Here is a 57,671-nt window from a genome sequence, read left to right as displayed (position 1 = left end):
ACGTTGCCCATTTTCACGCGTTAAACCGCCTTCCTCGACAAACCATTGATAACCATCGTCTGCCAGCATTTGCGTCCACAGATACGCGTAGTAACCCGCCGCATATCCGCCACCAAAAATGTGAGCGAAATAACTGCTGCGATAACGCGGCGGTACCGCGGGAAGATCCATGTTTTCCGCCGCCAGCGCCCGAAGTTCGAAATCGTTCACGTCGTGGCGTGCTTCATTCTCTTCCAGACAATGCCAGCGCATATCAAGAAGCGCAGCGCTAAGTAACTCGCTCATCTCGTAGCCTTTATTGAACAGGCTGGCATTGCGCATTTTCTGTTGTAACTCTTCCGGCATGGTTTCTCCGGTTTGGTAATGCCTCGCATAGCGAGAGAATACCTGCGGATTTGTCGCCCAGTGTTCGTTGATTTGTGAAGGGAACTCGACGAAATCACGCGGCGTGTTGGTGCCAGAAAGCGTCGCATAACGTTGGCTGGCAAACAGGCCGTGCAGCGTATGACCAAATTCATGGAATAAGGTTATAACATCGTCCCACAATAACAATGCAGGTTCGCCTGTCGCTGGTTTCTGATAATTGCAAACATTGTAAATAACGGGACGTGTTTCATTGAGCGTGGATTGCTCAACAAAATTCCCCATCCACGCGCCACCGCTTTTGGAATCACGGGCAAAGAAATCACCGTAAAATAGCGCAAGACCGACTCCGTTATGGTCAAATATTTCCCATACGCGCACATCCGGGTGATAGACCGGTATATCAAAGCGCTCGACAAATTTAATGCCGAAAAGCTGATTTGCAGTCCAGAATACCCCCTCATTCAACACTGTGTTCAATTCGAAATAAGGCTTGAGCTGCGCTTCATCGAGATCGAATTTCTCGCGTCTTACCTGCTCGGCATAAAATGCCCAGTCCCACGGCTGGACGCTAAATCCGCCTTGCTGCTTTTCGATAACCGCCTGAATAGACGCCAGTTCATCGTCTGCTCGCTTACGCGCGGCCGGGACAATTTCACGCATGAAGTTAAGTGCTGCTTCGGGTGTTTTTGCCATCTGGTCGGCGATTTTCCACGCAGCATAATGAGGGAAACCAAGCAGTTTCGCCTGCTGCGCGCGGATCTCCACCAGCCGTTGAATAATGGCACGGGTATCGTTAGCGTCTTTTTTTTCTGCCCGAGCCCAGCCCGCAGTGAACAGTTTTTCACGCGTCGCGCGATCGCGCAGTTCGGCAAGCGCCGGTTGCTGGGTGGTATTCAGCAGTGGGATAAGCCACTTGTTATCCAGACCTTTCTCACGCGCTGCATCCGCCGCCAGGGCAATATCTTGCTCACTCATCCCCGCCAGTTGCCCAATATCGTCAACCACCAGCCCACCGGATTTGTTCGCCGCTAATAACCGCTGGTTAAACTGACTGATAAGGGTCGCCGCCTCTGTATTCAGCACTTTTAATTTTGCTTTGTCGGCCTCTGCAAGTTTGGCCCCGGCAAGAACAAAACGTTGATGAATCACCTCGACCAGTCGAATAGATTCGCTATCAAGACTCAGAGATTCACGGCGCTTCCAGATGGCATCGACCCGAGCGAACAATTCGCCGTTCAGGTAAATGTCATTAGCCAGTTCTGCAAGTTCTGCCGAGAACTGTTCATCAAGACGCTGTAATTCATCGTTGGTATGCGCCGAGGTCATAGCGAAGAAGACGCTGGTCACACGTGTGAGTAATTCCCCGCTCTTTTCAAGAGCCAGAATAGTGTTAGTAAAATCGGGCGTCTGTGGGTTTAACGCTATCGCTTCTATCTCAACCCGCTTCTGCCGCATCCCCTCGTCGAATGCCGGGCGATAGTGATGATTTGCAATCTGATCAAAATGGGGCGCCATATAAGGCAGCGTGCTCTGCGTAAGAAAAGGATTCGTCGTTGACATTTTCTACTCCTGAAAACGAGGTGTTCCATAGCGTAGGCTTACTGATAACGGAGTGCAATGTTGCAAACCAGTATTACCCGCTCTTAAGCATCACGTGCTATGTTAGTGACACACAAAAGCGTTGAGGAACAGTGAGATGATCGTTTTAGTAACTGGAGCAACGGCAGGTTTTGGTGAATGCATTACTCGTCGTTTTATTCAACAAGGGCATAAAGTTATCGCCACTGGTCGTCGTCAGGAGCGGTTGCAGGAGTTAAAAGACGAGCTGGGCGATAATCTGTATATTGCCCAACTGGACGTCCGTAACCGCGCCGCCATTGAAGAAATGCTGGCATTGCTTCCTGCCGAGTGGAGTGACATTGATATTCTGGTGAACAATGCTGGACTGGCGCTGGGTATGGAACCTGCACATAAAGCGAGCGTTGAAGACTGGGAAACCATGATTGATACCAACAATAAGGGCCTCGTGTATATGACGCGCGCAGTCCTGCCGGGCATGGTTGAGCGCAATCGTGGTCACATTATTAACATTGGTTCAACGGCGGGTAGCTGGCCATATGCAGGTGGCAACGTCTACGGCGCGACAAAAGCGTTTGTTCGTCAGTTCAGCCTGAATCTACGCACAGATCTGCACGGTACGGCAGTACGTGTCACAGACATCGAACCCGGGCTGGTGGGTGGCACCGAATTTTCCAATGTCCGCTTTAAAGGCGATGACGGCAAAGCAGAAAAAACCTATCAAAATACCGTTGCACTGACGCCAGAAGATGTCAGTGAAGCCGTCTGGTGGGTAGCCACTCTCCCCGCTCACGTTAACATCAATACCCTGGAAATGATGCCGGTTACCCAAAGCTATGCCGGGTTGAATGTCCATCGGCATTAATTTTTATACCCGGCCTCACCGCCGGGTTATTGCTTGTCACAAAAAAGTGGTAGACTCTTGCGGTTAACCCACTCAAAAGCAATAACGAATGACCGTCGAAACACAACTTAATCCCACACAGCCTGTCAATCAGCAAATTTACCGTATTCTTCGCCGCGACATTGTGCATTGTCTGATTGCACCAGGTACGCCATTGTCGGAAAAAGAAGTTTCTGTTCGTTTCAATGTGTCACGCCAGCCGGTTCGCGAAGCCTTCATTAAACTGGCTGAAAACGGCCTGATTCAAATTCGCCCGCAGCGTGGCAGCTACGTCAATAAAATCTCCATGACCCAGGTTCGCAATGGCAGTTTTATTCGACAGGCCATTGAGTGCGCGGTGGCACGGCGGGCAGCGAGCATGATCACTGAAAGCCAGTGCTACCAACTTGAGCAAAATCTTCACCAGCAACGCATTGCCATTGAGCGCAAACAATTGGATGATTTTTTTGAACTTGATGACAACTTCCATCAACTCCTTACCGATATTGCTGACTGTCAGCTCGCCTGGGACACCATTGAAAACCTGAAAGCGACCGTTGACCGGGTGCGCTACATGAGTTTTGACCACGTTTCGCCGCCGGAAATGCTGCTTCGCCAGCACATGGATATTTTCTCTGCGCTGCAAACACATGATGGTGATGCCGTTGAAAAGGCAATGGCATTGCATTTGCAGGAGATTAGCGAGTCCGTACAGCTAATACGCCAGGAAAATAGCGACTGGTTCAGCGAAGAGTAATTCTTTACCTCTCATCCCATTCGGGGTGAGAGTTCATTCCCCTTCTTCTGGTTTATGCAAGCATCAAAAAAGATGTGAACTTGATCATAAACAAAAAAAAAATTCACTCGACAGGAGTATTTATATTGCGCCCGTTACGTGGGCTTCGACTGTAAATCAGAAAGGAGAAAACACCTATGACGACCTACGATCGTAACCGTAACGCAATCACTACTGGCAGCCGTGTTATGGTTAGCGGCACCGGTCACACTGGCAAGATCCTGTCGATTGATACTGAAGGTCTGACCGCAGAGCAAATCCGCCGCGGTAAAACCGTAGTAGTTGAAGGTTGTGATGAAAAACTCGCACCTCTGGACCTGATTCGTCTCGGCATGAACTAAGCGTGTGAATGCCGCCATCGGCGGCATTGCTGTCACTTATCACTTCACCGCATATTTCGCCACGGTCGCTTTCGCACCATGCGCTAATAAAGACAAATACGCTTCCGTCACCTTTGCAGTGAACAACGCATTGTTCGGCAAATCATCACCAAATATCGCATTAATCACCATCAAGGACTGCACGCGCGCTTTCCCTTCTGCACTACTTTGCACGGCCTTCTGAATGGCCGGTAATAACGGGTCGCTGATTTCGATGGGATTACCCTGCTCATCAACACCGCCGACATATCGCATCCAACCAGCGACGCCAAGCGCCAACAAATCGAACGCGCTGCCCTGTTTCAGATGCCAGCGAATGGAATCCAGCATACGCTGTGGGAGTTTCTGACTGCCATCCATCGCAATCTGCCAGGTTCGATGGCGTAACGCTGGATTACTGTAGCGTTCAATCAGTCGATCCGCATAATTTTGCAGATCCACGCCCTGCACTTTCAGCGTCGGCGCCTGTTCCTGCAACATCAAGGCATGTGCCGCACGGCGATAATTTTCATCTTCCATGCAGTCGTTAATATGCTGATATCCGGCCAGATAGCCCAGATACGCCAGGAATGAGTGGCTGCCATTGAGCATACGCAGTTTCATCTCTTCATAGGGCAGCACATCGCTGACCAGTTCAGCACCTGCTTTTTGCCATTCCGGACGTCCGGCAACAAAGTTATCTTCAATAACCCACTGACGGAACGGTTCACAGGCTACACCGGCTGGATCGCGCACGCCGGTAAGGTGCTCAATTTTATTCAGCGTTTCTGCCGTCACTGCCGGAACAATGCGATCAACCATTGTCGAAGGAAAAGTCACGTTTTCGACAATCCATTGCGCCAGTTCTGTATCGACTGCATGCGCGTAAGAAGTGACAACGTCACGCATCACATGACCATTTTCCGGCATATTGTCGCACGACATTACCGTAAATGCCGGTAAGCCTGCGGCCTTGCGCCGGGCCAGCGCCTCCACAATAACCCCTGCTGCCGTTTTCGGCTGGTGGGGATTATTTAGATCGTCAACGATCATCGGATGATCCAGCATTAACTGCCCGGTCGCCGGAGAGTGAAAATAGCCTTTCTCTGTAATAGTCAGAGAAACAATTGCAATTTGCGGTTCGCACATGGCAGCAAGCACAGCTTCTAAACCGTCTATTTGCACGTGCAACGCTTTTTTCACTACCCCCACTACACGAGCGGTCCAGGCATCGGCCGACATTTCCGCAACGGTATAGAGATTATCTTGCTGTTTTAGATCGGCGATTTGCTGTTCACCGCCAATCAGGTTCACTTCATAGTAGCCCCAATCACTGTGATGCTGGGCAGCCAGGATATCGGCATACACGCCTGATGCGCGCGATGAAATGCGCCAAAACCTAAATGAACAATTTTGGGCGCCAGGTTATTACGATCATAAACAGGGAGTGTCGCCCTGGCGTTAAAAAGTCTGTTTTCCATATGAAGACCTGTTTCTGTTAATTAAACTACGATGTATCTGTTGCAAATATCGCAGTGGTATATTTATCTCTTATCATTAGCGAAAACCCGGCTACACTATCGGAAAATATAACCGGGTAACGAATAAAATGGATTATTTCATACCCAGCAATGCCGGAAGCCACAGTGAAAGCGCAGGAATATAGGAAACCAAAAACAGTAATATGATATTTCCTGTAATAAACGGTATTACAGCTTTACTGATCTCCCCTAAGGAGACACGAGCAATTCCCTGCGAAACGAAGAGACACACGCCAACAGGTGGTGTCGTCAAGCCGATAACAAGGTTCATTACCATCATTACTGAAAAATGGATTGGATCCATGCCGATAGCAGTTGCAACTGAGAGTAATGGCGTAAAGAGAATCAACAATGCTGCGATGGTTTCCATAAACATCCCTACCAATAACAACAGCAGGTTAATCATCAGAATCAGCAGATACTTGTTGTTCGTAATAGATAACATACCATCGGCAATTTGCTGCGGGATCCCTTCAGATGTCAGGATCCAGGCAAAAACATTGGCGAAACCAACCAGCATCAATATGCCCGCAGTACCGCTGATACTTTCCATCATACATCCCATGAATTTGTTCACAGTCAAGTCGCCATAGACAAAAAAGCCCACGATCAACGAAAACACAACTGCAAACACAGATGCTTCAGTAGGAGTAAACAGACCCGTTACCAAACCACCGATAATCATGACCGGCATTAGAATTGCCCAGATCGCCCCACGCGTAGCATGTAAACGTTGACGAAATGTAGCCCGCTCACCTTTTGGATAACCCCGTTTATGTGCCAGATACCATGCGATACCTGCCATGGTTAGGCCCATCATTAAACCAGGAACTGCCCCAGCGATAAAAAGTTTACCCACTGACAAACCGGTTAACGTACCAACAATGATCATTGGTACACTGGGAGGAATAATTGGACCGACTGTCGATGCCACTGCAGTAATTGCCCCAGAAAATGGTGCATCGTAACCACTGCGTTTCATTGCGGGGATCATAACTGAACCAATGCTGGCTGCTTCAGAAACTGCGGTGCCGGAAATACCAGCAAAGATCATTGAACCACTAACGTTGGCCATTGCTAAACCACCACGAATGTGACCCAGCCATGCGTTACTGAAAGATACAATGCGGTCAGTAATACCGCCGCCGTTCATTAATCCTCCCGCCAGCAAAAAGCCGGGGATACAAAGCAGTACAAAAGAGTCCATACCACTAAAGAACTGATTCGCCATAATGGCGAGTCCCATATCAGTGACCAGTAGATAGAAGATTGACGATAACGCAAGGGAGAAAATAACCGGCACTCCCAGCATAAGTGAAACAAAGAATATCACAAACAGACCAATAGTCGGATTCATGCGCTGTTCTCACATTAGAAAATTCTATTTCCGCTCTTGCGGCGTAAAATCCCGAATTAAATTAAACAAAGTAAAAAGCGACATGTTTCCGGTAATAATAATTACCGAGAATGTTACCCATGCCTGTGAAATAGGCAGTGTAGTGGCCATACGCCACATTGTGCTTTCTACGTATTCTACGGAGTTGACCATTAGAGTAATTGAGCAGGTAAGAATAATTAGATCAATAATTAGCACCAGATATTTCTTCAAACCAGGTGACAGCAGACTAACTACCAGATCTACGTTTACCAACTCACGTTTACCCGTTGCCAGTGCACAACCAAATGCGACGACGTAAACCAGTAAAAAACGAGCGACTTCCTCTGTCCATGCTGGTGAACTTATTGGTAATGGCCGAGATATAACCTGGAGCAATACAACACCAATAAGTGCAACTAATAAAACCGTACCAATAGTTAAATAAATTCTTTCTATATAGCCATATAACTTATTAAACATATCTGTCCCTCAGTAGCTCAAAAAAAGGGGGAACCTTTCCCCCTTTTACTATTATTTTGTTGCGCGAGCTTTTTCGTAAAGAGGTTTGATTTGTGGGTTAATAGTTTTTTCAACCGATTCATTTGCTATTCGAGCGAACTCTTTCTGATGAACATCAACCAACGTCATCCCTTTCGCTTGCAGAGCTTCAATTAATTTAGCTTCATCCTGTAAATATAATTCGTGTTCATAGGTCTGTGCCTCTTTGCCTGCATCAAGAATGGCTTGCTGGTATTCTGGCTTCAGCTTATTAAACTTCTTCGTCCCCATAACCAGATAAATCCAGCTGCGAACGTGCTCTGTCCGGTTAAGATACTTCTGCACTTCAAAGAAACTTCCACTCATAATCATAGAAAGTGGGTTTTCCTGCCCTTCGATCACTCCCTGCTGCAGGCCAGTGAAGACTTCAGAAAACGCCATTGGTGTTGGTTGCGCGCCTAAATCTTTCCAAACGTTGATGAACATTGGTACGTTCGGTAAACGTAGAGTCAGCCCCTTTAGTTCTTCCGGATTGGTAATCGGACGGTTAGACGTCAGGTTACGGGGGCCGCGTTCAAACCAGGCGATAGTTTTCAGTTTCACACGCTCTTCAATATCTTTGGATATTTGTGCTCCAACTTCACCATTAACAATTTTTGCCATTTGTTCTGAAGAAGTAATCATATAAGGCACTGCCAGCAATGCCGCAGAAGGTGCCCAGTTTTGTAATGACTCACCTGTAATGGTCATATCAACGCTTCCTAGCTGAATTGCGTTAATAATATCCATTTCTTTACCTAATGATTCATTAGGATAGATTTTAACTTCTACCGCATTATTTGTTTTTTGCTTTACCAACTCAGCAAACTTCAGTGAGGCTTTATGCCAACTATGTTCTTCATTTACAGGATGCCCTAATTTTAGGGTAACGTCTGCGGCGATAGCTGAAAAACTTAATAATCCACCAAACAGAGTACAAAGTGCCAGAGATAGCTTTTTCTTTTCCATGATTAATGTTCCTTTGTAGGTACAGTTACTTTTATATAAGACATTCAGGACTCGGGGAATTTCAATAATACTTTGCACAGCCCTTCTTGTTGAGACTCGATGAGTTTAAATGCTTCATGTACATGTTGAATATCAAAAACATGGCTTATAATATTCTCCGGATGAATTAATCCCATCACCATCCACTCAATAACTGTAGGGAACATACGACAATTTAAACGCGATGAATAGAGGGTTAACTCACGACGAGTTAATTCCTGTTGCGCTATTGCAGACGGTGTCGCAGAAAAACCTAAAAGTCCAATTCGCCCGGCAGGAGAGATTAACGTCACGGCTTCTTCCAGGATAGATGGATGGCAAACCGCATCATAAATTAACGTAGGTGTTAGTTTATTATTGTGCAGAAATTCCCGTAATGAACCATTCCGGTTATTAAAAGTATGAGTCGCACCACAACGTCCTGCCATAAGCAGGCGATCTTCGCGTTGATCCACCACAATTACTGGAATCTGCCAGACGTTACACAAAACATCAATAATTGTTAAACCTGCCGGACCTGCTCCATATACCAGTGCAACATCCGTTGGGAAAACCCCCGTACGATTGGTTACATTGGCGGCTACCGCATACGGTTCAATTGCCGCTGCAAGGTTTGCTGGTATAGATTCCGGCACTCGCCAGATGTTAGTTGCTGGCACACAGGTATAATCGGTAAAGCCACCATCGCGATGAACGCCTAATACGTTTAAGCTTTCGCACACATTCGGGCGCCCAATTGAACATGGATAACAATGACCGCAGCTAATGACTGGATCAACCACGACGCGTTCACCAATGCGTTGCGGAGAGATATTGTCCCCTACACTGGTTATCGTTCCGACAAATTCATGTCCTACGATACGAGGGTAAACCGCAAAAGGATTTGCGCCATGATAAATATGCAGGTCTGAACCACATATCCCTGCGTACTCAACTTTGACGCAAACTTCATCAGCTTTTGGCGCAGAAGAAACGCTATCAATCAGATGCATTTGTCCAGGTTTTTCAACCACAACACTAACCATATATTCCGTCCTTACCAGTTCCAGAGTGTGCCATCTTCCAGACGTGCGACTGGCAGATAAGCGGGTTCGTAGGGGTATTTTGCTGCCAGCTTTTCATCAAACTCGATGCCAAGACCCGGTTTGTCGCCCGGATGCATATAGCCGTTATCGAAAGTCCAGTTATGCGGGAAGACTTCGAGCATTTGTTCTGAATAGCCCATATATTCCTGAACACCGAAATTCGGCACCCACAGATCAAAGTGCAGCGCCGCAGCCATGCAGACAGGCGACAAATCAGAAGGACCGTGTGAGCCAGTGCGTACCTGATACAGGGATGCGAAATCAGCGATCCGACGCATACCGGTGATGCCGCCCGCATGAGTCAGCGTAGTGCGGATATAGTCGATGAGTTGTTCTTCTATCAGTTGTTTGCAGTCCCAAATGCTATTGAAGACTTCACCCACCGCAATTGGCGTGACGGTGTGTTGGCGAATGAGGCGGAAACACTCCTGGTTTTCCGCAGGCGTCGGGTCTTCCATCCAGAACATGCGATAATCTTCAATGCTTTTACCAAAACGCGCCGCTTCAATAGGCGTTAAACGATGGTGCATGTCATGCAGCAGATGTTCATCAAAACCAAACTTGTTACGTACCGCGTCGAACAGTTTTGGCATGAAGTCGAGATATTTTTCCGTCGACCACAACTGCTCCTCCGGCCACTGCCCTTTTGTCGCAGGTTCATAAGCCAGCCCTTTGCCTTTGGACATGCCATAGGTGGTCTTCATGCCTGGAATGCCGCACTGTACGCGGATGGCTTTGAATCCCAGTTCCTGATGACGAGCATAATCATCCAGTGCCTCATCAATGGAGTGACCGGTTGTGTGACAATAAACCATAACCCCTTCGCGAGACGCGCCACCCAGTAACTGATAAAGCGGCATGTTGGCGGCTTTGGCTTTAATGTCCCACAGCGCCATATCAACAGCCGAAATGGCCGACATGGTGACTGGACCGCGACGCCAGTACGCCCCTTTATAGAAAAACTGCCAGATATCTTCGATACGGTGAGCATCGCGGCCAATGAGTTGTGGGCAAAGATGATCTTGCAGATAAGATGCTACCGAAAGCTCGCGTCCGTTAAGCGTGGCATCGCCAAGGCCGGTAATACCGTCCTCGGTGGTGATTTTTAAGGTGACAAAATTACGTCCTGGACAGGTGACAAAAACTTCAGCCCCTACGATCTTCATGTTTTATTCCTTGCATCGCTCGTCGTGATGCATGAAATCTACGCAGTCGAAGCACTACCATACAAGTATAAAAATTAAAAAAGACCAGAATGATCACAAAAAAAGGCGCATATTTGCGCCGTGAATACTTGACAAAAAGTGAAAAAAACACCGGCCTTCAGAACATGATTATTTATATCTTATTGATAAGATAGGTTTATATTCTTACGCACGTCCCCAGCCAGCAACAATAATCAACATCCCACATAGCGCGACCAATGCTCCTGTCCAATCGTAAAGACTGAGTTTTACGCCATCCACAACCCGCAGCCACAGCAGCGCCGTGCAAACATAAACGCCACCATAAGCGGCATACACTCGCCCACTGGCCGCCGGATGTAATGTTAACAGCCAGACGAAAAGCGCCAGGGAAATCCCCGCCGGAACCAGCAGCCATACGCTGGCGTTCCGTTTAAGCCATAGCCAGGGCAGGAAGCATCCGACAATTTCACACAAGGCGGTAGCAAAAAACAGTAACGTTGTTTTAATCATCTTTGTCACTCATTGACATCATGTATATTTATGGCTCGACATAATATCATCACCCTATACATCCTTCTGGTACGTTTTGCGTTCGCAGTGGATCGTGTAAAATCCCCTTTAAACATTCATGTAAGGAATGAATCATGAATATTACTTTCTGCAAACGGCTCGGACTGCTCGCTTTTCTGCTACCTTGCGCACTGGCATTTAGCGCAACGACTCATGCAGAAACCAATAAACTGGTGATTGAGTCTGGCGACAGCGCACAGAGTCGCCAACAGGCGACAATGCAAAAAGAGCAATGGAATGAAACTCGCAATCTGCGTCAAAAAGTCAATAAACGCACCGAGAAAGAATGGGATAAGGTTGACGCCGCATTCGATAGCCGCGATAAATGCGAACAAAGTGCCAACATTAATGCCTACTGGGAACCGAATACTTTACGTTGCCTGGACCGTCGTACAGGCCGCGTAATTACCCCCTAACCTGTTATTGATATAAGGAATGTAAGGACACGTTATGACAAGCGCCCACAGTGTTAAGCTACGTCCGCTGGAGCGTGAAGATTTACGCTATGTGCATCAACTCGACAATAACGCCAGTGTGATGCGTTACTGGTTTGAGGAACCCTACGAAGCCTTTGTTGAACTCTCTGATCTGTACGATAAACATATTCACGATCAGAGTGAGCGTCGTTTCGTGGTGGAGTGCGATGGTGAAAAAGCGGGTCTGGTGGAACTGGTTGAAATTAACCATGTCCACCGCCGCGCAGAATTTCAGATAATCATCTCCCCGGAATACCAGGGTAAAGGTCTGGCAACACGCGCAGCAAAATTAGCAATGGATTATGGCTTCACTGTTCTTAATCTCTATAAGCTGTATCTGATTGTCGATAAAGAAAATGAAAAAGCGATTCACATTTACCGTAAGCTCGGTTTTACGGTCGAAGGTGAACTGATGCATGAATTCTTTATTAATGGTCAATATCGCAATGCCATTCGCATGTGTATATTCCAGCATCAGTATCTGGCGGAACATAAAACGCCGGGTCAGGCAATGCTGAAGCCGACCGCGCAATAGCGTTAATAATAATCAATGGTATTTTTGATAGTGTAAACCCGTTCGACGGCGGGTTTTTCCGCTTCATCAACAATGATCAATTGGCAGTCCACCGGATTGGCGTGGCTGTCATATTCACAGCTTTGCTTAACATTACCCACTTGTTGATTATTCAGTAAAGTAACCGCCGTGTAATCGAGTTTTTTGATCGGATCAGTTGACGGTGTTGCAGTGACTGATAACGTTTTATCGTTGCTTACTGTGGTTTTACCCAGCGGATAGCCCTGTTCATCATACCTATAATCCACCTTCATCTGTTTGCTGCTGGCTTTAACTACAAAGCCATTATCATCAGTTTCCCAACTCACTCCGGCGGAAGGTAATTCTGCTAACTGACATTTACCCTGTAAACGTACTTTTTTCTCCAGTGTCTGCGCGTCACGGTAATAATTCGCATCCAGCACTAAGGCAACAACGGTATTATTTTCCAGATCCAATAATTCAAGCGAATCGAAGCAACCTTCTTCCGATAAGCTGCCTGAAACACGTTTCGTCACTTCCCCTTGTTCATTCATCAATGTCTGGGTGAAATCTTTAACCGGACCACGCAGCGGATCAAAATCAAATTCATTAGAGAAACTGGCCATCTCTGGCGTAAAAGAAAACGTCACTTCTGCGCGATCGCATCCTGTAAGCATTATCGCGAGCAAACATGGCAGTAATTTGAAATTCACTTTAGTCACCAGACAGTCGAGATTATTATCAATCATAGTAGTAAATACAGTAATTTACACGTGAAATGCTATGCTTAGTTAGTAATATTCATTTAAGGAGCCAATGATGAAAATCTCAACTTATTGCGCCGCGCTACTGCTCACAATTGCCTCACCCGCCGTGCTGGCCGCGCCAGATTCTTGTGAACGGATAAAGAGCGATATTTCACAGCGTATTATCAATAACGGTGTGCCAGAAAGTAGCTTTACTTTAAGTATTGTGCCGAATGATCAGGTCGATCAGCCTGACACCAGGGTGGTTGGCCATTGTGCCAATGATACGCATAAAATTCTCTATAACCGCACCACCAGCGGTAACAATTCTGCCCCTGCACAACCGACTCAGGATGGTGCACCTGCCGAACCGCAGTAAAAAGTATGATGGACGCTGGCGCGTCTTATCAGGTCTACATTCTGCAACGTGCTTGTGTTAGGGTTAACTCTCAAACCGGGCGGTGAGATGATCGGGCGAGCGCGATTTTATGGCCTGCACATGACGGTCGGAATGGCCGTCGCAGGTTAACAATTTGGTGCGGAGTAAGCCGCACGTTTCAGGATGATAGGAATGACGCATTTTTCACAACAAGATAATTTTTCTGTCGCGGCGCGCGTGCTGGGGGCGCTGTTTTATTACGCCCCAGAAAGCGAGGAAGCCGCGCCTCTGGTTTCTGCACTTACCAACGATGGCTGGGAAACTCAGTGGCCTCTGCCGCAAACTTCTTTAGTGCCGCTGGTAACGGCTTTTCAGCAACAAAGTGAAGAGTCGCGTGCGCAGGCCTGGCAGCGTTTATTCGTTGGCCCGTGGGCGTTGCCGTCCCCGCCGTGGGGATCGGTCTGGTTGGATCGTGAATCGGTACTGTTTGGCGATTCAACATTGGCACTTCGTCAATGGATGCGCGAAAAAGGCATTCAGTTTGAGATGAAGCAAAACGAACCTGAAGATCATTTTGGTTCCTTGCTACTGATGGCGGCCTGGCTGGCGGAGAACGGTCGTCAGACTGAGTGCGAAGAGTTGCTAGCGTGGCATCTTTTACCGTGGTCGACGCGCTTTCTCGAGGTGTTTATCGAAAAAGCAGAACACCCTTTTTACCGCACGCTTGGTGAACTGGCTCGCTTAACGCTGGCTGAGTGGCAGTCACAATTGCTGATTCCCGTCGCAGTTAAGCCACTGTTTCGTTAAGGTTCCCGTAGCATTACCGGATGGCGACATTAGCGCGCCATCCCATATCAAATAAGTTACAGTGTCACAGCATTTCCCCACTTAAAGCACGTACAGCTTTTGCGCCAGACGTCTTTTCCCGCAAAATAGATGCCCGTGTTTAAATTGCCATTTTTACTCATGCATCATCTACACCTTTACCCGGATCTGCGCACCCTGTTTCGTCGTCTGCTTATCGCAACGATAATCGGTATTCTCGCGGCGTTTGCCGTTGCCGGATTCCGTCATGCCATGCTGTTGCTGGAGTGGTTGTTCCTGAGCAATGATTCCGGGAGTCTGGTCAATGCTGCGACAAACCTTTCTCCGTGGCGACGCTTGTTAACTCCTGCGCTCGGCGGTCTGGTGGCAGGTTTATTGCTCATGGGCTGGCAGAGAGTTACGCAGCAACGACCCCATGCGCCGACCGATTATATGGAAGCGTTGCAGAGCGAGGGGCAGTTCGATTACGCAGCAAGCCTGGTAAAATCACTTGCCTCTCTGCTGGTGGTGACCAGCGGTAGCGCAATTGGCCGTGAAGGCGCGATGATTCTGCTGGCGGCTCTTGCTGCATCCTGGTTTGCCCAACGTTTTACGCCGCGTGAAGAGTGGAAATTATGGATTGCCTGCGGTGCTGCGGCAGGCATGGCAGCAGCCTATCGCGCACCGCTTGCCGGGAGTTTATTTATTGCCGAAGTGCTGTTTGGCACCATGATGCTGGCCTCTCTTGGCCCAGTGGTGATTTCAGCCGTGGTGGCATTGCTTGTCAGCAATCTTATTAATCACAGCGATGCATTGCTCTACAGCGTTCAGCTCGAGGTGACGCTGCATGTGCAGGACTATGCGCTAATTATCAGTACCGGCGTGCTGGCTGGTCTTTGCGGACCATTACTGTTGAAAATGATGAGCGCCAGTCATCAAGGTTTTGTTCACCTAAAACTGACGCCGCCCTGGCAGTTGGCGTTAGGGGGGGTGATCGTCGGCCTGCTTTCCCTGCTCACGCCTGCCGTATGGGGCAATGGTTATAGTACGGTGCAATCCTTTTTAACCACCCCACCACTGTTTACGGTCATTGCTGCGATCTTCATCTGCAAACTTTTTGCCGTGCTGGCCAGTAGCGGCTCCGGCGCGCCTGGCGGCGTGTTTACGCCAACGCTATTTATCGGGCTTGCAATTGGCATGCTGTATGGACGTAGCCTGGGGTTATGGCTTCCAGGCGGCGAAGAAATGACGCTTTTACTCGGACTAACAGGGATGGCAACACTGCTGGCTGCGACCACGCATGCGCCAATTATGTCAACATTGATGATATGTGAAATGACCGGGGAGTATCAGCTACTCCCCGGTTTATTGATTGCCTGCGTGATCGCGTCGGTAATGTCGCGGACCTTACACCCTGACTCTATCTACCGACAGCACACTACGCAGCATGGCTAAGCGGATGTATTGACCCAGTTCTCGCTGTTCAGCGCGGGGCAGATAAGGCAGTTCACCAATGAGCGGTGCTGGGAGTTTTTTACCCAGCACATCAATGATTTCAGCATAATGCGCTAACCCGGGGTTAATACGATTAGCCACCCAGCCAATGAGCGGCAGACCGTCGTTCGCAATCGCTTGTGCGGTCAGAAGCGCATGGTTAATACAGCCTTCCTGAATGCCCACCACCATCAACACCGGTAGCTGCTCCTGGACCACCCATTCAGAGAGCGGACGCAGATCATTCATCAGGCTGCGCCATCCGCCAGTCCCCTCAACGACAACATGATCAACTTTGTCGGTCAGGTTAGCCAGACCATTTGAAATGAGCGTGTAATTGATTGGACAACTGTGCGCCACGCTACTTTCTTCTTCGCTTAACGCAATGGGATTGACTGCTTCATAAGGCAGTTCAATTGATGAAACACTCTGCAACACCAGGGCATCTTTGTTACGCAGCCCCTCAGGTGTCTCTTTGCTCCCCTTCGCTACGGGTTTGTATCCCGCAACCGTTTTTCCCTGGGAGGCTAACGCTTGTAGCAATGCGCGGGAAACCACCGTTTTCCCTACAGAAGTGTCTGTACCTGTTATAAAGAAACGCTTCAGCATCACTAACTCCACCGTTATGCTTCACTAATATAAGCCAGGAAAATAATTCAACGTGGAAAGTCTAAGTTATGCTTTCTGCACTCAATTTGAGATAGCGCAAATTTTGGTAGAACAGTTAAAAAATGTTAACCCTGCAACAGACGAATCAGCAAAGATCCATTATATAGCGCATCTTTTACCAGCGCGGCCCCTGCCATTGTCCCCTGATTGGTGAACTGAGTGCTCTCAACGCTAATATGCTGGCTGTATGCTGGAAGCGCCTGCTGGCGGATGCTGTCAGAAATCACAGGGAACAGAATATTTGCCGCTTTGCTTAACGGCGAGCCAATCAGTATTTTTTGTGGGTTAAATAAATTAACCATGATGGCCAGAATGCGCCCAACATGCGCGCCTACGCCAGTGATAATATCCTTTGCCAGCAAGTCACCCTGCAACGCCGCATGGCATAATGAATCCACGCTCAAAGGCTGCCCGTGCAACATCGAACTCATTGACTGATTAAGGCGTAATTGCGCCAGTTCGAGGATGCTGTCCACACTGGCGATGGTTTCCAGACAACCGTGGTTACCGCAATAACAGCGTTTACCATACGGATCCACCTGGGTATGACCAATTTCTACCAGGCTACTGCTTCCGGCATGTAACAAGTGACCGTCGGTAATCACGCCCGCGCCAACATTGTGATCAATTACCACCTGAATCACATCGCGCGCCCCGCGAGAGGCTCCAAATAATGCCTCGGCCATCGTCCATGCACTAATATCATGCTGAATGTAAACCGGTACACCCGTGTGCTGCTCCAGCGCTTCGCCGAGCGGCATCTCTTTCACATCCTCGTAAAACGGCATCCGGTGCACAATACCATTTTCCGTATCAATAATTCCCGGCAAAGTAATGGCGATGGATGTCAGGCGTTCGAGTTTTTTCTGATGACGGATAAAAAACTGATCAATATGCGCAATGATACGTTCTAGCAAAGGCAATTCATCCTGAAGCGCCAGCTCCAGTGTCTCTTCCACCACCAGCTTGCTGCTTAAATCACGCAGGGCAAGAAAAATTAAACCACGACTGATGCGCAGAGAAAGATAATGCCAGGCTTCTGTTTCCACCACCAACCCCACCGCAGGGCGGCCACGGTTTCCCCCTTCTTTAATTTCTAACTCTTGCACCAGGTGCGCTTCTAGCATTTCGCGGACAATTTTGGTGATACTGGCGGGAGCCAGTTGCGCCATGCGGGAAAGGTCGATACGCGAAATGGGACCAAGCTGATCAATCAGGCGATAAACAGCACCCGCGTTGGTCTGCTTTATTTGATCAATATGTCCAGGCTGGTTTTCTGCAACCACCTTATACTCCCTATATTTTCGCGCTCCGAAATAATCTGTAGGCTATGGTGAAACACTTCAATGCGTGCCGTCAAATTTTTACTTAGCCATGTGATTAACAGCACACTTTTCGGGTTTTTTAGCTGAATTTTACCTCACCTGAGAGCATTCAGCAGCTGAATACGAAAGTTTCGCGCTGCAGGACTTTGTTCATGATGTGTCGGCCAGACCAACCACATTTCAGAAACCGCATCTTCTTCAGCAATAGGTATCCAACGCATTTCATTAAGCTGAACACGCTTAAATGAGGCGGGCAAAATCGAAACGCCCAAACCGGCAGACACAAGGCCAATGATGGTCATCGCCTCGCCCACTTCCTGGGTAATAACCGGTGTAAGATTGTAGCGTCGCATCAGGCCCAGAATGTCATCATAAAGCCCTGTCCCGACGTGAGGATCAAAGAAAACAAACGGCTCTTTTGCCAGTTCCGCCAACGTAACTACAGATTTACTGGCTAACGGATGATCGTGCGGAATCATCGCCATAAGCGGTTCATGCACAATTACCGCATGGTTCAACGTCTCCGGCAGCAAAGTATTGCGTAACAGTCCCATATCGAGCGTCCCTTCGATAAGGGGCGCAATTTGCTCGCGGGTATTCATCTCGCGCGTCTGCAAATGGACATCAGGAAATTCGCGGCGAAATAACGATAAGGTATCTGACACTGCGCGAATGAATGGCGCCGATGAGGTAAAACCAATGCGTAACTCTCCCGCCTCCCCCTGATGCAGTCGTTCTGCCCGCGCTGCGGCATCGTCTACCAGAGAAAGAATTTGACGACTATCGGCAAGAAATTGTTTGCCTGCAGCGGTGAGCGCGACGCTTCGATTGGTCCTGGCCAGCAGGCGCGCGCCAATTTGTTGCTCCAACGCCTGAATCTGTTGGCTTAGTGGCGGTTGAGAAATATTCAGGCGCGCAGCAGCACGACCAAAATGCAGTTCTTCCGCAACAGCAATGAAGTAACGTAGGTGACGCAATTCGATATTCATATTTCATACATATTATTTGAGACTATTAATATATTAGACATAACAATTCGATTTTCCTACTCTATTCCTGAGCTAACACAACGCGCATATTTAGTAAGGATTTCAAGTGAGTCGTACCACAACTGTTGATGGCGCTCCGGCAAGCGCCACTGACAAGCAAAACGTTTCCCAGCCAAACCTATTCATCAAACGCGGTACGCCGCAATTTATGCGCGTGACCCTGGCGCTTTTTTCTGCCGGACTGGCAACCTTCGCTCTTCTCTATTGTGTGCAACCTATCCTTCCGGTTCTTTCGCAGGAGTTTGGCTTAACACCCGCAAACAGTAGTATTTCACTGTCAATTTCAACGGCAATGTTGGCTATCGGATTGCTGTTTACTGGCCCGCTTTCCGATGCCATTGGTCGCAAGCCAGTGATGGTTACGGCGCTGTTATTGGCCTCCATCTGCACGTTACTTTCGACGATGATGACCAGCTGGCACGGCATTTTGGTGATGCGCGCCTTGATTGGCCTTTCATTAAGCGGCGTGGCTGCGGTGGGCATGACCTACCTTAGCGAAGAGATCCACCCGAGTTTTGTCGCCTTTTCGATGGGGTTGTACATCAGCGGTAACTCGATTGGCGGCATGAGCGGACGCTTAATTAGCGGTGTCTTCACCGATTTCTTCAACTGGCGAATTGCACTGGCAGCGATTGGCTGTTTCGCACTGGCCTCGGCGTTAATGTTCTGGAAAATTCTTCCAGAATCTCGCCATTTCCGCCCTTCCTCACTGCGCCCTAAAACACTGTTTATCAACTTCCGTCTGCACTGGCGCGACCAGGGATTGCCTTTATTATTCGCAGAAGGTTTTTTGCTGATGGGCTCATTCGTCACCCTGTTTAATTATATTGGCTATCGCTTGATGCTTTCCCCGTGGCATGTCAGCCAGGCGGTGGTGGGTTTATTATCGCTGGCCTATTTGACCGGTACCTGGAGTTCACCAAAAGCCGGAACCATGACCACCCGCTTCGGACGCGGTCCGGTGATGTTGTCTTCGACAGGTGTCATGCTTGTTGGCCTATTAATGACATTGTTCAGCTCGATATGGCTGATTTTTGCCGGGATGTTGCTCTTCTCCGCCGGATTCTTTGCTGCTCACTCGGTCGCCAGCAGCTGGATTGGCCCCCGTGCTAAACGCGCCAAAGGCCAGGCTTCCTCGCTGTATCTGTTCAGTTACTACGTGGGTTCAAGTATTGCCGGAACATTAGGTGGGGTCTTCTGGCATAACTACGGCTGGAACGGCGTTGGCGCCTTTATTGCGTCGATGCTGGTGGTCGCGATTATAGTGGGTACACGTTTGCACCATCGATTGCACGCCTGAAAAAATAAGCCCGGGCTGAGTAAAATACCCACACGGGCTTATTGTCTGCTCAACTCAACGTTAATAACCATCCTAAAATAGACGAAGCGCCAGCCAATTCCCGCAGCGCATCTAATGTCATCAGGATAATAAATACCCAAATTAGCGGATTCATTTACTGTGTGTCATTTATTGATGATGCAAAGTAATTCTACCGTTTTGGGAACAGAGAAATAGTAAACTTGATCAAGACTACTGATATTAGTAGGGAATTTACCTTAAGTCACATCGCGTTATTATTTACCAATTTACTTTGTACATATCGTTACATGCCGAAACCAACCACTCACGGAAGCCTCTCATTACCCGAGATATAGTCATTACATCGGCCCCGTAGTGGGGTTGCATAAAAAAACCAAATTGAGGGTATGACAATGAAAAAAGTATTAGCTCTGGTTGTTGCCGCTGCGATGAGTCTCTCTTCTGCCGCTTTTGCCGCAGAGACTGCGACCACACCTGCCCCTGCAACTACTGCCACCAAAGCTGCACCTGCAAAAACCATGCATCATAAAAAACAGCATAAAGCAGCACCTGCCCAAAAAGCGCAGGCGGCTAAAAAGCATCATAAAAAAGCGAAAACTGAACAGAAAGCTCCGGAACAAAAAGCACAAGCCGCGAAAAAACACACCAAGAAACACAGCCATCAGCAACCTGCAAAACCAGCTGCCCAACCAGCAGCTTAAGTTTTCAGCAGCAATAATGGCGCGCCCCCTCGCGCCTGAAAATTACGGTGCTAGACGGATAACGTTTAGCGCCGCCTTAAGCGGAGGGTACTATGGTGGGCCGTTATCGCTTTGAGTTCATTCTTATCATCCTTATTTTATGTGCATTGATTGCCACTCGCTTTTATCTTTTCTGATCGTAGTTATCTGATTTCACTCCCACTTTAATCCCGTCCCAGCTATAGTATTTATGAGGGTTTGCTTTTAATAATCATAATTACCCACCAGAGTGTGATATGCGTACAACCATTGCTGTAGTACTGGGTGCAATTAGTTTGACATCTGCATTGGTATTTGCAGATAAACCTGACAGTCCTGAATCGGCTAATGATGAAGTCAGCACCCTTTTTTTTGGTCATGATGATCGAGTGCCAGTAATTAACACGACCCAATCTCCGTGGGATGCGGTTGGGCAACTGGAGACTGCCAGTGGAAATCTCTGCACGGCCACCCTGATTGCGCCCAATCTCGCATTAACGGCGGGTCACTGTTTATTAACGCCGCCAAAAGGCAAACCAGACAAAGCAATTGCGCTGCGTTTTGTGTCGAATAAGGGGCTATGGCGCTATGAGATCCACAACATTGAAGGACGCGTTGATCCGACATTAGGTAAACGGTTAAAGGCTAATGGAGATGGCTGGATTGTCCCGCCTGCTGCCGCGCCGTGGGATTTTGGTTTGATTGTGCTGCGCAATCCGCCTTCTGGCATTACACCCTTACCACTTTTCGAGGGAGACAAAGCAGCACTCACCGCCGCATTAAAAACGGCAGGTCGTAAAGTGACCCAGGCAGGCTATCCCGAGGATCACCTGGATACGTTGTACAGTCATAAAAATTGCGAAGTGACTGGCTGGGCGCAAACGTCGGTGATGTCGCATCAGTGCGATACCCTACCGGGTGACAGCGGTTCGCCGCTAATGCTGCATACTGATGACGGCTGGCAGTTGATTGGCGTGCAAAGTTCGGCGCCTGCGGCTAAGGATCGCTGGCGGGCCGATAACCGGGCTATCTCTGTTACCGGCTTTCGCGACAAACTGGAAGAGTTATCCCGGCAATAGCGTTTAAATGCTGCCCGAAAATACGGGCAGCATAAACATCAGGCGAGTTTCACCATGATCATTCCGGCTAACAACAGGACCAGACCAACCCAGCCTTTGCGGTTTAACCGCTGACCAAACAGGACCCAACCGGCTGCTAATGTGGCGACAATACCAAACCCACCCCACAGCGCATACGCCACTGACAAGTCGATCCCTTTCACTGCCTGGGATAGTGCACTAAAAGCAGCAAGTACCGCCGCCAGCGACAGCAAGCCATAGACTTTACGGCGAAAGCCATCAGAAAATTTCAAAAAGACGTTAGCAATAATTTCCAGCACTATCGCCAGTGCCAACCAGGCGGCGTGAATCCATTCAAACTGAGCCATGATTCTGCTCCAGCGTAGATTTACGCACTTTACGTGTACCCGATTTAATCAATACAATCCCGGCAACCAGAGTTGTTAACCCGACAATTTTCATCAGCGATAAACTTTCATCAAATAACAGAACGCTAAACAGCGTAATAAATAAAATACCGATACCTTCCCACAGCGCATAGGCTACACCTAACGCAATTTTTTTAACGGCGAAAGAGAGAAGTATATATGACAGAGAAATCATCACCAGCATTAAAATAAACCCGCTGTTTCCATCACTGACGCTAGCCCATTTCATAGATAACGTGCCGGTAATTTCTGTGGCAATTGCCAGACCTAATAAAATCCAATAAAAATACATCGTCCTTCTCCTGCAAGAGAATTATTTTAATATTCGCATAATTCAGCGAAAGTAAAGTGGTCAAGCCCAGCGCATAGCGCAAGCTTCGGCAGAAGAAAGGACTAAAGCGCGTTGCGCCAGTGCTGCTCACCTGCGAGCAAGATAGTGGATGAGGTACGAAGATGGGTAAATGTAGAAAATAACGTCCTGAACAAATTGTCCATAAAATTACAATTATCCGCAGTGTTGCTTCTCGTCATCGCGGATGATAATTGTCCTCGGTAGTTGAACACGTCTGATTTGTATCATAGCTTAAGAATTAACTCAAAACATTTTCATTTCTTTACCTGAGTGGTTTGATTTTCGTTATAATGCCGCCGCTAAAAATAAAATATTATTAGCGAAGGAAGAATATACGGGGATAAGCATGGCAAAGCCGATCATCACACTCAATGGTCTAAAAATCGTCATAATGTTGGGAATGCTGGTCATTATTCTGTGCGGTATCCGGTTTGCCGCCGATATCATCGTCCCCTTTATCCTCTCGCTATTTATCGCGGTAATACTTAATCCTCTGGTACAACGCATGGTTCGCTGGCGAGTGCCGCGCGTACTGGCGGTGTCAATTTTGATGACCATTATCGTGATGGCGATGGTGTTAATGCTGGCCTATCTCGGTTCAACACTCAATGAACTGACCCGCACTTTGCCACAGTATCGCAGCTCAATCATAAAACCCCTGCAGGCTCTGGAACCTTTATTACAGCGCGTGGGGATTGATGTCTCAGTTGACCAACTGGCGCATTACATTGATCCGAACTCGGCAATGACGTTGCTCACCAACTTACTGACTCAGTTATCTAATGCCATGTCGTCAATATTTTTATTGTTGCTGACGGTGTTGTTTATGCTGCTCGAAGTGCCGCAACTGCCCGGTAAACTCCAGCAAATGATGGCGCGTCCGGTTGAAGGGATGGCGGCAATACAGCGCGCGATTGACAGTGTGTCGCATTACCTGGTACTAAAAACGGCTATCAGCATCGTCACCGGACTGGTCGCCTGGGCGATGCTCGCTGCACTGGATGTTCGCTTTGCTTTTGTCTGGGGATTGCTGGCCTTTGCGCTTAATTACATACCCAATATTGGTTCAGTTCTGGCAGCGATTCCCCCTATCGCTCAGGTACTGGTGTTTAATGGTTTCTACGAGGCGTTACTTGTACTGGCGGGATATCTGCTGATTAATTTGGTCTTCGGCAATATTCTGGAGCCACGCATTATGGGGCGCGGGTTAGGACTTTCCACACTGGTGGTTTTTTTGTCATTAATTTTTTGGGGATGGTTGTTAGGTCCCGTGGGAATGCTGCTTTCTGTGCCGTTGACGATTATTGTCAAAATTGCACTTGAGCAAACGGCGGGAGGCCAAAGCATCGCCGTTCTGTTAAGCGATCTCAATAAAGAGTGACGGCCTCCGTAGAGGCCGTTGAGGTTACAGAGCTTTGAGGATTGCATCCACGCTGGCTTTGGCGTCACCAAACAGCATGTGGGTGTTCTCCTTGAAGAACAGCGGGTTTTGCACGCCAGCATAGCCGGTGTTCATCGAGCGTTTAAAGACAATCACGTTCTGCGCTTTCCACACTTCCAGAACAGGCATGCCAGCAATCGGGCTCTTCGGATCGTCCTGTGCCGCCGGGTTAACCGTATCGTTGGCACCAATCACCAGTACGGTATCGGTATCAGCGAAGTCATCGTTGATTTCGTCCATTTCCAGCACGATGTCATACGGTACTTTCGCTTCCGCCAGCAACACGTTCATATGCCCTGGCAAACGGCCCGCAACCGGGTGAATCCCGAAGCGCACGTTGATACCGCGCGCACGCAGTTTCTCGGTGATTTCTGCGACCGGATACTGTGCCTGCGCTACCGCCATGCCGTACCCAGGAGTAATGATTACTGAGTGCGAGTTTTTCAGCAGCTCCGCCGTCTCTTCTGCGGTGATTTCGCGGTGCTCGCCCACTTCCTGATCATCGCCGGTAGAGGAACCATCAGTGCCGAAACCGCCCGCAATGACGCTGATAAAGGAACGGTTCATCGCCTTACACATAATGTAAGAAAGGATGGCACCAGAAGAACCGACCAGCGCACCGGTCACAATCAGCAGGTCATTACTGAGCATAAAGCCCGCCGCTGCCGCCGCCCAACCGGAGTAGGAGTTCAGCATCGACACCACCACTGGCATATCTGCACCACCGATGGAAGCCACCAAATGCCAACCGAAGACCAGCGCTATAGCGGTCATTATCAGCAATGCCAGCACCTGCAAGCCAACACTATCGGTACGAACAAACACCATCAACAGCAGGAAGGAAACGACCAATGCAGCCAGGTTCATTTTATGGCGGTTTGGCAGCATCAACGGTTTAGACGAAATCTTTCCGCACAGCTTACCGAACGCCACAACCGAACCGGTAAAGGTTACCGCACCAATAAAGATGCCAAGGAACACTTCCGTCAGGTGAATATTGGCCAGAATCGGTGCCATTCCCGCGTCATGATGCAGATAGCTGTTAAAGCCAACCAGCACCGCCGCCAGCCCCACGAAGCTATGCAGGATCGCCACCAGTTCCGGCATTTCGGTCATTTCGACTTTCTTCGCCAGACGGATACCAATCGCGCCACCAATGACCATTGCAACCAGGATCCAGCCAACATTGCCAGTATCCGGCCCGAAGATAGTTGCAATTAACGCAATCGCCATCCCGGCAATACCGAGGTTGTTACCACGGCGAGACGTTTCATGTTTAGAAAGCCCGGCCAGACTGAAGATAAACAGGATCGCGGCAACAATGTATGCAGCTGTAACTAATCCTCCAGACATATGTTACCCCTTAGTTTTTGCGAAACATTTTCAGCATGCGCTGAGTCACGGTAAAGCCACCGAAAATATTAATGCTGGCGATAAGCACCGCGATAAAACTAAGGAAGCTAACCCAGCCGCCCTGGCCAATCTGCAATAGAGCTCCGACAACAATAATCCCTGAAATCGCGTTAGTAACCGACATCAGCGGCGTATGCAACGCGTGGGAGACATTCCACACCACGTAATAACCTACGACGCAGGCCAGCGCGAAAACGGTAAAGTGCCCGAGGAATTCTTTCGGTGCTACGCTTGCCAACCAGCCGAAAAGGATGATTGCCAGCGCCATCAGCGCGTATTTACGCCACGGTGAGCAGGCGCATTTTTCTTCGGTTTTAACATCAGGTGCCGCTTTCTGTGCTGCCTGCGGTTGGACTGAAACCTGAATCGGCGGCGCCGGCCAGGTAATTTCGCCAGAACGGATCACGGTCACGCCGCGAATCACCACATCATCAAAATCAACCGTTATATTGCCGTCTTTCTCTTTGCACAACAGTTTCAGCAGATTGACAAGGTTGGTGCCGTAAAGCTGTGAGGATTGCGTCGGCAGGCGACCAGGAAGATCGGTGTAGCCAATCACTTTGACGCCATTCTCCGTGGTGAAGATTTCACCCGGCACGGTGTATTCACAGTTACCACCGTTTTGGGCTGCCAGGTCGACAATCACACTACCCGACTTCATAGAATCAACCATTTCACGGGTAATCAGTTTCGGTGCTGGTTTGCCTGGAATAAGCGCAGTGGTCACAATGATATCGACCTCTTTTGCCTGGGCGGCAAAGAGTTCCATTTCTGCTTTGATGAACGCTTCCGACATCACTTTGGCGTAACCATCGCCACTACCTGCTTCCTCTTTAAAATCCAGCTCGAGGAACTCCGCGCCCATACTTTGAACTTGTTCTTTCACTTCCGGGCGAGTATCAAATGCACGCACAATTGCGCCGAGGCTGTTTGCTGCGCCAATGGCGGCCAGACCAGCAACACCCGCACCAATCACCATCACTTTTGCGGGCGGCACTTTACCTGCTGCGGTGATTTGCCCGGTAAAGAAACGCCCAAACTCATGAGCCGCTTCAACAATGGCGCGATAGCCGGCGATATTCGCCATCGAACTTAATGCATCAAGCGATTGCGCGCGAGAAATGCGTGGTACAGAGTCCATCGCCATCACCGTCACGTTACGCTCCGCGAGTTTTTGCATTAACTCCGGATTCTGCGCGGGCCAGATGAAGCTCACCAGCGTGGTTCCCGGATTGAGTAACGCAATTTCATCATCTAACGGCGCATTGACCTTCAGAATGATCTCTGACTGCCAGACGTTATTCCCTTCTACAATTTCGGCGCCCACTTGCACAAACGCTTTATCGTCAAAACTAGCCAGTTGACCTGCGCCGCTCTCTACCGCGACGGTAAAACCTAGTTTCAGCAACTGCTCCACTGTTTTTGGCGTTGCTGCAACACGGGTTTCATTGGTTAACCGTTCTCTTGGTATGCCAATTCGCATGATATTCCCTTCCATCGGTTCTATTGATGATGGTTTGCCTGTGTTTTTGATACACAAGCCGCTCATGTACGAGCTAAATGTTACTCCGTTAAAATAAATTAGTAACAAACGCCTATAACGTACTGAAAATAATGCCTGTGATCTAGCGTCAAAAATCAGTATTTCGGCGTGAACTCGCAAAATATTAACGATTCAGCCTTGATAGCGGGATAAACACCATAGAACACAGGATAATGGGCGATAATTGTCTTTGATAATCAGGTAAAACATGAGATATCACCGACGCCAGCCACCGGTTAACATTAAATTAACTTATACAATTCAGCCAGTTCAGTCATTCTTCTGTTATTGTGGCTATTTTTTAAGCACGGACGCTCATTCGAGCAGATTTAAAATCAAATCAAGAAGTCTGATATGAAAAAATCACGCAGACAGTTACACACTTTAAATGCAATAATCAGCCACGTTTCTCGTTAATAACAATACCAGTACCTGGTTTGCGCAAGGCGAAGGATTATTTTTATGAAGCTTAAGAACACCCTCCTGGCGTCGGCACTGCTTTCTGCTACGGCATTTTCCGTTAACGCAGCAACAGAACTGACACCGGAGCAAGCGGCAGCGGTTAAACCTTTTGACCGTGTAGTGGTTACCGGTCGTTTTAATGCCATTGGCGAAGCGGTTAAAGCCGTTTCCCGTCGCGCTGATAAAGAAGGCGCCGCCTCTTTTTATGTTGTCGACACTTCAGATTTCGGTAACAGCGGTAACTGGCGTGTAGTTGCCGATCTTTATAAAGCCGATGCTGAAAAAGCAGAAGCTGATAAGAATCGCGTTTTTAATGGCGTTATTGAACTGCCTAAAGACCAGGCTGTTTTGATCGAACCGTATGACACCGTTACCGTCCAGGGCTTCTTCCGCAGCCAACCGGAAGTGAACGATGCCATCACCAAAGCAGCAAAAGCGAAAGGTGCCTACTCTTACTACATCGTTCGCCAGATAGATGCCAACCAGGGCGGCAACCAGCGTATTACTGCGTTCATCTACAAACAAGATGCTAAAAAACGCATCGTCCAGAGCCCGGATGTGATCCCTGCGGATTCTGATGCTGGTCGCGCGGCACTGGCCGCAGGTGGCGAAGCCGCGAAGAAAGTTGAAATCCCGGGCGTTGCCACCACTGCATCACCAAGTGCTGAAGTTGGTCGTTTCTTTGAAACTCAGTCCTCAAAAGGCGGACGTTACACTGTCACGCTTCCTGACGACACCAAAGTAGAAGAACTGAACAAAGCGACCGCAGCAATGATGGTCCCGTTCGATAGCATTAAGTTCTCGGGTAACTACGGCAACATGACCGAAGTCTCCTACCAGGTTGCTAAACGTGCCGCGAAGAAAGGTGCTAAGTATTACCACATCACCCGCCAGTGGCAGGAACGTGGTAACAACCTGACCATCAGTGCAGACCTGTATAAATAAATAACTATTCAGTATCACATTAAGGCGGCTTTATGCCGCCTTTCAGATTTTTAGCTACAAATTTTCCCGCAACCATTGCATGCCGCCACTTCTCTTCGTAAAATCCCGCGCTTTAGTGGCATTCACCATTTTTATGCGTTTTGCCCTAATATTTATTCTTCTGAACACGTTTTAAACACTGGATATCGATGGAAAAGAAACTGGGACTGAGCGCACTCACCGCGCTGGTATTAAGCTCAATGCTGGGCGCGGGTGTTTTCAGTCTGCCGCAAAATATGGCGGCGGTTGCCAGCCCGGCAGCACTGCTCATCGGCTGGGGTATTACTGGCGCTGGCATCTTATTGCTGGCCTTTGCCATGCTGATCCTGACACGCATTCGTCCCGACCTTGACGGTGGTATTTTTACCTATGCACGGGAAGGATTTGGCGAGTTAATCGGCTTCTGCTCCGCATGGGGATACTGGCTATGTGCGGTTATCGCCAACGTCTCTTATTTGGTTATCGTCTTTTCCGCATTGAGTTTCTTCACCGATACGCCGGAACTACGCCTGTTTGGCGATGGTAACACCTGGCAATCGATCGTCGGTGCATCGGCATTGTTGTGGATTGTTCACTTTTTGATTCTGCGCGGCGTACAAACCGCCGCCAGCATTAACCTAGTGGCGACACTGGCAAAATTATTGCCGCTTGGTTTGTTTATTGTGCTGGCGATGATGATGTTCAAACTGGACACCTTCAAGCTCGACTTTACAGGCCTTGCGCTTGGCGTGCCGGTATGGGAACAGGTGAAAAACACCATGCTAATCACACTGTGGGTATTCATTGGTGTGGAAGGTGCGGTGGTTGTTTCTTCACGGGCGCGGAATAAACATGATGTTGGCAAAGCAACGCTTCTGGCGGTGCTTTCTGCACTGGGCGTTTATTTATTGGTCACGCTGCTTTCGCTGGGGGTCGTTGCTCGTCCTGAACTGGCTGAGATTCGTAACCCGTCTATGGCCGGTCTGATGGTGAAAATGATGGGGCCGTGGGGCGAGATTATCATCGCTGCCGGATTGATCGTTTCTGTTTGTGGCGCGTATTTAAGCTGGACCATTATGGCGGCAGAAGTCCCCTTCCTGGCAGCTACCCATAAGGCATTCCCGCGTATTTTTGCGCGCCAGAATGCACAAGCAGCGCCGTCTGCCTCGCTGTGGCTGACCAACATCTGCGTGCAAATTTGTCTGGTGCTGATTTGGCTGACTGGTTCCGATTACAACACGTTGCTGACCATCGCCTCAGAAATGATTCTGGTGCCCTATTTCCTGGTTGGCGCGTTCTTGTTGAAAATCGCTACTCGTCCGCTGCATAAAGCGGTAGGTGTCGGTGCTTGCATTTATGGCTTATGGTTATTATATGCTTCGGGCCCAATGCATCTGTTGTTGTCCGTCGTTCTGTATGCGCCAGGGCTGCTGGTTTTCCTGTACGCGCGTAAAACGCATACACATGATAATGTACTGAATCGTCAGGAAATGGTGCTGATTGGCATGCTGTTAATTGCCGCAGTTCCGGCAACCTGGATGCTGGTGGGATAACGTTCGTCCCATCGTATGCTTGCAAAGGAGATTAACGATGGGGAAAACCCAGCCCTTGCCAATATTAATCACTGGTGGAGGCCGTCGCATCGGCCTCGCTCTCGCCTGGCATTTCATTCATCAAAAGCAACCGGTGATTGTCAGCTATCGAACGCACTATCCTGCCATTGATGGACTGATTAATGCGGGTGCGCAGTATATTCAGGCTGATTTTTCAACGAACGACGGCGTGATGGCGTTTGCCGATGAAGTGTTAAAAACCACCCACGGCCTGCGTGCCATTTTGCATAACGCCAGTGCGTGGATGGCAGAAAAACCAGGTACGCCACTGACTGATGTTCTGGCCTGCATGATGCAGATCCATGTTAATACCCCTTACCTGCTCAACCATGCGCTGGAAAGATTACTGCGCGGTCACGGACACGCCGCCAGCGATATCATTCACTTCACCGATTATGTGGTGGAGCGCGGAAGCGACAAACATATTGCCTATGCTGCAAGTAAAGCGGCACTGGATAATATGACCCGTTCGTTTGCCCGCAAGCTGGCACCGGAAGTGAAAGTGAATTCTATTGCGCCATCGCTGATCCTGTTTAACGAGCATGATGATGCCGAATATCGCCAACAGGCGCTGAATAAATCACTGATGAAAACCGCGCCTGGTGAGAAAGAAGTTATCGATCTTGTCGATTACTTACTCACCAGTTGCTTTGTAACCGGACGCAGTTTCCCGCTTGATGGCGGTCGTCATTTGCGTTAATGCAGCTTCATCCAGCAAATAATTAGCACCCATGCGCTTAACCCCCAGCACGCAACAGAACCCACAAAAGCAGCGGGCAAGCGCATGATTCCGGTGAAATACCACAACGACGCCAGATAAACAAAATAGGGAATAATCGACCACATACTGAAAACGATTGTGGCGCGTAAAGCTTCAATGCCGCGTTCACTGACAACAATATAATGCGCGATAAGCGCAAAGGTCGGGAAAAGCGGGATCAGCCCGGCGATATAGTAATTTTTCGTTTTTGCTAATACACCAATCAACACCACCACCAGCGCACCAAGCGCGGCTTTGATTACCAGCCCCATTGTTTTACCTTAACACTTCCATAACAAGTCATCTGTAGAATACCCGATGCAACCTTGTTTAGAAACGATTGATAGTAAGTAAAATCAGCGCGGTGTATTGTGACGTTTTTATATCTGCCGTGAATAATATGAACACTATCGTTTTTGTGGAAGATGACACAGAAGTTGGTTCACTGATTGCCGCGTACCTGGCAAAGCATGATATGCAGGTTACCGTGGAACCGCGCGGCGACCATGCCGAAGAGACAATTCTGCGGGAAAATCCGGATCTGGTGCTGCTCGATATCATGCTGCCTGGCAAAGACGGAATGTCCATCTGCCGCGATTTACGCGCAAAGTGGTCCGGGCCGATTGTTCTGCTGACCTCTCTCGATAGCGATATGAACCACATTCTGGCGCTGGAAATGGGCGCCTGCGACTATATTCTCAAAACAACGCCCCCCGCTGTTCTGTTGGCGCGTTTACGTTTACATTTGCGCCAGAACGAACAAGCGACGCTGACCAAAGGTATTCAGGAAACGTCTCTGACACCTTACAAACCATTGCATTTCGGTACGTTAACTATCGACCCCATCAACCGCGTAGTGACGCTTGCTAACCATGAGATTTCCCTCTCGACGGCTGATTTTGAATTGTTATGGGAATTAGCCACCCATGCCGGACAAATTATGGACCGGGATGCGCTGCTGAAGAATTTACGCGGCGTCAGTTATGACGGGCTGGATCGTAGCGTGGATGTAGCTATTTCGCGGTTACGAAAAAAACTGCTCGATAACGCTGCCGAACCCTACCGCATTAAAACCGTGCGTAACAAAGGCTATCTTTTTGCGCCTCATGCGTGGGAATAAGCGATGAAAAAACTGTTTATCCAGTTTTATCTTTTGCTGTTTGTCTGCTTTCTGGTGATGTCTCTGCTGGTTGGCCTGGTGTACAAATTTACCGCCGAACGCGCGGGCAAACAGTCACTGGATGATTTGATGAACAGTTCGCTGTATCTGATGCGTAGCGAATTACGCGAGATCCCTCCGCACGACTGGGGAAAAACGCTGAAGGAGATGGATTTAAATCTCTCTTTCGATCTGCGCGTCGAGCCGCTGAGTAAATATCATCTCGATAATAACGCCATGCACCGATTGCGTGGCGGAGAGATTGTTGCTCTGGATGATCAGTACACCTTTTTACAGCGTATCCCGCGCAGCCACTACGTTCTCGCCGTGGGTCCCGTTCCTTATCTTTATTTCCTCCATCAAATGCGTTTGCTGGATATCGTGCTGATCGCCTTTATTGCCATCTCCCTCGCCTTTCCGGTGTTTATCTGGATGCGTCCGCACTGGAAAGACATGTTAAAACTGGAAGCGGCGGCGCAACGATTCGGCGATGGGCATCTCAATGAACGTATTCACTTTGATGATGGTTCAAGCTTTGAACGACTTGGCGTGGCGTTTAACCAGATGGCGGACAATATCAACGCGTTGATTGCCAGTAAAAAGCAGCTTATCGATGGCATTGCCCATGAACTGCGAACGCCATTAGTGCGCCTGCGTTATCGGCTGGAGATGAGCGACAACCTGAACGCCATAGAGTCCCAGGCCTTGAATCGCGATATCAGTCAACTGGAAGCTTTAATTGAAGAACTGCTGACTTATGCCCGGCTCGATCGCCCACAAAATGAACTGCATCTTAGCGAACCAGACCTGCCGTTGTGGCTGTCAACACATCTGCAAGATATTCAGGCCGTGACCCCCGACAAAACGGTACGGATAAAAACGATCACGCCAGGTAATTACGCGGCACTGGATATGCGCTTAATGGAGCGCGTGCTGGATAACTTACTCAACAACGCCCTGCGCTACTGCCATTCAACCGTTGAAACCAGCCTGCTACTGGCAGGAAACAGAGCAACATTGATTGTTGAAGATGATGGTCCGGGAATTGCGGCAGAAAATCGCGAGCATATCTTTGAACCCTTTGTTCGCCTCGATCCCAGCCGGGACCGTGCAACTGGTGGCTGTGGGCTGGGGCTGGCGATTGTCCACTCCATCGCTCTGGCAATGGGCGGTACGGTCAATTGTGACACTAGCGAACTGGGGGGCGCCCGCTTCTCGTTCAGCTGGCCACTGTGGCACAACATCCCGCAATTTACTTCTGCCTGACACCAAACGCACGGTGGTTAAGTTGTCGTCAATGTGCTATAAATAAAGTATGTTGTAACTAAAGTGGTAATTTTATGGCCCGTTACGATCTTGTTGACCGACTCAATACGACTTTTCGCCAGATGGAACAAGAACTGGCAGCGTTTGCCGCTGAACTTGAACAGCACAAGTTGCTGGTTGCCCGCGTGTTCTCGTTACCGGAGGTCAAAAAGGAGGATGAGCATAATCCGCTTAATCGCATTGAGGTTAAGCAACATCTCGGGAAAGAAGCGCAGGCGCTGGCACTACGTCATTTCCGCCATTTGTTTATTCAACAACAGTCCGAAAATCGCAGCAGCAAGGCGGCTGTTCGTCTGCCTGGCGTGTTGTGCTATCAGGTCGATAACCTTTCACAAACGGCGCTGGCAAGTCATATACAGCGCATCAATCAACTTAAAACCACTTTCGAGCATATCGTCACGGTTGAGTCAGAACTGCCTACGGCAGCGCGTTTTGAATGGGTACATCGTCATTTGCCGGGGCTGATTACCCTTAATGCTTATCGCACGCTCACCGTTCTGCACGACCCCGCCACTTTACGTTTTGGCTGGGCGAATAAACATATCATTAAAAATTTGCATCGTGATGAGGTGCTGGCGCAGTTGGAAAAGAGCCTGAAATCGCCACGTAGCGTTGCACCGTGGACGCGCGAGGAGTGGCAGGGAAAACTGGAACGCGAGTATCAGGATATTGCCGCCCTGCCACAGGACGCGAAGTTAAAAATCAAACGTCCGGTGAAGGTTCAGCCAATTGCCCGTGTCTGGTACAAGGGGGATCAAAAACAAGTTCAGCACGCCTGCCCGACACCGCTTATCGCGCTGATTAATCGGGATAATGGCGCAGGCATGCCAGACGTTGGTGAGCTGTTAAATTACGATGCCGACAATGTTCAGCATCGTTTTAAACCCCAGGCGCAGCCGCTTCGTTTGATCATTCCCCGGCTGCACCTGTATGTTGCAGATTAACGCCCTGCTTTCATACTGCCGACCATCTGTTCTGGTCGTACCCAGCTATCAAACTCGGCTTCGCTAAGATAGCCCAGCGCAAGGGCGGCTGCTTTTAAGGTCAGCCCTTCTTTATGCGCTTTTTTGGCGATCTCCGCAGCTTTGTCATAGCCAATATGGGTGTTTAGCGCGGTCACCAGCATCAGCGATTCATTGAGCAATTGATTGATACGCTCACGATTCGGCTCTATTCCCACCGCGCAGTGTTTGTTAAAACTTTCCATGCCATCTGCCAGCAAGCGCACCGATTGCAGGAAATTGTGGATCACCATCGGACGGAAGACGTTCAGTTCGAAGTTACCAGAAGCGCCGCCGATGTTGATTGCCACGTCATTCCCCATCACCTGGCAGCAAAGCATGGTTAATGCTTCACACTGCGTTGGGTTCACTTTTCCCGGCATGATTGAACTGCCCGGCTCATTTTCCGGGATTGAGATTTCGCCAATGCCGCAACGCGGGCCAGAGGCCAGCCAGCGGACATCATTGGCAATTTTCATCAGTGACGCCGCCAATCCTTTTAACGCACCGTGCGCCTGAACCAGCGCATCACAGGTCGCCAGTGCTTCAAATTTGTTCGGTGCGGTAACAAACGGCGCACAGGTAATGACCGAAAGCTCGTCCGCCACGCGACGGGCATACTCCGGATGGGTGTTCAGCCCCGTCCCTACAGCAGTCCCCCCCAGCGCCAGTTCCGCTACGTGAGGCAGGCTGTATTCGATATGTTTGAGGTTATGCTCCAGCATCGCTACCCAGCCGGAAATCTCCTGCCCTAAGGTCAGCGGCGTGGCGTCCTGCAAGTGGGTACGACCAATTTTGACGATATCAGCATACGCGCGGGATTTCTCATTCAGAGTTTGTGTCAGTTGTTTAAGTTGTGGAATGAGTTGCTTACGCAGCGCCAGCAGCGCCGCAACGTGCATTGCTGTTGGAAAGACATCATTGGAACTCTGGCTTTTGTTCACATCGTCGTTAGGGTGAACTTTACGCTCCATCCCGCGCACGCCGCCGAGCAGTTCACTCGCCCGATTGGCCAGCACTTCGTTCATATTCATATTGCTTTGCGTGCCGGAACCGGTCTGCCAGATTGCCAGCGGGAATTCGTCGTCATGCAGCCCCGCCAGTACTTCATCCGCCGCCTGCCGAATGGCACTCGCTTTCTCTTCAGACAGCAAGCCTAAATCTTCATTAACTTTTGCCGCTGCGCGCTTGGTTAGCGCCAGCGCATGAATCAGTGAGGTTGGCATTTTCTCCGTCGAAATGCGGAAATGCTCCAGCGAGCGTTGAGTTTGTGCGCCCCACAGCTTATCTGCCGGGACATCGATCGCACCCATCGAATCTTTTTCGCTGCGTACTGTTTTCATGGCCTGCTCCTCACCTGATTAATTTTTTTCTTCTTTGCTTACATTAAGCAACTTTTAGCTCACTCATTATTTACTATTTGATAACAAATGTTTGGTATTTCGTGCCATGTAAAAAAGCCGCCCCGAAGGGCGGCTCTGCTTATTTCACGCAGCGGCTACACTGCGTGAGTTGTATCTGCTGGAAGAAGTCATTTCCTTTATCATCCACCAGGATAAACGCCGGGAAATCTTCCACTTCGATTTTCCAGATGGCTTCCATTCCCAGTTCCGGATATTCAACACATTCCAGACTCTTAATACTCCCCTGCGCCAGCACTGCCGCAGGCCCGCCGATACTGCCGAGATAGAAACCGCCATGTTTTTTACAGGCATCCGTCACCTGCTGGCTGCGGTTACCTTTCGCCAGCATGATCATGCTGCCGCCCTGCGCTTGCAGTTGATCGACGTAAGAATCCATACGTCCGGCAGTCGTTGGGCCAAGAGAACCGGAGGCATAACCTTCCGGCGTTTTGGCCGGACCCGCGTAGTAAATTGGATGATCTTTAATGTACTGTGGCAGCCCTTCACCGTTATCCATCCGCTCTTTCAGTTTGGCATGAGCGATATCACGACCGACGATAATCGTGCCGTTAAGCGATAAGCGTGTAGAAACGGGATACTGCGACAACTGTGCGAGGATCTCTTTCATTGGACGGTTAAGGTCAACGCGTACCGCTTCGCCTTCTCCCGCTTTACGCAGTTCTTCAGGGATGTATTTGCCAGGATTATGTTCCAGTTTTTCGATCCAGATCCCCTGACGGTTAATCTTCGCTTTGATATTACGGTCAGCGGAACAGGAGACGCCCATTCCGATCGGGCAGGATGCGCCGTGGCGTGGCAGGCGAATAACGCGAATGTCGTGAGCGAAGTATTTACCGCCAAACTGCGCACCCAGACCAAGATTTTGCGCTTCAATCAGCAATTCGTTTTCCAGTTCCACATCGCGGAACGCCTGACCGTGCTCGTTCCCTTCTGTTGGCAGTTCGTCATAATATTTAGCGGAAGCCAGCTTCACCGTTTTAAGGTTAGTTTCCGCAGAAGTTCCGCCAATAACGAACGCAATATGATACGGAGGACACGCCGCCGTACCCAGTGTGCGCATTTTCTCAACCAGGTAATTTTTCAGTTTCCCCGGCATCAGTAACGCTTTGGTTTCCTGATAGAGATACGTCTTGTTTGCCGAACCGCCACCTTTGGCGATGCAGAGGAATTTGTACTCATCGCCATCAACGGCATAAAGATCGATCTGCGCTGGCAAGTTGGTGCCGGTATTCACCTCTTTATACATATCCAGCGGCGCGTTTTGCGAGTAGCGCAGGTTATCTTCGATGTAAGTGTTATAGACACCGCGCGCCAGCGCCGCTTCGTCGCCACCACCGGTCCATACACGCTGCCCTTTTTTACCAACGATGATCGCGGTGCCGGTGTCCTGGCAGGTTGGCAGAACGCCTTTTGCGGCGATATCGGAGTTTCGCAGGAATTGCAGTGCCACATACTTGTCGTTTTCGCTGGCTTCCGGGTCACGCAAAATATCGGCTACCTGCTGTTGATGGGCCGGACGCAGCATGAATGACGCATCATGAAACGCCTGACGCGCCAGAAGAGTTAACGCTTCTGGTGAAACTTTCAAAATCTCCTGCCCTTCAAATTCAGATACGCCGACATATTCGCTGGTCAGCAGGTAGTACTCGGTATCATCTTTTTTGAGTGGGAAAGGAGCCTGATAATGAAAGGGTTTGTTTGACATTGTTCTCTCACTTACTGCCTGGTTTGGTTATGCTTTGGGCGGGTGTTCCATTGCCCTGTTAAAAGCGAGTTACATTATCCTACACACTTTTTTAACAAAAACTGAGACTAGTACGACTTTTTGCGGCTCCAGGTTACTTCCCGTAGGATTCTTGCTTTAATAGCGGGATTAATTTCCACATTTAAACAGGGATTGATCATGCAAAAACTCATTAACTCAGTGCAAAACTATGCCTGGGGCAGCAAAACGGCGTTGACTGAACTTTATGGCATGGAAAATCCGTCCAGCCAGCCGATGGCCGAGTTATGGATGGGCGCGCATCCAAAGAGCAGTTCACGTGTGTACGATGCCGCAGGAGATATCGTTTCACTGCGTGATGTGATTGAGAGTGATAAAGCGACTCTTTTGGGAGATGCCGTTGCCAAACGCTTTGGCGAGTTGCCTTTCCTGTTCAAAGTATTATGCGCAGCCCAGCCGCTCTCCATTCAGGTGCATCCGAACAAACGCAATTCTGAAATCGGTTTTGCCAAAGAAAATGCGGCCGGTATTCCGATGAATGCCGCCGAGCGTAATTATAAAGATCCTAATCACAAGCCTGAGCTGGTTTTCGCCCTGACCCCTTTCCTCGCGATGAACGCATTTCGTGAGTTTTCCGACATTGTCTCCCTGCTTCAGCCAGTCGCGGGCGCACATCCGGCCATTGCTCACTTTTTGCAGCAGCCCAATGCCGAACATTTAAGCGAACTGTTTGCCAGCCTGTTAAATATGCAGGGTGAAGAGAAATCCCGCGCGCTGGCGATTTTGAAATCGGCGCTCGACAGTCAGCAGGGCGAACCGTGGCAAACGATTCGTTTAATTTCTGAATTTTACCCGGATGACAGCGGTCTGTTCTCCCCGCTGTTGCTGAATGTCGTGAAATTGAATCCTGGCGAAGCGATGTTCCTGTTCGCTGAAACACCGCACGCTTACCTGCAAGGCGTGGCACTAGAAGTGATGGCGAACTCCGATAACGTGCTGCGTGCGGGTCTGACGCCTAAATACATTGATATTCCAGAGCTGGTTGCCAACGTGAAGTTTGCAGCCAAACCGGCCAACCAGTTGTTGACCCAGCCGGTGAAACAAGGCTCAGAGCTGGACTTCCCGATTCCGGTGGATGATTTTGCCTTCTCGCTGCATGACCTTAGCGATCAAGAAACCACCATCAGCCAGCAGAGTGCCGCCATTTTGTTCTGCGTCGAGGGCGATGCAACGCTGTGTAAAGGTTCTCAGCAGTTACAGCTTAAACCGGGTGAATCAGCGTTTATTGCCGCCAACGAGTCACCGGTGACGGTCAAAGGCCACGGCCGTTTAGCCCGTGTTTACAACAAGCTGTAAGAGCTTACTGAAAAAATTAACATCTCTTGCTAAGCTTATTAAAGGCTTATAACACCTTCAGGCGGCCAGTCCGCCTGATTTTATTTTATGGATAATCATTATGAATAAATCGCTGGTAGCGGTAGGCGTCATTGTTGCGCTCGGCGTAGTCTGGACAGGCGGCGCATGGTACACAGGCAAGAAGATTGAAACCCATCTTGAAGACATGGTCGCGCAGGCAAACGCGCAACTCAAACTGACAGCTCCTGAATCCAACCTGGAAGTGAGTTATCAAAACTATCATCGCGGCGTATTCAGCAGCCAGTTGCAACTGTTGGTGAAACCCATTGCCGGGAAAGAAAATCCGTGGATTAAAAGCGGTCAGAGCGTCATCTTCAACGAATCAGTTGATCATGGTCCCTTCCCCCTTGCCCAGCTAAAAAAACTGAACCTGATTCCGTCGATGGCATCAATTCAAACCACGCTGGTCAATAACGAAGTAAGCAAACCACTGTTTGATATGGCAAAAGGTGAAACGCCTTTTGAGATTACTCCCGCATTGGTTACAGCGGTGATTCCAGTTCCGATATTTCGCTCAAGCCACTGAATTACGAGCAAAAGGATGAAAAGGTCGCCTTTAGCGGCGGCGAGTTCCAGTTAAATGCTGACAGAGACGGCAAAGCTATCTCCCTGTCAGGGGAAGCACAAAGCGGTCGGGTGGATGCGGTTAATGAGTATAACCAGAAAGTACAGTTGACCTTTAATAATCTGAAAACTGACGGTTCCAGCACGCTGGCAAGTTTTGGTGAGCGCGTAGGTAACCAAAAACTGTCGCTAGAAAAAATGACCATTTCAGTGGAAGGCAAAGAACTGGCACTGCTGGAAGGCATGGAGATCAGCGGTAAATCGGATCTGGTCAATGACGGTAAAACGATCAATAGCCAACTGGATTACTCGCTAAATAGCCTGAAGGTTCAGAATCAGGATCTGGGCAGTGGCAAGCTGACCTTAAAAGTCGGCCAGATCGACGGTGAAGCCTGGCATCAGTTTAGCCAGCAGTATAACGCGCAAACTCAGGCGCTGCTGGCACAGCCAGAAATTGCCAACAATCCTGAACTTTATCAGGAGAAAGTGACGGAAGCCTTCTTTAGCGCCCTGCCGCTGATGTTGAAAGGCGATCCGGTGATTACTATCGCACCATTGAGCTGGAAAAACAGTCAGGGTGAAAGTGCGCTGAATCTGTCGCTGTTCCTGAAAGATCCGGCAACGACTAAAGAAGCGCCGCAAACGCTGGCACAGGAAGTGGACCGCTCGGTCAAATCTCTGGATGCGAAACTGACCATTCCGGTGGATATGGCAACTGAGCTGATGACTCAGGTAGCGAAGCTGGAAGGATATCAGGAAGATCAAGCGAAAAAACTGGCGAAACAGCAAGTTGAAGGTGCGTCAGCAATGGGGCAGATGTTCCGTCTGACCACCTTGCAGGACAATACCATCACCACCAGCCTGCAATATGCTAACGGTCAGATCACGTTAAACGGACAGAAAATGTCGTTAGAAGATTTTGTTGGCATGTTTGCGATGCCAGCTCTTAACGTTCCGGCTGTACCGGCAATTCCGCAGCAGTAATTCACAGCCAAAATGCCGGAGAATTTTCACTCCGGCGTTTTTTCTCACTTCAGCATAAAGTCATACTGAATGCTCATTTTCACATCCCAGTAATTCAGGCGATCGCCCAACGCGCTGCCGTCACGCTTTTCCCGTCCTTTATCGGCTGCAAGAAAGAAATTCATCCCTTGTAGCGGCCCTTCACTAACCCGATAGTTCACGCCACCTAAGATACCCGCGCCTTCAATCCGCACGTCTCGTTTACTGGATTCATAGCCGCGGGTCACAATCGGTGCAAATGTCAGCGTAAATTGCGGGGTTAAACGATAGTTGACGCCCAATTGCCAGGACTGCATTCCTTCGCGGTTACGATCAAGACTTAATGAAAAGGGATAGCCAATGTCGGTGTCCACCACGGCTCCATTCATCGCATGACGCAAATAACCGCCACTGCCAAATACGCTTCCCCACGGCGCGCTCCAGGTCAATTGTCCACTAACCAACGCCGTTTCATTGGGCTGGCTGGTATTACGACTTAGGCCTTCGAGTTGCGCATAAAAGCCGAGCAACTCCCCTTTCAACGTATAATTCGGGTCGAGCGGTATGCTTTTCTCGAGAATACTTTGTATCTGATTGGAAACATCTTTCTGTACCGATGCCCCCAGAGAATAGCGACTGGTATCATCATGCCAACTGGCGGCTAAAAAAGAACGTGCGCGATGTTTATCGTATTTTCCCGTCTGGCTGTTATAAACCCCTTCATCACGAATACCGGTTGTTGAATCGGTCCATAAAAATACTCGTGAACGCCACATTCCCCACAATTCAATATTTGGCGTTAACGCCCAGTAACCTAATGCTCCTTCGGAAACAGTCGGCAATGTCCGTTGCGAACTACCAGCAATTAACGGAATACGATAAGGTAAGCTGCCATAACTATAATCTGTTCCGAAGCGACCTAATTTAAGCAGGCTATTTTCACTGGGTTTTATTTTTACTGCCCCCAGGGCAAAGCCAAAACTTTTATCACCATCAAGATACCACCGGGTACTCATATCAGCACGAGCACCTAATTTATAAACATAATATGCCCCGCCTTCGACACCAATAATATTAGAATAATAGCCACTATTAAAATCGAGTAATCCTCCCTGTACCCATGCGTAAATGTCTCTTCCCGTGCCAGCACTGGGCTTGTCGGCCCTGCGCAATTCATTTTTCAGTCTGATGCGTAGTCCCGCTTCATCGTCAGCCAGTTGTACAGCGTAAGCGGTGGTAAGGCCAGAGGCAGCCGTCAGGCAAATAACGGTCATGGCCACTATTTTTCTCATAGTTGCACCTTTGATGTTCTGATTATTTTTATGGAATATTAATTAGTGATATCGCTGATTAATTGCTGCTGCATTTGTTTGCGATTATCAATTTCAACTACGATTTCTTTGAATTTTTTATCCGTGAGCGGATAAAACCAGATTATTATAAATGCCAGTAGCATAAACCCGCAGGGTACTAAGGCAATTGATGTGCGGATCCCCATAATAACTTCCGGTGTTTGCACCTGATTGGCAATATATCCGCTTAATCCCAAAATAAAGGCGGGAATTGATCCTCCTATTGCCTGGCCGCATTTGCGCGTAAATGAGAATAGCGAATAGGTAAGTCCTTCAATCCGCACACCAGTCAGGTATTCACCATATTCTACGGTATCGGCTTCCAGCGCCCACATCACCGTCATGGTAACGCCCTGACCAATTGAGGCAATGGCTAACGCAACCAGTGCCACCGGCAGCGACCAGACGGATACCCAGAAGAACAGCAGGTAACCACAAGTCCCCAGCAGCGCGCCAATCAGGAAGGTATTCTTTTTACCGATCCTGGCGACCATCCCCGGCACCAGCGGTGCCGACGCCACTGTACCGACCAGGTTCTGTACCAGCACTAACACCGTGAACAATCCTGCATCATTCAAAACGTAGCGTACGTAAAATAACGATGAGGCACTGACCGCGAAGGTCGAGATCAGCACACACAGCGCCCCAATGCACAGCATAAACAGCGGGCGATTTCGTTTCAGCGTTTGCAGACTGATCTTCAACGAAGGCTGCGCCACAATACGCACCACATTTTCACGCGTCGATTTGAAGCAGATGAAGTAAAGCACCATTCCAGCAATCGCCAGCACAACCGTCCAGAAATGGTATACCGACACCATCTCCTCCGGGCTGGAGTTCTTAATGCTCGGTCCTATCAGAAATGCCAGGCAGACAAAGGTCAATGAAGCGGCAATCCCGCGAGCCGCGCCCAGACGGGCGCGGGATTGTGGCTGTTGGGTCATCGCGGTAGCAAGTGAACCATAAGGAATATTCACCAGGCTGTAGCAAAGCCCGAGGCCCATGTAGGTCAAATATGCATATACAACTTTGCTGCTATGGCTCCAGTCGGTCGGCACCCAGAATACCAGCACGCTGAAGATCATTAACGGCGCAGTACCGAAGAGTAAAAACGGGCGGAATTTTCCCCAGCGGGTATTCACACTGTCCACCACTCGTCCGGCGAGGACGTCGGCGAAGGCATCGAATACCCGCACCAGTAACAGCATAGTGCCCGCCGCAGCGGCACCGACGCCTGCGACGTCGGTGTAGTAACTCAACAAGAAGAGCGCCCCCATTGCGAAGGCGAAGTTATTGGCGACGTCACCGAGGCTGTAGCCGACGATGGTGCGCCAGGAGAGTTGTTGATTCATTGTTTGCCTCCCTGCTGCGGTTTTTCACCGAAATTCATGCCAGTCCAGCGTTTTTGCAGCAGGAAAGCCGCCGATTTCGGTTTGCGGTCGCGGGTGAAGATCCCTTTCTTGTTGCCGCCAACGCGCATAATGCCCTGCGAGGTCGCAAAATCAGCGAAGTTCCATACCTGTTCACCGACGACGGCGCTGACGCGATCAAAGACGCGGTGATACATATCCAGCCATGCGCACTGATACTCTTCACTCCACATGTCGGTGTACATCGAGTGCAGACCCGCTAACGTATCCACGCCGTATTCGGTGATGATAATCGGCTGATGCAGTTTCTCCTGCCAGGCAAGCAGTTCTTTTTCCAGTACCTTCTCTGCCGTTTCCAAATCGCCGCTTTGGACATACCAACCGTAATAACGATTCAGGCACAGCACATCAAAGAGATCGCTGATGGTATCGGTGTGAGCGTCGCAGAACATTACATTGACACAGGTGATCGGTCGCGTCGGGTCCAGTTTACGCGTTGCCTCCGCCAGTGGTGCGAAATATTCCCGTGCACCTTGCGGGCGAGTATCCGGTTCGTTGGCAATGCTCCACATCACCACGCTGGGGTGGTTTTTGTCACGCGCAATCAGTTCTTTAATCGCCTGTAAGTGCGCCTGCTGAGTTTCCCCGTTGACGGCCTCTTCGCTGTAGAGTTCTTTTGGCTTGTTACCCGCTTCAAATCCAATGCCTAAAGAGAGGTTAAAGCCGACGGCAGCAGTTTCATCAATCACCACGATGCCATTTTCATCAGCCCAGTCGAGCATCTCTTCAGCGTAAGGGTAATGCGAGGTACGGTAAGAGTTGGCACCAATCCAGTCCATCAATGCGTGATCGTGCACCATCAGCACGTTATCGAATCCTTTACCGCGTAAATCCGCATCTTCATGACGACCAAAACCAGTGAAGTAGAACGGTTTGTGGTTGATCAGGAACTGTTCGCCCTTCACTGCCACTGACCGGATGCCGACGCGCAGCGGGTAGATATCACACTCTGTCTGGCTTTTGGCTGTGACGCACAGTTCATAAAGATAGCCTTCACCCGGTTGCCAGAGGTGAGGATTCACCACTTGCAAAGTCCCGCTGTTGCCTTGTCCAGTCGCAACAACCTGTTGATCCGCATCACGCAGTTCAACGCTGACATCACCATTTGCCACCACCTGCCAGTCAATAGACGCGTGGTTACAGTCTTGCGCGACATGCGTCACCACGGTGATATCGCCCACCCAGGTGTTCGGTGTGCTGTAGAGCATTACGCTGCGATGGATCCCGGCGTAGTTAAAGAAATCATGGAAGTAAGACTGCTTTTTCTTGCCGTTTTCGTCGGTAATCACCATTCCCGGCGGGATAGTCTGCCAGTTCAGTTCGTTGTTCACACAAACGGTAATACGTACACTTTTCCCGGCAATAACATACGGCGTGACATCGGCTTCAAACGGCGTATAGCCGCCCTGATGCTCCATCACTTCCTGATTATTTACCCACACTTTGCCGTAATGAGTGACCGCATCGAAACGCAGGACGATACGCTGGCCTGTCCAACCTTTCGGTATAAAGACTTCGCGCTGATACCAGACGTTGCCCACATAATTACGAATATCTGCATCAGCGAACTGATCGTTAAAACTGCCCGGCACAGCAATTGCCCGGCTTTCTTGTAACGCGCTTTCCCACCAACGCTGAGAGATTCCACAGTTTTCCCGATCCAGGCTGAATGCCCACAGGCCGTCGAGTTTTTTGATTTCACGAGTTGGGGTTTCTACAGGACGTAACATAAGGGACTCCTCATTAAGATAAAAATACTGGTCAACCTTTAATCTGATTAGTTAACCAATTCTGTGTTGCACACAGTTATCTGTGAGAAACCCATGGAAGAGAAATGGAAATAAAAAGAACTGACACCGCGATCAAAAAACCAAAAACTGCAATACCCACAGCGTGATATGGATCGCATTAATCTTTAAAACAGCGTTGACAGAAGACACAAAATAAGCAATCGAACGCTCGTTCGATTGCTTATAAAGCGATAAATTCCCATGACATATGGTTTCGACGAATGTTTTAGTGGGATTTTTCGACCAGGGGAGAACGTTTTTTGTTCAGCCGTGTTGAGACATTGAACGCGGGCCCTCTCTTAACCTGCCCGCGGAAAGTGAGGATCAGGATGCGGTCAAGATACCGCCAATCATCGCGCGCAGCCCCTGGGCAAATAACGCTTCTCGCGCCAGGTCTTCCGCTTCGATATCGGCCAGCACGCCATAGGTCAGATCCAGCAGTAAACGAGAGGTCATTGCCGTGTTAATGTCAGGGCTTATCTCGCCTTTTTGCTGGGCATCCCTCATGCGCTGGGCAATACATTCCGTGATGGTCAGATGTTTATTCTTAAGCATGGTGGCAACCTGTGGATTGCGCATCCCTTCTGCCATAATTTCGACCACCAGCGCTCGTTGTCCAAAGGCTTCATGGGTGAGAGAGACTATCGACTCGACCATATAGTCAACGAAATGGATCCCTTCAATCGGTTCCCGGAAGCGGGCCAACGCCCTCTCCTGATCCTGGAGAATAATCGCCTGAATCAAGGCTTCTTTCGAAATGAAGTGGTGATAAAGCGTCCCGGGACTGATAGCGCAGGATTTACAGATGGCTTTCATTGAGGCACTGTGAAATCCATTTTCTGAAAAAATCTCTCTGGCAGCATTGAGGATCCGGGTCCGTGTCGGTTGTGCTTCAGTTTGCATGTTATCCATCGTTAAACCAATATAGTTAGCATGAATAATTAGTTTACCGCGTTGTCCGGTGAGCGCCTATCATTGCAGTTGAATTGTGCGAAGGTACGCCCGTTTCGTTTACTATTTGCACGATAATTGGTCAACCAGCAGGCGGAATTTGGCTACCAGTTGTCTGGCAGAGGTTTTTCCCTACTCTACACGCGGTGTCGGTAAACAACACTCACTCGGTTGTTTACCGACCTGTTAGCGTATTAATTCAGTTCCTGTACCCCACCGCCGGAGACGGTGAGTATTTGCCCGCTTATCCAGCTGGCAGCTGGTGAACAGAGGAATAGCGCCGCGTTGGCAATATCTTGCGGTTGGCCCAGACGCCTGATTGGCGTGTGCTGCAACATTTTCTGTTCAATTTCTGGTGTAATAACGGATTTCAGGGCATCAGTTAATATTGCCCCAGGCGCTATGCCATTCACCCGAATATTTTTTTCACCCAGGTCAAACGCCATATTCCTGACCAGATGGCTGGCCGCCGCTTTAGATGACGCATAGGAGGTCATGTTTTTATTTTTATTTTCTGCCGCCATAGATGTGATGGTCAAAATAACGCCTCCGCCATTTTTTTCCATTTCAGGCGCAATGAGTTGTGACAGACGGAAAAAAGAAAACACATTCAGTTCATAAGCGCGGCGGAAATCCGCCATTGGCATATCAAACGGTTTAGGACCACCACCACCAGCATTGTTAACCAGAATATCAACTTTGCCCAGCTTACTGATGGCAAAGTCTGCCAGAGCAGATAACTCCTGTTCGGAAGTAATATCACAGCGCCAGGCAAATGCCTGCCCACCCAACTGTTGAATTTCATCTACAACATGATTAGCCGCATCGGCGTTAATATCACTGACCACCACAGATGCGCCAGCTGTCGCGAACGTAATGGCGATTTCTTTACCAATACCTGCACCCGCACCTGTAATGATGGCGCATTTTCCGTCGAGTCTCAGGTTGTCAGAATTAAACACATAAACCTCCTGTGAACTTCAGTAAAAATAAAAGGCACCGCCTGTGTGCCACATTTTTTATCATTAACCTTGAGGAAAGGACACTACCAGGTATAGCAGATAAAGAGAGGATTATTTCGCCGCAATGAGCCGGGCAGGAATAATAAGATTACGTGAATGCGTCTCTTCATGAGTGATTTTTTGCATCATGCGATCCGCAAGTGTCGTACCAAGTTCCCGCGCAGGCGTGCTGGCCCAGGTAACGGGTATATCATCAAGTGCAGTTGGCGTCGCATCGGTAAATGCCGCCAGTGAAACCTGTTGTTCAAAGTAACGATCGACGCCACTTTCCCCGCTTTGCCGCCCTGCTTTCAGCAAACCAAACCATGCCCCCATCGCAATAGTTTCGTTGTAACAAACCACGGCGCTGATGGTCGGGTTATGGCGCAAAAGCGCCGTAATGGCTTCCGCAGCTTGCTTCTGACTCGAGGCACACTCCAGTACCCAATCACTGTGAAATGGCAGGCTGAATTTTAATAGTGTCGCGCAATAGCCACCCACTCGTTCCGCACGGGTTAAAGAGGAGCTTTGCCCTCCCAGCCAGGCAATACGCTGGTGTCCATTGCGAATGAGATGCTCCGTCAATAACTGTGCTGCCTGCATGTTATCCGGGCGAACAGTATCAACATCATCAAGATAGCTGGCGCGGGAAGCGAAAATCACCGGGATACCTTTTTCTTCTGCCATGCGCCGCAGGTCATCACTGCTCCCTGCCGCACCGGCAATGACGACACCATCGACGCCCTGGTTCAGCAGCAGTGAAAAGCGCTGGGTCAGTTGCTCACCGTCTTTACCGCCGTGGAGCAAAAAAACCATTCGCCCCTGCGCTTCCAGTGCCTCCGTCAGCCCGGCTGTTAATTCGGCGTAAAACGGCGCAGACAAGTCACGCACAATTAAGCCAACCACACCACTCTGCCCGCCGCGTAGTGCCGACGCCTGGCGATTGCGCACAAACCCCAGTTCTTCAATGGCGGCGTTAACACGTTCTCCTGTGGCGGTAGAGATTCGCCCTTTGCCACTAAGCACCAGCGAAACGGTACTGACCGACACGCCCGCAGCGAGCGCAACATCATGAATGGTGATTTTTTTGGCGGTAGCCATGCAGATGACCTACTCCCTGATTATGTGACAGATAAAACGTTTTACCTTTTATTTATCTTATACCCGCTATTATCGTTGCGTAATGTGATTTATGCCTCACTAAAATTTGATAAAACGTTTTATCTTCTCGCGCAATTTATTGAATCCAGATTGTTCTCTACGAGGAGTCGTTTTATGACGGCGAAAGCAGCACCGAAAGTCACGCTGTGGGAATTCTTCCAGCAGTTAGGCAAAACCTTTATGTTACCTGTCGCATTACTGTCGTTCTGCGGCATTATGTTGGGGATTGGCAGTTCCCTTAGTAGTCACGATGTCATCACACTGATCCCGGCATTGGGTAACCCTGTGCTGCAGGCCATCTTTACCTGGATGAGCAAGGTTGGTTCGTTCGCGTTTAGTTTCCTGCCAGTGATGTTCTGTATCGCCATCCCGCTGGGTCTGGCGCGCGAAAACAAAGGCGTCGCGGCGTTCGCTGGTTTTGTTGGTTACGCAGTGATGAACCTGGCGGTGAACTTCTGGTTGACCAATAAAGGCATTCTGCCGACCACCGATGCTGCCGTGCTGAAAGCCAATAACATTCAAAGCATTCTTGGGATCCAGTCGATCGACACAGGGATCCTCGGTGCGGTGATCGCCGGTATTATCGTCTGGATGCTGCATGAACGTTTCCATAATATCCGCCTGCCAGATGCGCTGGCGTTTTTCGGCGGTACGCGCTTCGTACCAATCATCTCCTCGCTGGTGATGGGCCTTGTCGGTCTGGTGATTCCATTGGTCTGGCCGATCTTCGCCCTGGGCATTAGCGGCTTAGGCCATATGATTAACAGCGCGGGTGATTTCGGACCTATGCTGTTTGGTACCGGTGAACGTCTGCTGCTGCCGTTTGGTCTGCATCACATTCTGGTGGCATTAATTCGCTTTACTGACGCAGGCGGCACGCAGGAAGTCTGCGGTCAAACCGTCAGCGGCGCACTAACCATCTTCCAGGCGCAATTGAGTTGCCCGACCACTCACGGTTTCTCTGAAAGCGCCACGCGTTTCCTCTCGCAGGGCAAAATGCCTGCGTTTCTCGGCGGTCTGCCCGGTGCAGCGTTAGCGATGTATCACTGTGCGCGCCCGGAAAATCGCCATAAAATTAAAGGCCTGCTGATTTCTGGCCTGATCGCCTGTGTTGTTGGCGGCACTACCGAACCGCTGGAATTCCTGTTCCTGTTCGTAGCGCCAGTTCTGTACGTCATCCACGCGCTGTTAACCGGCCTCGGCTTCACCGTCATGTCTGTGCTCGGTGTCACCATCGGTAATACTGACGGTAATATCATCGACTTTGTGGTGTTCGGTATTCTGCATGGCCTGTCAACCAAGTGGTACATGGTGCCAGTGGTGGCGGCAATCTGGTTTGTTGTTTACTACGTCATCTTCCGTTTCGCTATCACCCGCTTCAATTTGAAAACCCCTGGCCGCGATAGCGAAATTGCCAGCTCAATCGAAAAAGCCGTTGCCGGTACGCCGGGTAAATCAGGTTACAACGTTCCGGCAATCCTCGAAGCCTTAGGCGGTGCCGACAATATTGTCAGCCTCGATAACTGCATTACTCGTCTGCGTTTGTCAGTGAAAGATATGTCCCTTGTTAATGTGCAGGCACTGAAGGACAATCGGGCAATTGGCGTAGTACAACTTAATCAACATAACCTGCAGGTTGTGATCGGGCCGCAAGTTCAGTCAGTCAAAGATGAAATGGCCGGTCTGATGCGTACTGTTCAGGCATAAGGATAAGATATGTTCGATTTTTCGAAGGTCGTGGATCGTCATGGCACATGGTGCACACAGTGGGATTATGTCGCTGACCGTTTCGGCACTGCTGACCTGTTACCGTTCACGATTTCAGACATGGATTTTGCCACGGCTCCCTGCATTATCGAGGCGCTGAATCAGCGCCTGATGCACGGCGTGTTTGGCTACAGTCGCTGGAAAAACGATGAATTTCTCGCGGCTATCGCCCACTGGTTTTCCACACAGCATTACACCGCCATTGATACGCAGTCGGTGGTATATGGCCCTTCCGTTATCTATATGGTGTCGGAACTGATTCGTCAGTGGTCCGCTGTCGGTGAAGGCGTGGTGATCCATACCCCGGCCTACGACGCATTTTACAAAGCCATTGAAGGTAATCAGCGCACCGTGATGCCCGTTGCTTTAGAGAAGCAGGTTGATGGCTGGTTTTGCGATATGGGCAAACTGGAAGCCGTGTTGGCGAAACCGGAGTGTAAAATTATGCTCCTGTGTAGCCCTCAGAATCCTACCGGTAAAGTCTGGACTTGCGATGAACTGGAAACAATGGCTGACCTGTGCGAACGCTATGGTGTGCGCGTTATCTCCGATGAAATCCATATGGATATGGTATGGGGTGAGCAACCGCATATTCCCTGGAGCAATGTAGCTCGCGGCGACTGGGCGCTACTAACTTCTGGTTCGAAAAGTTTCAATATTCCGGCTCTGACCGGGGCTTACGGGATTATTGAAAATAACGACAGCCGTGAAGCGTATTTATCGGCCCTGAAAAGCCGTGATGGGCTTTCCTCCCCTGCGGTACTGGCGTTAACCGCCCATATCGCCGCCTATCAGCAAGGCGCGCCATGGCTTGATGCCTTACGCGTCTATCTGAAAGATAACCTGACGTATATCGCAGAGACGATGAACGCCGCGTTCCCTGAACTCAACTGGCAGATTCCCCAATCCACTTATCTCGCATGGCTTGATTTACGTCCGTTGAACATTGATGACAACGCGTTGCAAAAAGCCCTGATTGAACAAGAAAAAGTCGCAATCATGCCGGGATATACCTACGGTGAAGAAGGCCGTGGCTTTGTTCGGCTCAATGCCGGATGCCCACGTTCTAAACTGGAAAAAGGTGTCGCTGGATTAATTAACGCCATCCGAGCTGTACGCTAATTGCGATTGCGCAACGCAAATAATCGTTGCGCAATCGTAGATTTTTACCCTGCTTTGTTTTTATAATGGTGCGCACTTTTATATCCAGAAAAAGAGTGCGACCATGATTGATACCACCCTGCCATTAACTGATATCCATCGCCACCTTGATGGCAACATTCGTCCCCAGACCATCCTTGAACTTGGCCGCCAGTATAATATCTCGCTACCTGCACAATCCCTGGAAACGCTAATTCCACACGTTCAGGTCATTGCCAACGAACCCGATCTGGTGAGTTTTCTGACTAAGCTTGACTGGGGCGTTAAAGTTCTCGCCTCGCTCGACGCATGCCGTCGCGTGGCGTTTGAAAATATTGAAGATGCTGCCCGAAACGGTCTGCACTATGTCGAACTGCGTTTTTCGCCAGGTTATATGGCAATGACGCATCAGTTGCCTGTTGCGGGCGTTGTCGAAGCCGTTATTGACGGCGTACGTGAAGGTTGCCGCACCTTTGGTGTGCAGGCGAAACTTATCGGCATTATGAGCCGGACCTTTGGCGAAGCTGCCTGCCAGCAAGAGCTGGAGGCATTTTTAGCCCACCGTGATCAGATTACCGCACTGGATTTAGCCGGTGATGAACTTGGTTTTCCTGGGAGTTTGTTCCTCTCTCACTTCAACCACGCGCGTGATGCAGGCTGGCATATTACCGTCCACGCAGGCGAAGCTGCCGGGGCAGAAAGTATCTGGCAAGCCATTCGTGAACTGGGAGCTGAACGCATTGGGCACGGCGTAAAAGCCATTGAAGACCGGGCGCTGATGGATTTCCTCGCCGAGCAACAAATTGGCATAGAATCCTGCCTGACCTCCAATATTCAGACCAGTACCGTGGCATCTCTGGCGGCACATCCGCTGAAAACTTTCCTTGAGCATGGTATCTGCGCCAGTATTAACACCGACGACCCGGGTGTTCAGGGCGTCGATATCATTCACGAATATACCGTTGCCGCGCCCGCTGCAGGTTTATCTCGCGAGCAAATCCGCCAGGCGCAGATTAATGGTCTGGAAATGGCTTTCCTCAGCGCAGAGGAAAAACGCGCACTGCGAGAAAAAGTCGCAGCGGAGTAACAAAAATGGATGGTGCTAATTGCACCATCCCCTTTTCAAGCAAGGCACAAAGTCGAGCGATGTTTGGCGGATTCGATGCCCAGCTCAATCAACTCCATTACCTGAATGGCCTGACTTGCTGGCACCGGGTTTTCACCGTCGCCATTCAACGCATCACGAATGGCAGCATAGTAAGCCGGATAATTCCCCGGCACGGTCAACAGCGTTTCTTCAACACGTTCCTCGCCTTCAACGCGGGTTAGTACACCGTCACGCATATCGTAGCCCCAGTCTTCCTGCGGCAGACGCTCACCATTTTTCAACCGCTCTTCCTGCGGATCGAGACCGTATTTAACATAGCTGCCACGAGAGCCATGCACGATATAACGCGCTGACTCAGCTGCCGCCAACATGGTGCCGTGTAAAATGACCCGCCGCTGTGGGTAGGACAAAATGGCGTGGAAATAATCAGTCGACTGCGCCCCCGGGCGCAACTGTGCTAAATCCACCGTCATACTGACGGGTAAGCCAAAAAGCGTAATAGCTTGATCGAGCAAATGCGGTGCCAAATCATACCAGATACCGCTGCCAGGGCCGCCCTGTTCACGCCAGCGATCGCGCACCTGCGGCCGGAAGCGGTCAAAATGAGACTCAAAGTACGCAACTTCACCCAGCGAGCCTTCTGCGAGCAAACCTTTTAGTGTCAAAAAATCGCTATCCCAGCGACGATTATGAAACACCGACAATACGCGACCCAGACTTTTTGCTAACGCATCCAGTTCTCGAGCTTGTGACAGTGTCACGGTAAAAGGCTTGTCGACGACCACATGTTTACCCGCTTCAAGCGCCGCTTTGGCTAACGGGAAATGGGTATCATTTGGTGTGGGAATGACAATCAAGTCTATGTTGGGATCATTAAAAAGATGCTTTGGTTCAGAGACAACCGTCACTGTTGGCCAGTCGGCTTTTACTTTTGTTTCGTCACTGCTGGAAATTACTGCCAGTTCTAGTCCGGGCGTGCCCGCTATCAGGGGCGCATGGAAGGTTTTGCTCGCATAACCATACCCAATCAACCCAACACGGATGTTGTCGCTCATGTCATTGCCTCTCAGAGAAGTACGATCGCTATTTGACACTATCCTTTACCCTCTCTCAACAGTTTAATAACCTGCCCGCAATAAGGGATGTTATTTAACTTAAGTCAAAGAAATGGCGAATTTTCTAATGATAAAAGCTAAATATCGCAAAAACCTCAGCAAAAATCTTGCTGGGGCAATTATTGCTAAGTAACATTTACCCCCTGAAGTTAATGGATCACTCAACATAGATGTGGGCAGTAATGAATCGTCTTATTGAATTAACAGGTTGGATCGTTCTTGTCGTTTCTGTCATTCTCCTTGGCGTGGCGAGTCACATTGACAACTACCAGCCGCCAGAACAGAGTACAACAGTACAACATAAGTAATACCTGCACTTGCAAACCAGCATGCAGCCCGTCCGGATGCATGTTTAAACTTGTCGGGTATTAAACCAGGAATTTATTATCTTGTGGTGTGTTGTCGGCGATTGGCAGGGATAGTAAAGCGCGTTACTCTTTTCATGACAGTATTTTATCCCTGAATATTTACCATCAGCACATTCTTATTATTGTTATTACATAAGCGTTCACTTTTGGTGAAGTTTTATCATTACATATAATACCTACCACTTTGGTATTAATTATTTTATGGGCCTTTTATGACTGTTCAGGACTACTTATTAAAATTTCGCAAAATCAGTTCACTCGAAAGCCTGGAAAAACTCTACGATCATCTTAATTACACACTGACGGACGATCAGGACCTTATCAACATGTATCGCGCCGCCGATCACCGCCGCGCAGAGCTGGTGTCTGGCGGGCGTTTGTTTGACCTGGGCCAGGTGCCGAAGTCCGTCTGGCATTATGTCCAATAAAGAAAGTAGCGATTGATAATAAAAACCTTATAATAACGCCCTTAAAATTAGATTTGCCTGTTTGCTGTCGCTATTCTGGAGAACCTATGACCACCACAACGCCACAACGTATTGGAGGCTGGTTGCTTGGCCCTTTGGCCTGGCTGTTAGTCGCTCTATTGAGTACGACGCTGACGCTGTTACTGTATACCGCAGCGTTATCTTCTCCTCAAACATATAAAACGATCGGCGAACAAGCACTGACAACGCAAATCTTATGGGGCGTTTCTTTTATTACCGCCATCGCTATGTGGTATTACACTTTGTGGTTGACCATCGCTTTCTTTAAACGTCGGCGTTGTGTTCCTAAACACTATATTATCTGGCTACTGATCTCCGTATTACTGGCTGTTAAAACCTTCGCTTTTTCGCCAGTAGCAGATGGCGTAGCCGTGCGCCAGTTGTTGTTCACTTTGCTGGCAACCGCATTGATAGTCCCCTATTTCAAACGCTCGTTGCGGGTCAAAGCGACGTTTGTGAATCCGTAATAACCTTACAGTTAACCTGTTGTCGCCTGCTCTGGATTAACGGATAATAGGCGGCTTTTTTATTTCAGGCCGAAAAATGACTGACTACCTGTTACTGTTTGTCGGAACTGTACTGGTCAATAACTTTGTACTGGTTAAGTTTCTGGGCCTCTGTCCGTTTATGGGCGTTTCCAAAAAGCTGGAAACTGCAATGGGGATGGGGCTGGCAACAACATTTGTGATGACGCTGGCGTCAATTTGCGCCTGGCTTATCGACACGTGGATCTTGATTCCACTCAATCTGATTTACCTGCGCACGCTAGCGTTTATTTTAGTGATCGCTGTTGTCGTGCAGTTCACCGAGATGGTAGTGCGTAAAACCAGCCCGGTACTTTATCGTCTGCTGGGGATTTTTCTGCCGCTTATTACCACCAACTGTGCGGTGCTTGGTGTCGCGTTGCTGAATATTAATCTCGGGCATAATTTCTTGCAGTCGGCGCTGTACGGTTTTTCAGCAGCTGTCGGCTTCTCGTTGGTGATGGTGCTTTTCGCAGCCATCCGCGAGCGCCTGGCTGTGGCTGATGTCCCGGCACCTTTTCGTGGTAATGCCATTGCGCTGATTACCGCAGGTCTTATGTCTCTGGCCTTTATGGGCTTTAGTGGTTTGGTGAAGTTGTAATGAATGCTATCTGGATTGCCGTTGCCGCCATCAGCCTGCTGGGCCTGGCGTTTGGCGCCATTCTGGGTTATGCCTCCCGCCGTTTTGCGGTGGAAGACGATCCGGTCGTTGAGAAAATTGACGAAATTTTACCGCAGAGCCAGTGTGGTCAATGCGGTTATCCTGGCTGTCGCCCGTATGCGGAGGCTATCAGTTGCAACGGTGAAAAAATCAACCGCTGCGCCCCTGGTGGCGAAGCAGTAATGCTGAAAATTGCCGAGTTGCTCAACGTCGAACCGCAGCCGCTGGATGGCGAAGCGCAAGAGTTGACGCCTGCGCGTATGGTAGCGGTTATCGATGAAAATAACTGTATCGGCTGCACTAAGTGTATTCAGGCGTGTCCGGTGGACGCCATTGTCGGCGCTACCCGAGCAATGCATACCGTCATGAGCGATCTGTGCACAGGTTGTAATCTGTGTGTAGACCCATGCCCAACGCATTGCATCTCCTTACAACCGGTTGCAGAAACGCCAGACAGCTGGAAATGGGATCTGAACACCATTCCCGTGCGCATCATTCCCGTGGAACACCATGCTTAAGTTATTCTCTGCTTTCAAAAAAAATAAAATCTGGGACTTCGATGGCGGCATTCATCCACCGGAGATGAAAACTCAGTCCAACGGTACTCCCCTGCGCCAGGTTCCGCTGGCGCAGCGATTGGTTATTCCACTTAAACAGCATATTGGTGCTGAAGGCGAGCTGTGCGTTAACGTTGGTGATAAGGTACTGCGCGGACAGCCACTCACCCGTGGACGCGGCAAAATGCTACCGGTTCACGCACCAACGTCTGGCACCGTTACGGCTATTGCGCCCCACTCTACTGCCCATCCATCGGCATTGGCTGAATTAAGCGTGATTATTGACGCCGATGGGGAAGATTGCTGGATCCCACGTGACGGTTGGGCCGATTACCGCTCACGCAGTCGGGAAGAATTAATCGAACGCATTCATCAATTTGGCGTCGCCGGACTGGGTGGTGCTGGCTTCCCTACTGGCGTTAAATTGCAGGGCGGCGGCGATAAAATCGAAACGTTGATCATTAATGCCGCAGAATGCGAGCCGTATATTACCGCCGATGACCGACTGATGCAGGATTGCGCCGCCCAGGTCGTGGAAGGTATTCGCATTCTTGCGCATATTCTACAGCCACGCGAAATTCTGATCGGAATTGAAGATAACAAACCGCAGGCAATTTCCATGCTGCGTGCGGTGTTGGCGGATTCTCACGATATTTCTCTGCGAGTTATTCCGACCAAATATCCTTCTGGCGGCGCCAAACAGTTAACCTACATCCTGACCGGAAAGCAGGTTCCACACGGCGGTCGTTCATCAGATATCGGCGTGTTAATGCAAAACGTCGGCACGGCTTACGCAGTGAAACGTGCCGTTATTGATGGCGAGCCGATTACCGAGCGTGTCGTGACGCTGACTGGCGAAGCAATTGCACGCCCCGGCAACGTCTGGGCACGACTGGGTACGCCGGTCCGTCATTTATTGAACGATGCAGGATTCTGCCCTTCTGCCGATCAAATGGTGATTATGGGCGGCCCGCTAATGGGTTTTACCTTGCCGTGGCTGGATGTTCCGGTCGTAAAAATAACCAACTGTTTACTGGCACCGTCTGCCAATGAACTTGGCGAACCACAGGAAGAACAAAGCTGCATCCGTTGTAGCGCCTGTGCTGATGCCTGCCCTGCAGATCTCCTGCCGCAACAGTTGTACTGGTTCAGCAAAGGTCAGCAGCACGATAAAGCCACCACACATAACATTGCAGATTGTATTGAATGCGGGGCCTGTGCGTGGGTTTGCCCAAGTAATATCCCTCTTGTGCAATATTTCCGTCAGGAAAAAGCCGAGATTGCCGCCATTCGTCAGGAAGAAAAACGCGCAGCCGAAGCAAAAGCACGCTTTGAAGCTCGTCAGGCACGTCTGGAACGTGAAAAAGCCGCGCGTCTTGAACGACACAAGAACGCGGCGGTTCAACCTGCGGCCAAAGACAAAGATGCGATTGCTGCGGCACTGGCACGCGTAAAAGAAAAACAGGTCCAGGCCACACAACCTATTGTGATAAAAGCTGGCGAACGCCCGGATAACAGCGCGATTATTGCGGCACGGGAAGCGCGTAAAGCGCAAGCCAGAGCGAAACAGGCTGAATTGCAACAGACTAACGAAGCCGCAACGGTTGCCGATCCGCGTAAAGCGGCAGTGGAAGCCGCAATTGCTCGCGCCAAAGCACGCAAGCAGGAGCAGCAGCCTGCTAACGAAGAACCGCAGGAACAGGTTGACCCGCGTAAAGCTGCCGTCGAAGCGGCTATCGCCCGTGCTAAAGCGCGCAAGCAGGAGCAACAGCCTGCTAACGAAG

The 57,671-nt window shown here is 49.6% G+C and carries 56 protein-coding genes and 3 pseudogenes (1 of these 59 running past the window's edge); 31 read left to right on the top strand and 28 right to left on the bottom strand.

Annotated elements, in window-relative coordinates; all coding sequences use genetic code 11:
- Positions 1 to 1,926, bottom strand: partial view of a peptidyl-dipeptidase Dcp gene (gene dcp, locus AACU94_RS08635; protein ID WP_135489275.1) — the 5' portion only. The gene continues 120 nt to the left of window position 1, outside the view; 1,926 of the gene's 2,046 nt are visible here — the first part of the coding sequence; it begins with the start codon at positions 1,924 to 1,926; its stop codon lies off the left edge, out of view.
- Positions 1,927 to 2,062: 136 nt separating this feature from the next.
- On the opposite strand from dcp, the gene ydfG reads away from it, so the two are divergent.
- The 3 genes from ydfG (at position 2,063) to ydfZ (ending at position 3,964) form a co-directional block, all read left to right on the top strand.
- Positions 2,063 to 2,809 carry a bifunctional NADP-dependent 3-hydroxy acid dehydrogenase/3-hydroxypropionate dehydrogenase YdfG gene (ydfG, locus tag AACU94_RS08630; protein WP_130224796.1) on the top strand — a complete coding sequence of 249 codons (747 nt, stop codon included), beginning with the start codon at positions 2,063 to 2,065 and terminating at the stop codon, positions 2,807 to 2,809.
- An 88-nt stretch (positions 2,810 to 2,897) separates the two neighbouring features.
- A complete protein-coding gene (gene rspR, locus AACU94_RS08625; protein ID WP_130219085.1) occupies positions 2,898 to 3,584 on the top strand; it encodes a DNA-binding transcriptional regulator rspR in 687 nt (228 codons plus the stop codon).
- 176 nt (positions 3,585 to 3,760) lie between these two features.
- Positions 3,761 to 3,964 carry a putative selenium delivery protein YdfZ gene (ydfZ, locus tag AACU94_RS08620; protein WP_000214710.1) on the top strand — a complete coding sequence of 68 codons (204 nt, stop codon included), beginning with the start codon at positions 3,761 to 3,763 and terminating at the stop codon, positions 3,962 to 3,964.
- A 39-nt stretch (positions 3,965 to 4,003) separates the two neighbouring features.
- Here ydfZ and AACU94_RS08615 read toward each other — a convergent pair.
- From AACU94_RS08615 to AACU94_RS08585, 7 genes and pseudogenes are all read right to left on the bottom strand, one after another.
- Positions 4,004 to 5,463: pseudogene (locus AACU94_RS08615) on the bottom strand (mannitol dehydrogenase family protein).
- A gap of 133 nt (positions 5,464 to 5,596) precedes the next feature.
- On the bottom strand, positions 5,597 to 6,880 hold the full coding sequence (locus tag AACU94_RS08610) for a TRAP transporter large permease (RefSeq protein ID WP_130258974.1): 1,284 nt from the start codon (positions 6,878 to 6,880) through the stop codon (positions 5,597 to 5,599).
- A gap of 24 nt (positions 6,881 to 6,904) precedes the next feature.
- Positions 6,905 to 7,381, bottom strand: coding sequence for a TRAP transporter small permease (locus tag AACU94_RS08605; protein ID WP_130258973.1), 477 nt, complete (start codon positions 7,379 to 7,381; stop codon positions 6,905 to 6,907).
- Positions 7,382 to 7,432: 51 nt separating this feature from the next.
- Positions 7,433 to 8,407 (bottom strand): TRAP transporter substrate-binding protein, encoded by a 975-nt coding sequence (locus AACU94_RS08600; protein WP_135489274.1) that lies wholly within the window; start codon positions 8,405 to 8,407, stop codon positions 7,433 to 7,435.
- Positions 8,408 to 8,451: 44 nt separating this feature from the next.
- Complete coding sequence (locus AACU94_RS08595; protein WP_130260609.1) at positions 8,452 to 9,471, bottom strand: Zn-dependent oxidoreductase; 1,020 nt, start codon at positions 9,469 to 9,471, stop codon at positions 8,452 to 8,454.
- A gap of 11 nt (positions 9,472 to 9,482) precedes the next feature.
- Complete coding sequence (rspA, locus tag AACU94_RS08590) at positions 9,483 to 10,697, bottom strand: starvation-sensing protein RspA (RefSeq protein WP_135489273.1); 1,215 nt, start codon at positions 10,695 to 10,697, stop codon at positions 9,483 to 9,485.
- A 204-nt stretch (positions 10,698 to 10,901) separates the two neighbouring features.
- Positions 10,902 to 11,228, bottom strand: coding sequence for a YnfA family protein (locus tag AACU94_RS08585; protein WP_064529976.1), 327 nt, complete (start codon positions 11,226 to 11,228; stop codon positions 10,902 to 10,904).
- Between the two features lie 134 nt (positions 11,229 to 11,362).
- Here AACU94_RS08585 and AACU94_RS08580 point away from each other — a divergent pair, with 134 nt between their 5' ends.
- Entirely contained in the window at positions 11,363 to 11,704 is a 342-nt protein-coding gene (locus tag AACU94_RS08580) for a DUF1283 family protein (protein WP_130219077.1), read from the top strand.
- Positions 11,705 to 11,738: 34 nt separating this feature from the next.
- Complete coding sequence (speG, locus tag AACU94_RS08575; protein WP_064529978.1) at positions 11,739 to 12,299, top strand: spermidine N1-acetyltransferase; 561 nt, start codon at positions 11,739 to 11,741, stop codon at positions 12,297 to 12,299.
- Positions 12,300 to 12,301: 2 nt separating this feature from the next.
- Here speG and AACU94_RS08570 read toward each other — a convergent pair whose 3' ends face one another.
- Positions 12,302 to 13,012 (bottom strand): YnfC family lipoprotein, encoded by a 711-nt coding sequence (locus tag AACU94_RS08570; RefSeq protein WP_130209287.1) that lies wholly within the window; start codon positions 13,010 to 13,012, stop codon positions 12,302 to 12,304.
- A gap of 106 nt (positions 13,013 to 13,118) precedes the next feature.
- Here AACU94_RS08570 and AACU94_RS08565 point away from each other — a divergent pair, with 106 nt between their 5' ends.
- The 4 genes and pseudogenes from AACU94_RS08565 (at position 13,119) to clcB (ending at position 15,683) form a co-directional block, all read left to right on the top strand.
- Entirely contained in the window at positions 13,119 to 13,424 is a 306-nt protein-coding gene (locus AACU94_RS08565; protein ID WP_135405926.1) for a DUF1161 domain-containing protein, read from the top strand.
- Between the two features lie 51 nt (positions 13,425 to 13,475).
- A pseudogene (locus AACU94_RS08560) lies at positions 13,476 to 13,574 on the top strand (dimethylsulfoxide reductase); the annotation flags it as partial.
- Positions 13,575 to 13,616: 42 nt separating this feature from the next.
- On the top strand, positions 13,617 to 14,231 hold the full coding sequence (gene dmsD / locus AACU94_RS08555) for a Tat proofreading chaperone DmsD (protein WP_135489272.1): 615 nt from the start codon (positions 13,617 to 13,619) through the stop codon (positions 14,229 to 14,231).
- Positions 14,232 to 14,390: 159 nt separating this feature from the next.
- A complete protein-coding gene (gene clcB, locus AACU94_RS08550) occupies positions 14,391 to 15,683 on the top strand; it encodes a voltage-gated ClC-type chloride channel ClcB (protein WP_135489317.1) in 1,293 nt (430 codons plus the stop codon).
- Here the strand turns inward: clcB and bioD are convergent.
- From bioD to AACU94_RS08535, 3 genes are all read right to left on the bottom strand, one after another.
- Complete coding sequence (bioD, locus tag AACU94_RS08545; RefSeq protein WP_130209293.1) at positions 15,636 to 16,331, bottom strand: dethiobiotin synthase; 696 nt, start codon at positions 16,329 to 16,331, stop codon at positions 15,636 to 15,638. The genes clcB and bioD overlap by 48 nt on opposite strands.
- A gap of 125 nt (positions 16,332 to 16,456) precedes the next feature.
- Positions 16,457 to 17,677, bottom strand: a complete 1,221-nt coding sequence (gene mlc, locus AACU94_RS08540) for a sugar metabolism global transcriptional regulator Mlc (protein ID WP_130219069.1) — start codon at positions 17,675 to 17,677, stop codon at positions 16,457 to 16,459.
- Between the two features lie 134 nt (positions 17,678 to 17,811).
- Entirely contained in the window at positions 17,812 to 18,705 is an 894-nt protein-coding gene (locus tag AACU94_RS08535; protein ID WP_130219067.1) for a LysR family transcriptional regulator, read from the bottom strand.
- A gap of 106 nt (positions 18,706 to 18,811) precedes the next feature.
- On the opposite strand from AACU94_RS08535, the gene AACU94_RS08530 reads away from it, so the two are divergent.
- A complete protein-coding gene (locus tag AACU94_RS08530) occupies positions 18,812 to 20,065 on the top strand; it encodes an MFS transporter (RefSeq protein WP_130219065.1) in 1,254 nt (417 codons plus the stop codon).
- A gap of 49 nt (positions 20,066 to 20,114) precedes the next feature.
- Here the strand turns inward: AACU94_RS08530 and AACU94_RS24700 are convergent, their stop codons facing one another.
- Positions 20,115 to 20,219: a KPN_01571 family protein gene (locus AACU94_RS24700; protein WP_214251103.1), complete on the bottom strand. Its 105-nt coding sequence runs from the start codon at positions 20,217 to 20,219 to the stop codon at positions 20,115 to 20,117.
- A gap of 259 nt (positions 20,220 to 20,478) precedes the next feature.
- Here AACU94_RS24700 and asr point away from each other — a divergent pair, with 259 nt between their 5' ends.
- The 3 genes from asr (at position 20,479) to AACU94_RS08515 (ending at position 21,884) form a co-directional block, all read left to right on the top strand.
- Positions 20,479 to 20,787, top strand: coding sequence for an acid resistance repetitive basic protein Asr (gene asr, locus AACU94_RS08525; protein ID WP_214678558.1), 309 nt, complete (start codon positions 20,479 to 20,481; stop codon positions 20,785 to 20,787).
- A gap of 92 nt (positions 20,788 to 20,879) precedes the next feature.
- Positions 20,880 to 20,963, top strand: a complete 84-nt coding sequence (locus AACU94_RS08520; protein WP_000233091.1) for a hypothetical protein — start codon at positions 20,880 to 20,882, stop codon at positions 20,961 to 20,963.
- Positions 20,964 to 21,062: 99 nt separating this feature from the next.
- A complete protein-coding gene (locus AACU94_RS08515) occupies positions 21,063 to 21,884 on the top strand; it encodes a trypsin-like serine peptidase (RefSeq protein ID WP_130209303.1) in 822 nt (273 codons plus the stop codon).
- A 38-nt stretch (positions 21,885 to 21,922) separates the two neighbouring features.
- On the opposite strand, the gene mdtI is transcribed toward AACU94_RS08515, so the two are convergent.
- The 3 genes from mdtI to AACU94_RS24695 all read right to left on the bottom strand — a co-directional run bounded on the left by mdtI (position 21,923) and on the right by AACU94_RS24695 (position 22,876).
- On the bottom strand, positions 21,923 to 22,252 hold the full coding sequence (mdtI, locus tag AACU94_RS08510) for a multidrug/spermidine efflux SMR transporter subunit MdtI (RefSeq protein ID WP_130219061.1): 330 nt from the start codon (positions 22,250 to 22,252) through the stop codon (positions 21,923 to 21,925).
- Positions 22,239 to 22,604: a multidrug/spermidine efflux SMR transporter subunit MdtJ gene (gene mdtJ, locus AACU94_RS08505; RefSeq protein ID WP_130209307.1), complete on the bottom strand. Its 366-nt coding sequence runs from the start codon at positions 22,602 to 22,604 to the stop codon at positions 22,239 to 22,241. The genes mdtI and mdtJ overlap by 14 nt, the downstream gene beginning before the upstream one ends.
- Positions 22,605 to 22,705: 101 nt before the next feature.
- Positions 22,706 to 22,876 (bottom strand): protein YdgV, encoded by a 171-nt coding sequence (locus AACU94_RS24695; protein ID WP_130209309.1) that lies wholly within the window; start codon positions 22,874 to 22,876, stop codon positions 22,706 to 22,708.
- A 134-nt stretch (positions 22,877 to 23,010) separates the two neighbouring features.
- Between AACU94_RS24695 and tqsA the strand changes: the two genes are divergently transcribed.
- Positions 23,011 to 24,045: an AI-2 transporter TqsA gene (tqsA, locus tag AACU94_RS08500; protein ID WP_130209311.1), complete on the top strand. Its 1,035-nt coding sequence runs from the start codon at positions 23,011 to 23,013 to the stop codon at positions 24,043 to 24,045.
- A 24-nt stretch (positions 24,046 to 24,069) separates the two neighbouring features.
- On the opposite strand, the gene pntB is transcribed toward tqsA, so the two are convergent.
- Both pntB and pntA read right to left on the bottom strand, forming a co-directional pair.
- Entirely contained in the window at positions 24,070 to 25,458 is a 1,389-nt protein-coding gene (pntB, locus tag AACU94_RS08495) for a Re/Si-specific NAD(P)(+) transhydrogenase subunit beta (RefSeq protein WP_130219057.1), read from the bottom strand.
- 10 nt (positions 25,459 to 25,468) lie between these two features.
- Entirely contained in the window at positions 25,469 to 27,001 is a 1,533-nt protein-coding gene (pntA, locus tag AACU94_RS08490) for a Re/Si-specific NAD(P)(+) transhydrogenase subunit alpha (RefSeq protein ID WP_135489271.1), read from the bottom strand.
- Positions 27,002 to 27,523: 522 nt separating this feature from the next.
- Between pntA and ydgH the strand changes: the two genes are divergently transcribed.
- The 3 genes from ydgH to folM all read left to right on the top strand — a co-directional run bounded on the left by ydgH (position 27,524) and on the right by folM (position 30,799).
- A complete protein-coding gene (gene ydgH, locus AACU94_RS08485; RefSeq protein WP_135489270.1) occupies positions 27,524 to 28,468 on the top strand; it encodes a DUF1471 family protein YdgH in 945 nt (314 codons plus the stop codon).
- Between the two features lie 188 nt (positions 28,469 to 28,656).
- Positions 28,657 to 30,039, top strand: a complete 1,383-nt coding sequence (locus AACU94_RS08480; protein ID WP_130209319.1) for an amino acid permease — start codon at positions 28,657 to 28,659, stop codon at positions 30,037 to 30,039.
- Positions 30,040 to 30,076: 37 nt separating this feature from the next.
- Positions 30,077 to 30,799 carry a dihydromonapterin reductase gene (gene folM / locus AACU94_RS08475; RefSeq protein ID WP_135489269.1) on the top strand — a complete coding sequence of 241 codons (723 nt, stop codon included), beginning with the start codon at positions 30,077 to 30,079 and terminating at the stop codon, positions 30,797 to 30,799.
- Here folM and AACU94_RS08470 read toward each other — a convergent pair.
- The gene (locus tag AACU94_RS08470; protein ID WP_130209323.1) at positions 30,796 to 31,131 is read right to left on the bottom strand and encodes a GlpM family protein; all 336 of its coding nucleotides are present in this window, start codon (positions 31,129 to 31,131) and stop codon (positions 30,796 to 30,798) included. The two genes, folM and AACU94_RS08470, sit on opposite strands and share 4 nt — an antisense overlap.
- A 128-nt stretch (positions 31,132 to 31,259) precedes the next feature.
- On the opposite strand from AACU94_RS08470, the gene rstA reads away from it, so the two are divergent.
- The 3 genes from rstA to tus all read left to right on the top strand — a co-directional run bounded on the left by rstA (position 31,260) and on the right by tus (position 34,288).
- Entirely contained in the window at positions 31,260 to 31,979 is a 720-nt protein-coding gene (gene rstA / locus AACU94_RS08465; RefSeq protein ID WP_130209325.1) for a two-component system response regulator RstA, read from the top strand.
- 3 nt (positions 31,980 to 31,982) lie between these two features.
- Entirely contained in the window at positions 31,983 to 33,284 is a 1,302-nt protein-coding gene (gene rstB, locus AACU94_RS08460; RefSeq protein WP_130260602.1) for a two-component system sensor histidine kinase RstB, read from the top strand.
- A gap of 74 nt (positions 33,285 to 33,358) precedes the next feature.
- Positions 33,359 to 34,288 (top strand): DNA replication terminus site-binding protein, encoded by a 930-nt coding sequence (tus, locus tag AACU94_RS08455; protein ID WP_130219049.1) that lies wholly within the window; start codon positions 33,359 to 33,361, stop codon positions 34,286 to 34,288.
- Here the strand turns inward: tus and fumC are convergent.
- Both fumC and fumB read right to left on the bottom strand, forming a co-directional pair.
- Entirely contained in the window at positions 34,285 to 35,688 is a 1,404-nt protein-coding gene (fumC, locus tag AACU94_RS08450; RefSeq protein WP_135489268.1) for a class II fumarate hydratase, read from the bottom strand. The two genes, tus and fumC, sit on opposite strands and share 4 nt — an antisense overlap.
- Positions 35,689 to 35,827: 139 nt before the next feature.
- On the bottom strand, positions 35,828 to 37,474 hold the full coding sequence (gene fumB / locus AACU94_RS08445; protein ID WP_135489267.1) for a class I fumarate hydratase: 1,647 nt from the start codon (positions 37,472 to 37,474) through the stop codon (positions 35,828 to 35,830).
- A 198-nt stretch (positions 37,475 to 37,672) separates the two neighbouring features.
- On the opposite strand from fumB, the gene manA reads away from it, so the two are divergent.
- Together manA and AACU94_RS08435 are read left to right on the top strand one after the other, a co-directional pair.
- Positions 37,673 to 38,848: a mannose-6-phosphate isomerase gene (manA, locus tag AACU94_RS08440; RefSeq protein WP_135489266.1), complete on the top strand. Its 1,176-nt coding sequence runs from the start codon at positions 37,673 to 37,675 to the stop codon at positions 38,846 to 38,848.
- 100 nt (positions 38,849 to 38,948) lie between these two features.
- A pseudogene (locus AACU94_RS08435) lies at positions 38,949 to 40,456 on the top strand (YdgA family protein).
- A 44-nt stretch (positions 40,457 to 40,500) separates the two neighbouring features.
- Here the strand turns inward: AACU94_RS08435 and uidC are convergent.
- From uidC to malI, 6 genes are all read right to left on the bottom strand, one after another.
- Positions 40,501 to 41,766 carry a glucuronide uptake porin UidC gene (gene uidC, locus AACU94_RS08430; RefSeq protein ID WP_135489265.1) on the bottom strand — a complete coding sequence of 422 codons (1,266 nt, stop codon included), beginning with the start codon at positions 41,764 to 41,766 and terminating at the stop codon, positions 40,501 to 40,503.
- A 38-nt stretch (positions 41,767 to 41,804) separates the two neighbouring features.
- Positions 41,805 to 43,178, bottom strand: coding sequence for a glucuronide transporter (gene uidB, locus AACU94_RS08425; protein WP_130219039.1), 1,374 nt, complete (start codon positions 43,176 to 43,178; stop codon positions 41,805 to 41,807).
- Positions 43,175 to 44,986 (bottom strand): beta-glucuronidase, encoded by a 1,812-nt coding sequence (gene uidA / locus AACU94_RS08420; protein WP_135405870.1) that lies wholly within the window; start codon positions 44,984 to 44,986, stop codon positions 43,175 to 43,177. Before uidA ends, uidB begins: the two co-directional genes overlap by 4 nt.
- A gap of 384 nt (positions 44,987 to 45,370) precedes the next feature.
- Positions 45,371 to 45,958: a DNA-binding transcriptional regulator UidR gene (uidR, locus tag AACU94_RS08415; RefSeq protein ID WP_130209345.1), complete on the bottom strand. Its 588-nt coding sequence runs from the start codon at positions 45,956 to 45,958 to the stop codon at positions 45,371 to 45,373.
- A 233-nt stretch (positions 45,959 to 46,191) separates the two neighbouring features.
- A complete protein-coding gene (hdhA, locus tag AACU94_RS08410; RefSeq protein ID WP_135489264.1) occupies positions 46,192 to 46,959 on the bottom strand; it encodes a 7-alpha-hydroxysteroid dehydrogenase in 768 nt (255 codons plus the stop codon).
- 111 nt (positions 46,960 to 47,070) lie between these two features.
- Positions 47,071 to 48,099, bottom strand: coding sequence for a mal regulon transcriptional regulator MalI (gene malI, locus AACU94_RS08405; RefSeq protein ID WP_130219033.1), 1,029 nt, complete (start codon positions 48,097 to 48,099; stop codon positions 47,071 to 47,073).
- A 174-nt stretch (positions 48,100 to 48,273) separates the two neighbouring features.
- On the opposite strand from malI, the gene malX reads away from it, so the two are divergent.
- The 3 genes from malX to add all read left to right on the top strand — a co-directional run bounded on the left by malX (position 48,274) and on the right by add (position 52,153).
- Positions 48,274 to 49,866: a PTS maltose transporter subunit IICB gene (malX, locus tag AACU94_RS08400; protein ID WP_130219031.1), complete on the top strand. Its 1,593-nt coding sequence runs from the start codon at positions 48,274 to 48,276 to the stop codon at positions 49,864 to 49,866.
- 9 nt (positions 49,867 to 49,875) lie between these two features.
- Positions 49,876 to 51,048, top strand: coding sequence for a bifunctional maltose regulon transcriptional repressor/cystathionine beta-lyase MalY (malY, locus tag AACU94_RS08395; RefSeq protein WP_135489263.1), 1,173 nt, complete (start codon positions 49,876 to 49,878; stop codon positions 51,046 to 51,048).
- Positions 51,049 to 51,151: 103 nt separating this feature from the next.
- Entirely contained in the window at positions 51,152 to 52,153 is a 1,002-nt protein-coding gene (gene add, locus AACU94_RS08390; RefSeq protein WP_135489262.1) for an adenosine deaminase, read from the top strand.
- 35 nt (positions 52,154 to 52,188) lie between these two features.
- Here the strand turns inward: add and AACU94_RS08385 are convergent, their stop codons facing one another.
- Entirely contained in the window at positions 52,189 to 53,229 is a 1,041-nt protein-coding gene (locus tag AACU94_RS08385) for an oxidoreductase (RefSeq protein WP_064530016.1), read from the bottom strand.
- Positions 53,230 to 53,471: 242 nt separating this feature from the next.
- On the opposite strand from AACU94_RS08385, the gene blr reads away from it, so the two are divergent.
- From blr to rsxC, 6 genes are all read left to right on the top strand, one after another.
- Entirely contained in the window at positions 53,472 to 53,597 is a 126-nt protein-coding gene (blr, locus tag AACU94_RS08380) for a division septum protein Blr (RefSeq protein WP_001296096.1), read from the top strand.
- Positions 53,598 to 53,869: 272 nt separating this feature from the next.
- Positions 53,870 to 54,085: a transcription modulator YdgT gene (gene ydgT, locus AACU94_RS08375; protein WP_064530017.1), complete on the top strand. Its 216-nt coding sequence runs from the start codon at positions 53,870 to 53,872 to the stop codon at positions 54,083 to 54,085.
- A gap of 86 nt (positions 54,086 to 54,171) precedes the next feature.
- Positions 54,172 to 54,612 carry a DUF2569 domain-containing protein gene (locus tag AACU94_RS08370; protein ID WP_130209359.1) on the top strand — a complete coding sequence of 147 codons (441 nt, stop codon included), beginning with the start codon at positions 54,172 to 54,174 and terminating at the stop codon, positions 54,610 to 54,612.
- A gap of 76 nt (positions 54,613 to 54,688) precedes the next feature.
- A complete protein-coding gene (rsxA, locus tag AACU94_RS08365) occupies positions 54,689 to 55,270 on the top strand; it encodes an electron transport complex subunit RsxA (protein ID WP_000133193.1) in 582 nt (193 codons plus the stop codon).
- Positions 55,270 to 55,848 carry an electron transport complex subunit RsxB gene (rsxB, locus tag AACU94_RS08360; RefSeq protein WP_130209361.1) on the top strand — a complete coding sequence of 193 codons (579 nt, stop codon included), beginning with the start codon at positions 55,270 to 55,272 and terminating at the stop codon, positions 55,846 to 55,848. The genes rsxA and rsxB overlap by 1 nt, the downstream gene beginning before the upstream one ends.
- The coding region (rsxC, locus tag AACU94_RS08355) for an electron transport complex subunit RsxC (RefSeq protein ID WP_135489261.1) at positions 55,841 to 57,671 on the top strand (1,831 nt) is incomplete at its 3' end. The genes rsxB and rsxC, both read left to right, overlap by 8 nt.

The organism is Escherichia sp. E4702 (assembly GCF_963883545.1).
In the GTDB taxonomy this organism is placed as follows: Bacteria; Pseudomonadota; Gammaproteobacteria; order Enterobacterales; family Enterobacteriaceae; genus Escherichia.
This window is presented reverse-complemented; position numbering and strand designations above follow the sequence as displayed.

Bases quoted from the DNA above. Each gene is read 5' to 3' on its own strand.
- ydfG (WP_130224796.1), top strand. From the start codon at position 2,063: ATGATCGTTTTAGTAACTGGAGCAACGGCAGGTTTTGGTGAATGCATT.
- rspR (WP_130219085.1), top strand. From the start codon at position 2,898: ATGACCGTCGAAACACAACTTAATCCCACACAGCCTGTCAATCAGCAA.
- ydfZ (WP_000214710.1), top strand. From the start codon at position 3,761: ATGACGACCTACGATCGTAACCGTAACGCAATCACTACTGGCAGCCGT.
- AACU94_RS08610 (WP_130258974.1), bottom strand. From the start codon at position 6,880: ATGAATCCGACTATTGGTCTGTTTGTGATATTCTTTGTTTCACTTATG.
- AACU94_RS08605 (WP_130258973.1), bottom strand. From the start codon at position 7,381: ATGTTTAATAAGTTATATGGCTATATAGAAAGAATTTATTTAACTATT.
- AACU94_RS08600 (WP_135489274.1), bottom strand. From the start codon at position 8,407: ATGGAAAAGAAAAAGCTATCTCTGGCACTTTGTACTCTGTTTGGTGGA.
- AACU94_RS08595 (WP_130260609.1), bottom strand. From the start codon at position 9,471: ATGGTTAGTGTTGTGGTTGAAAAACCTGGACAAATGCATCTGATTGAT.
- rspA (WP_135489273.1), bottom strand. From the start codon at position 10,697: ATGAAGATCGTAGGGGCTGAAGTTTTTGTCACCTGTCCAGGACGTAAT.
- AACU94_RS08585 (WP_064529976.1), bottom strand. From the start codon at position 11,228: ATGATTAAAACAACGTTACTGTTTTTTGCTACCGCCTTGTGTGAAATT.
- AACU94_RS08580 (WP_130219077.1), top strand. From the start codon at position 11,363: ATGAATATTACTTTCTGCAAACGGCTCGGACTGCTCGCTTTTCTGCTA.
- speG (WP_064529978.1), top strand. From the start codon at position 11,739: ATGACAAGCGCCCACAGTGTTAAGCTACGTCCGCTGGAGCGTGAAGAT.
- AACU94_RS08565 (WP_135405926.1), top strand. From the start codon at position 13,119: ATGAAAATCTCAACTTATTGCGCCGCGCTACTGCTCACAATTGCCTCA.
- dmsD (WP_135489272.1), top strand. From the start codon at position 13,617: ATGACGCATTTTTCACAACAAGATAATTTTTCTGTCGCGGCGCGCGTG.
- clcB (WP_135489317.1), top strand. From the start codon at position 14,391: ATGCATCATCTACACCTTTACCCGGATCTGCGCACCCTGTTTCGTCGT.
- bioD (WP_130209293.1), bottom strand. From the start codon at position 16,331: ATGCTGAAGCGTTTCTTTATAACAGGTACAGACACTTCTGTAGGGAAA.
- AACU94_RS08535 (WP_130219067.1), bottom strand. From the start codon at position 18,705: ATGAATATCGAATTGCGTCACCTACGTTACTTCATTGCTGTTGCGGAA.
- AACU94_RS24700 (WP_214251103.1), bottom strand. From the start codon at position 20,219: ATGAATCCGCTAATTTGGGTATTTATTATCCTGATGACATTAGATGCG.
- asr (WP_214678558.1), top strand. From the start codon at position 20,479: ATGAAAAAAGTATTAGCTCTGGTTGTTGCCGCTGCGATGAGTCTCTCT.
- AACU94_RS08520 (WP_000233091.1), top strand. From the start codon at position 20,880: ATGGTGGGCCGTTATCGCTTTGAGTTCATTCTTATCATCCTTATTTTA.
- AACU94_RS08515 (WP_130209303.1), top strand. From the start codon at position 21,063: ATGCGTACAACCATTGCTGTAGTACTGGGTGCAATTAGTTTGACATCT.
- mdtI (WP_130219061.1), bottom strand. From the start codon at position 22,252: ATGGCTCAGTTTGAATGGATTCACGCCGCCTGGTTGGCACTGGCGATA.
- mdtJ (WP_130209307.1), bottom strand. From the start codon at position 22,604: ATGTATTTTTATTGGATTTTATTAGGTCTGGCAATTGCCACAGAAATT.
- tqsA (WP_130209311.1), top strand. From the start codon at position 23,011: ATGGCAAAGCCGATCATCACACTCAATGGTCTAAAAATCGTCATAATG.
- pntB (WP_130219057.1), bottom strand. From the start codon at position 25,458: ATGTCTGGAGGATTAGTTACAGCTGCATACATTGTTGCCGCGATCCTG.
- pntA (WP_135489271.1), bottom strand. From the start codon at position 27,001: ATGCGAATTGGCATACCAAGAGAACGGTTAACCAATGAAACCCGTGTT.
- ydgH (WP_135489270.1), top strand. From the start codon at position 27,524: ATGAAGCTTAAGAACACCCTCCTGGCGTCGGCACTGCTTTCTGCTACG.
- AACU94_RS08480 (WP_130209319.1), top strand. From the start codon at position 28,657: ATGGAAAAGAAACTGGGACTGAGCGCACTCACCGCGCTGGTATTAAGC.
- folM (WP_135489269.1), top strand. From the start codon at position 30,077: ATGGGGAAAACCCAGCCCTTGCCAATATTAATCACTGGTGGAGGCCGT.
- AACU94_RS08470 (WP_130209323.1), bottom strand. From the start codon at position 31,131: ATGGGGCTGGTAATCAAAGCCGCGCTTGGTGCGCTGGTGGTGGTGTTG.
- rstA (WP_130209325.1), top strand. From the start codon at position 31,260: ATGAACACTATCGTTTTTGTGGAAGATGACACAGAAGTTGGTTCACTG.
- rstB (WP_130260602.1), top strand. From the start codon at position 31,983: ATGAAAAAACTGTTTATCCAGTTTTATCTTTTGCTGTTTGTCTGCTTT.
- tus (WP_130219049.1), top strand. From the start codon at position 33,359: ATGGCCCGTTACGATCTTGTTGACCGACTCAATACGACTTTTCGCCAG.
- fumC (WP_135489268.1), bottom strand. From the start codon at position 35,688: ATGAAAACAGTACGCAGCGAAAAAGATTCGATGGGTGCGATCGATGTC.
- fumB (WP_135489267.1), bottom strand. From the start codon at position 37,474: ATGTCAAACAAACCCTTTCATTATCAGGCTCCTTTCCCACTCAAAAAA.
- manA (WP_135489266.1), top strand. From the start codon at position 37,673: ATGCAAAAACTCATTAACTCAGTGCAAAACTATGCCTGGGGCAGCAAA.
- uidC (WP_135489265.1), bottom strand. From the start codon at position 41,766: ATGAGAAAAATAGTGGCCATGACCGTTATTTGCCTGACGGCTGCCTCT.
- uidB (WP_130219039.1), bottom strand. From the start codon at position 43,178: ATGAATCAACAACTCTCCTGGCGCACCATCGTCGGCTACAGCCTCGGT.
- uidA (WP_135405870.1), bottom strand. From the start codon at position 44,986: ATGTTACGTCCTGTAGAAACCCCAACTCGTGAAATCAAAAAACTCGAC.
- uidR (WP_130209345.1), bottom strand. From the start codon at position 45,958: ATGGATAACATGCAAACTGAAGCACAACCGACACGGACCCGGATCCTC.
- malI (WP_130219033.1), bottom strand. From the start codon at position 48,099: ATGGCTACCGCCAAAAAAATCACCATTCATGATGTTGCGCTCGCTGCG.
- malX (WP_130219031.1), top strand. From the start codon at position 48,274: ATGACGGCGAAAGCAGCACCGAAAGTCACGCTGTGGGAATTCTTCCAG.
- malY (WP_135489263.1), top strand. From the start codon at position 49,876: ATGTTCGATTTTTCGAAGGTCGTGGATCGTCATGGCACATGGTGCACA.
- add (WP_135489262.1), top strand. From the start codon at position 51,152: ATGATTGATACCACCCTGCCATTAACTGATATCCATCGCCACCTTGAT.
- AACU94_RS08385 (WP_064530016.1), bottom strand. From the start codon at position 53,229: ATGAGCGACAACATCCGTGTTGGGTTGATTGGGTATGGTTATGCGAGC.
- blr (WP_001296096.1), top strand. From the start codon at position 53,472: ATGAATCGTCTTATTGAATTAACAGGTTGGATCGTTCTTGTCGTTTCT.
- ydgT (WP_064530017.1), top strand. From the start codon at position 53,870: ATGACTGTTCAGGACTACTTATTAAAATTTCGCAAAATCAGTTCACTC.
- AACU94_RS08370 (WP_130209359.1), top strand. From the start codon at position 54,172: ATGACCACCACAACGCCACAACGTATTGGAGGCTGGTTGCTTGGCCCT.
- rsxA (WP_000133193.1), top strand. From the start codon at position 54,689: ATGACTGACTACCTGTTACTGTTTGTCGGAACTGTACTGGTCAATAAC.
- rsxB (WP_130209361.1), top strand. From the start codon at position 55,270: ATGAATGCTATCTGGATTGCCGTTGCCGCCATCAGCCTGCTGGGCCTG.